The 56,349-nt window shown below is 62.7% G+C and carries 53 protein-coding genes and 1 tRNA gene (1 of these 54 only partly in view); 24 read left to right on the forward strand and 30 right to left on the reverse strand.

Annotated elements, in window-relative coordinates:
* Positions 1–238: 238 nt before the first annotated feature.
* Positions 239–2,023, reverse strand: a complete 1,785-nt coding sequence (ptsP, locus tag LNV06_RS15245; RefSeq protein WP_263539152.1) for a phosphoenolpyruvate--protein phosphotransferase — start codon at positions 2,021–2,023, stop codon at positions 239–241.
* A gap of 137 nt (positions 2,024–2,160) precedes the next feature.
* Between ptsP and LNV06_RS15250 the strand changes: the two genes are divergently transcribed.
* A complete protein-coding gene (locus LNV06_RS15250; protein WP_263539153.1) occupies positions 2,161–3,006 on the forward strand; it encodes a GNAT family N-acetyltransferase in 846 nt (281 codons plus the stop codon).
* A 34-nt stretch (positions 3,007–3,040) separates the two neighbouring features.
* Here LNV06_RS15250 and LNV06_RS15255 read toward each other — a convergent pair whose 3' ends face one another.
* The 3 genes from LNV06_RS15255 to LNV06_RS15265 form a co-directional block, all read right to left on the reverse strand.
* Complete coding sequence (locus tag LNV06_RS15255) at positions 3,041–3,310, reverse strand: HPr family phosphocarrier protein (RefSeq protein WP_263539154.1); 270 nt, start codon at positions 3,308–3,310, stop codon at positions 3,041–3,043.
* Between the two features lie 16 nt (positions 3,311–3,326).
* On the reverse strand, positions 3,327–3,731 hold the full coding sequence (locus tag LNV06_RS15260) for a PTS sugar transporter subunit IIA (protein ID WP_263539155.1): 405 nt from the start codon (positions 3,729–3,731) through the stop codon (positions 3,327–3,329).
* Between the two features lie 115 nt (positions 3,732–3,846).
* The gene (locus tag LNV06_RS15265) at positions 3,847–4,380 is read right to left on the reverse strand and encodes a hypothetical protein (protein WP_263539156.1); all 534 of its coding nucleotides are present in this window, start codon (positions 4,378–4,380) and stop codon (positions 3,847–3,849) included.
* A 65-nt stretch (positions 4,381–4,445) separates the two neighbouring features.
* On the opposite strand from LNV06_RS15265, the gene LNV06_RS15270 reads away from it, so the two are divergent.
* The 4 genes from LNV06_RS15270 (at position 4,446) to LNV06_RS15285 (ending at position 8,515) form a co-directional block, all read left to right on the forward strand.
* Positions 4,446–5,717, forward strand: a complete 1,272-nt coding sequence (locus LNV06_RS15270; RefSeq protein WP_263539157.1) for a CaiB/BaiF CoA transferase family protein — start codon at positions 4,446–4,448, stop codon at positions 5,715–5,717.
* A gap of 192 nt (positions 5,718–5,909) precedes the next feature.
* Positions 5,910–7,097, forward strand: coding sequence for a sensor histidine kinase family protein (locus tag LNV06_RS15275; protein WP_263539158.1), 1,188 nt, complete (start codon positions 5,910–5,912; stop codon positions 7,095–7,097).
* 64 nt (positions 7,098–7,161) lie between these two features.
* Positions 7,162–7,674 (forward strand): TlpA family protein disulfide reductase, encoded by a 513-nt coding sequence (locus tag LNV06_RS15280; RefSeq protein WP_263539159.1) that lies wholly within the window; start codon positions 7,162–7,164, stop codon positions 7,672–7,674.
* 31 nt (positions 7,675–7,705) lie between these two features.
* Entirely contained in the window at positions 7,706–8,515 is an 810-nt protein-coding gene (locus LNV06_RS15285; RefSeq protein WP_263539160.1) for a substrate-binding periplasmic protein, read from the forward strand.
* Here the strand turns inward: LNV06_RS15285 and LNV06_RS15290 are convergent.
* Together LNV06_RS15290 and LNV06_RS15295 are read right to left on the reverse strand one after the other, a co-directional pair.
* Positions 8,502–9,968, reverse strand: coding sequence for a sensor histidine kinase (locus tag LNV06_RS15290; RefSeq protein WP_263539161.1), 1,467 nt, complete (start codon positions 9,966–9,968; stop codon positions 8,502–8,504). The genes LNV06_RS15285 and LNV06_RS15290 overlap by 14 nt on opposite strands.
* Entirely contained in the window at positions 9,961–10,641 is a 681-nt protein-coding gene (locus tag LNV06_RS15295; protein ID WP_263539162.1) for a response regulator, read from the reverse strand. Before LNV06_RS15295 ends, LNV06_RS15290 begins: the two co-directional genes overlap by 8 nt.
* 208 nt (positions 10,642–10,849) lie before the next feature.
* Here LNV06_RS15295 and LNV06_RS15300 point away from each other — a divergent pair, with 208 nt between their 5' ends.
* Together LNV06_RS15300 and LNV06_RS15305 are read left to right on the forward strand one after the other, a co-directional pair.
* Positions 10,850–11,290 carry a (2Fe-2S)-binding protein gene (locus LNV06_RS15300; RefSeq protein WP_263539163.1) on the forward strand — a complete coding sequence of 147 codons (441 nt, stop codon included), beginning with the start codon at positions 10,850–10,852 and terminating at the stop codon, positions 11,288–11,290.
* A gap of 15 nt (positions 11,291–11,305) precedes the next feature.
* On the forward strand, positions 11,306–13,528 hold the full coding sequence (locus tag LNV06_RS15305; RefSeq protein WP_263539164.1) for a xanthine dehydrogenase family protein molybdopterin-binding subunit: 2,223 nt from the start codon (positions 11,306–11,308) through the stop codon (positions 13,526–13,528).
* 35 nt (positions 13,529–13,563) lie between these two features.
* On the opposite strand, the gene lipA is transcribed toward LNV06_RS15305, so the two are convergent.
* Both lipA and lipB read right to left on the reverse strand, forming a co-directional pair.
* The gene (gene lipA / locus LNV06_RS15310) at positions 13,564–14,562 is read right to left on the reverse strand and encodes a lipoyl synthase (RefSeq protein WP_263539165.1); all 999 of its coding nucleotides are present in this window, start codon (positions 14,560–14,562) and stop codon (positions 13,564–13,566) included.
* Positions 14,563–14,586: 24 nt separating this feature from the next.
* On the reverse strand, positions 14,587–15,258 hold the full coding sequence (gene lipB / locus LNV06_RS15315) for a lipoyl(octanoyl) transferase LipB (RefSeq protein ID WP_263539166.1): 672 nt from the start codon (positions 15,256–15,258) through the stop codon (positions 14,587–14,589).
* Positions 15,259–15,363: 105 nt separating this feature from the next.
* On the opposite strand from lipB, the gene LNV06_RS15320 reads away from it, so the two are divergent.
* On the forward strand, positions 15,364–16,080 hold the full coding sequence (locus LNV06_RS15320) for a tetratricopeptide repeat protein (RefSeq protein ID WP_263539167.1): 717 nt from the start codon (positions 15,364–15,366) through the stop codon (positions 16,078–16,080).
* Positions 16,081–16,115: 35 nt separating this feature from the next.
* On the opposite strand, the gene LNV06_RS15325 is transcribed toward LNV06_RS15320, so the two are convergent.
* The 7 genes from LNV06_RS15325 to LNV06_RS15355 form a co-directional block, all read right to left on the reverse strand.
* Positions 16,116–16,418, reverse strand: a complete 303-nt coding sequence (locus LNV06_RS15325; RefSeq protein ID WP_263539168.1) for a DUF493 family protein — start codon at positions 16,416–16,418, stop codon at positions 16,116–16,118.
* Positions 16,419–16,458: 40 nt separating this feature from the next.
* Positions 16,459–17,340, reverse strand: coding sequence for a D-amino acid aminotransferase (locus LNV06_RS15330; protein ID WP_263539169.1), 882 nt, complete (start codon positions 17,338–17,340; stop codon positions 16,459–16,461).
* A 101-nt stretch (positions 17,341–17,441) separates the two neighbouring features.
* Positions 17,442–18,608, reverse strand: a complete 1,167-nt coding sequence (locus tag LNV06_RS15335) for a D-alanyl-D-alanine carboxypeptidase family protein (protein WP_263539170.1) — start codon at positions 18,606–18,608, stop codon at positions 17,442–17,444.
* 18 nt (positions 18,609–18,626) lie between these two features.
* Positions 18,627–19,247: an alpha/beta hydrolase gene (locus LNV06_RS15340; protein ID WP_263539171.1), complete on the reverse strand. Its 621-nt coding sequence runs from the start codon at positions 19,245–19,247 to the stop codon at positions 18,627–18,629.
* A gap of 3 nt (positions 19,248–19,250) precedes the next feature.
* Complete coding sequence (locus tag LNV06_RS15345) at positions 19,251–19,577, reverse strand: (2Fe-2S) ferredoxin domain-containing protein (RefSeq protein WP_263539172.1); 327 nt, start codon at positions 19,575–19,577, stop codon at positions 19,251–19,253.
* Positions 19,578–19,635: 58 nt separating this feature from the next.
* Positions 19,636–20,739: a VanZ family protein gene (locus LNV06_RS15350; protein WP_263539173.1), complete on the reverse strand. Its 1,104-nt coding sequence runs from the start codon at positions 20,737–20,739 to the stop codon at positions 19,636–19,638.
* 11 nt (positions 20,740–20,750) lie between these two features.
* Positions 20,751–21,173, reverse strand: coding sequence for a CopD family protein (locus LNV06_RS15355; RefSeq protein WP_263539174.1), 423 nt, complete (start codon positions 21,171–21,173; stop codon positions 20,751–20,753).
* Between the two features lie 284 nt (positions 21,174–21,457).
* Between LNV06_RS15355 and hemB the strand changes: the two genes are divergently transcribed.
* Complete coding sequence (hemB, locus tag LNV06_RS15360) at positions 21,458–22,474, forward strand: porphobilinogen synthase (RefSeq protein WP_411970123.1); 1,017 nt, start codon at positions 21,458–21,460, stop codon at positions 22,472–22,474.
* A complete protein-coding gene (locus LNV06_RS15365; RefSeq protein WP_263539176.1) occupies positions 22,474–23,571 on the forward strand; it encodes a magnesium transporter CorA family protein in 1,098 nt (365 codons plus the stop codon). Before hemB ends, LNV06_RS15365 begins: the two co-directional genes overlap by 1 nt.
* Positions 23,572–23,581: 10 nt before the next feature.
* Here the strand turns inward: LNV06_RS15365 and ybeY are convergent, their stop codons facing one another.
* Together ybeY and LNV06_RS15375 are read right to left on the reverse strand one after the other, a co-directional pair.
* A complete protein-coding gene (gene ybeY, locus LNV06_RS15370; protein WP_263539177.1) occupies positions 23,582–24,028 on the reverse strand; it encodes an rRNA maturation RNase YbeY in 447 nt (148 codons plus the stop codon).
* The gene (locus tag LNV06_RS15375) at positions 24,025–25,056 is read right to left on the reverse strand and encodes a PhoH family protein (protein ID WP_263539178.1); all 1,032 of its coding nucleotides are present in this window, start codon (positions 25,054–25,056) and stop codon (positions 24,025–24,027) included. Before LNV06_RS15375 ends, ybeY begins: the two co-directional genes overlap by 4 nt.
* Positions 25,057–25,321: 265 nt before the next feature.
* Between LNV06_RS15375 and LNV06_RS15380 the strand changes: the two genes are divergently transcribed.
* The 4 genes from LNV06_RS15380 (at position 25,322) to ruvB (ending at position 29,145) form a co-directional block, all read left to right on the forward strand.
* On the forward strand, positions 25,322–26,653 hold the full coding sequence (locus tag LNV06_RS15380; protein WP_263539179.1) for a sensor histidine kinase: 1,332 nt from the start codon (positions 25,322–25,324) through the stop codon (positions 26,651–26,653).
* Between the two features lie 129 nt (positions 26,654–26,782).
* Positions 26,783–27,436 carry a response regulator gene (locus LNV06_RS15385; protein ID WP_263539180.1) on the forward strand — a complete coding sequence of 218 codons (654 nt, stop codon included), beginning with the start codon at positions 26,783–26,785 and terminating at the stop codon, positions 27,434–27,436.
* 43 nt (positions 27,437–27,479) lie between these two features.
* Entirely contained in the window at positions 27,480–28,052 is a 573-nt protein-coding gene (ruvA, locus tag LNV06_RS15390) for a Holliday junction branch migration protein RuvA (RefSeq protein ID WP_263539181.1), read from the forward strand.
* Positions 28,053–28,074: 22 nt separating this feature from the next.
* Positions 28,075–29,145 carry a Holliday junction branch migration DNA helicase RuvB gene (ruvB, locus tag LNV06_RS15395; protein ID WP_263539182.1) on the forward strand — a complete coding sequence of 357 codons (1,071 nt, stop codon included), beginning with the start codon at positions 28,075–28,077 and terminating at the stop codon, positions 29,143–29,145.
* Positions 29,146–29,247: 102 nt separating this feature from the next.
* On the opposite strand, the gene LNV06_RS15400 is transcribed toward ruvB, so the two are convergent.
* The 5 genes from LNV06_RS15400 to LNV06_RS15420 all read right to left on the reverse strand — a co-directional run bounded on the left by LNV06_RS15400 (position 29,248) and on the right by LNV06_RS15420 (position 34,998).
* The gene (locus tag LNV06_RS15400) at positions 29,248–30,183 is read right to left on the reverse strand and encodes a porin (protein ID WP_263539183.1); all 936 of its coding nucleotides are present in this window, start codon (positions 30,181–30,183) and stop codon (positions 29,248–29,250) included.
* Positions 30,184–30,449: 266 nt separating this feature from the next.
* On the reverse strand, positions 30,450–31,094 hold the full coding sequence (locus tag LNV06_RS15405; protein WP_263539184.1) for a histidine phosphatase family protein: 645 nt from the start codon (positions 31,092–31,094) through the stop codon (positions 30,450–30,452).
* A gap of 3 nt (positions 31,095–31,097) precedes the next feature.
* Positions 31,098–31,421 carry a DUF1840 domain-containing protein gene (locus LNV06_RS15410; protein ID WP_263539185.1) on the reverse strand — a complete coding sequence of 108 codons (324 nt, stop codon included), beginning with the start codon at positions 31,419–31,421 and terminating at the stop codon, positions 31,098–31,100.
* Between the two features lie 140 nt (positions 31,422–31,561).
* Positions 31,562–33,703, reverse strand: a complete 2,142-nt coding sequence (locus LNV06_RS15415; protein WP_263539186.1) for a putative bifunctional diguanylate cyclase/phosphodiesterase — start codon at positions 33,701–33,703, stop codon at positions 31,562–31,564.
* Positions 33,700–34,998 (reverse strand): cyclic di-GMP phosphodiesterase, encoded by a 1,299-nt coding sequence (locus LNV06_RS15420; RefSeq protein ID WP_263539187.1) that lies wholly within the window; start codon positions 34,996–34,998, stop codon positions 33,700–33,702. The genes LNV06_RS15415 and LNV06_RS15420 overlap by 4 nt, the downstream gene beginning before the upstream one ends.
* A 208-nt stretch (positions 34,999–35,206) precedes the next feature.
* Between LNV06_RS15420 and pcaF the strand changes: the two genes are divergently transcribed.
* Positions 35,207–36,412 carry a 3-oxoadipyl-CoA thiolase gene (gene pcaF / locus LNV06_RS15425; RefSeq protein WP_318013502.1) on the forward strand — a complete coding sequence of 402 codons (1,206 nt, stop codon included), beginning with the start codon at positions 35,207–35,209 and terminating at the stop codon, positions 36,410–36,412.
* A gap of 495 nt (positions 36,413–36,907) precedes the next feature.
* The gene (locus LNV06_RS15430) at positions 36,908–37,756 is read left to right on the forward strand and encodes an IclR family transcriptional regulator domain-containing protein (RefSeq protein WP_263539189.1); all 849 of its coding nucleotides are present in this window, start codon (positions 36,908–36,910) and stop codon (positions 37,754–37,756) included.
* Positions 37,757–37,809: 53 nt separating this feature from the next.
* Here the strand turns inward: LNV06_RS15430 and LNV06_RS15435 are convergent, their stop codons facing one another.
* The 4 genes from LNV06_RS15435 to LNV06_RS15450 all read right to left on the reverse strand — a co-directional run bounded on the left by LNV06_RS15435 (position 37,810) and on the right by LNV06_RS15450 (position 41,859).
* Complete coding sequence (locus LNV06_RS15435; protein ID WP_263539190.1) at positions 37,810–38,256, reverse strand: SRPBCC family protein; 447 nt, start codon at positions 38,254–38,256, stop codon at positions 37,810–37,812.
* A 158-nt stretch (positions 38,257–38,414) separates the two neighbouring features.
* A complete protein-coding gene (locus tag LNV06_RS15440) occupies positions 38,415–39,314 on the reverse strand; it encodes a CPBP family intramembrane glutamic endopeptidase (RefSeq protein WP_263539191.1) in 900 nt (299 codons plus the stop codon).
* Positions 39,315–39,531: 217 nt separating this feature from the next.
* Positions 39,532–41,055, reverse strand: a complete 1,524-nt coding sequence (locus LNV06_RS15445; protein WP_263539192.1) for a 3-hydroxyacyl-CoA dehydrogenase — start codon at positions 41,053–41,055, stop codon at positions 39,532–39,534.
* Positions 41,056–41,064: 9 nt separating this feature from the next.
* The gene (locus LNV06_RS15450; RefSeq protein WP_263539193.1) at positions 41,065–41,859 is read right to left on the reverse strand and encodes an enoyl-CoA hydratase-related protein; all 795 of its coding nucleotides are present in this window, start codon (positions 41,857–41,859) and stop codon (positions 41,065–41,067) included.
* Positions 41,860–41,950: 91 nt separating this feature from the next.
* Here LNV06_RS15450 and LNV06_RS15455 point away from each other — a divergent pair, with 91 nt between their 5' ends.
* The 6 genes from LNV06_RS15455 (at position 41,951) to LNV06_RS15480 (ending at position 51,862) form a co-directional block, all read left to right on the forward strand.
* Positions 41,951–43,678 carry an NADH-ubiquinone oxidoreductase-F iron-sulfur binding region domain-containing protein gene (locus tag LNV06_RS15455; protein ID WP_263539194.1) on the forward strand — a complete coding sequence of 576 codons (1,728 nt, stop codon included), beginning with the start codon at positions 41,951–41,953 and terminating at the stop codon, positions 43,676–43,678.
* Positions 43,675–46,494: a formate dehydrogenase subunit alpha gene (gene fdhF / locus LNV06_RS15460; protein ID WP_263539195.1), complete on the forward strand. Its 2,820-nt coding sequence runs from the start codon at positions 43,675–43,677 to the stop codon at positions 46,492–46,494. Before LNV06_RS15455 ends, fdhF begins: the two co-directional genes overlap by 4 nt.
* Before the next feature lie 4 nt (positions 46,495–46,498).
* Positions 46,499–47,419: a transporter substrate-binding domain-containing protein gene (locus LNV06_RS15465; protein WP_263539196.1), complete on the forward strand. Its 921-nt coding sequence runs from the start codon at positions 46,499–46,501 to the stop codon at positions 47,417–47,419.
* Positions 47,420–47,453: 34 nt separating this feature from the next.
* Positions 47,454–48,692: an alpha/beta hydrolase gene (locus tag LNV06_RS15470; protein ID WP_263539197.1), complete on the forward strand. Its 1,239-nt coding sequence runs from the start codon at positions 47,454–47,456 to the stop codon at positions 48,690–48,692.
* Positions 48,693–48,770: 78 nt separating this feature from the next.
* Positions 48,771–49,064: an antibiotic biosynthesis monooxygenase family protein gene (locus tag LNV06_RS15475; protein ID WP_263539198.1), complete on the forward strand. Its 294-nt coding sequence runs from the start codon at positions 48,771–48,773 to the stop codon at positions 49,062–49,064.
* 98 nt (positions 49,065–49,162) lie between these two features.
* Positions 49,163–51,862, forward strand: coding sequence for a bifunctional acetate--CoA ligase family protein/GNAT family N-acetyltransferase (locus LNV06_RS15480; protein WP_263539199.1), 2,700 nt, complete (start codon positions 49,163–49,165; stop codon positions 51,860–51,862).
* Positions 51,863–51,949: 87 nt separating this feature from the next.
* Here the strand turns inward: LNV06_RS15480 and LNV06_RS15485 are convergent, their stop codons facing one another.
* Positions 51,950–52,306, reverse strand: a complete 357-nt coding sequence (locus tag LNV06_RS15485; RefSeq protein ID WP_263539200.1) for an HU family DNA-binding protein — start codon at positions 52,304–52,306, stop codon at positions 51,950–51,952.
* Between the two features lie 197 nt (positions 52,307–52,503).
* Here LNV06_RS15485 and LNV06_RS15490 point away from each other — a divergent pair, with 197 nt between their 5' ends.
* Complete coding sequence (locus LNV06_RS15490) at positions 52,504–54,672, forward strand: putative bifunctional diguanylate cyclase/phosphodiesterase (protein WP_263539201.1); 2,169 nt, start codon at positions 52,504–52,506, stop codon at positions 54,670–54,672.
* Between the two features lie 82 nt (positions 54,673–54,754).
* Here the strand turns inward: LNV06_RS15490 and LNV06_RS15495 are convergent.
* Positions 54,755–54,839, reverse strand: a tRNA-Leu gene (locus LNV06_RS15495).
* Positions 54,840–55,020: 181 nt separating this feature from the next.
* Here LNV06_RS15495 and LNV06_RS15500 point away from each other — a divergent pair.
* Positions 55,021–55,170 (forward strand): hypothetical protein, encoded by a 150-nt coding sequence (locus LNV06_RS15500; RefSeq protein ID WP_263539202.1) that lies wholly within the window; start codon positions 55,021–55,023, stop codon positions 55,168–55,170.
* Between the two features lie 23 nt (positions 55,171–55,193).
* Here the strand turns inward: LNV06_RS15500 and ureG are convergent, their stop codons facing one another.
* Together ureG and LNV06_RS15510 are read right to left on the reverse strand one after the other, a co-directional pair.
* On the reverse strand, positions 55,194–55,844 hold the full coding sequence (gene ureG / locus LNV06_RS15505) for an urease accessory protein UreG (RefSeq protein WP_263539750.1): 651 nt from the start codon (positions 55,842–55,844) through the stop codon (positions 55,194–55,196).
* A gap of 2 nt (positions 55,845–55,846) precedes the next feature.
* Positions 55,847–56,349, reverse strand: the 3' portion of a protein-coding gene (locus LNV06_RS15510; protein WP_263539203.1) for an urease accessory protein UreF. 175 nt of this gene lie beyond the right edge of the window; the window shows 503 of its 678 coding nt (coding positions 176–678); its start codon lies beyond the right edge, outside the window; its stop codon occupies positions 55,847–55,849.

The raw sequence follows: 56,349 nt of genomic DNA on the forward strand, positions 1-56,349 counted from the left end.
AGCGAGATTATGACTGATTTTCTTCAATCTCGTCAAGCAATTTGAAATAATTTCTTTCAAACCCTCGACGCTACCATCTCGCTTGCTTCAAAGAACTTCCGTTCAGCGAAGCCTCGCAGTCTAGCACGGTTTTTGAGGGGCTCAAACCTACACGCTCGATTTTCTTGAGGGCCTCAATCTCGCCGACTCAAGTGACCAACCGATCAAGCCATGCTGGCGGCCAAGCCTACTTAGGCACTCATTGCAATACTTGCGTCGATCGCTGTGTAGCGAACGCCAGTTCGGCGTCTCGCTGCGGGTCTTCGCTTTGCAAGACCGCACCCACAGCGCGGGCCAGCCGACCCGCGTCTGCCCTCAAGATGCGCTGCTTCACTGATGGGATCTGTGAGGGATGCATGGAAAAGCTCCGCAATCCCATCGCCAAAAGCAGGTCCGTGAATGCCGGATCTCCCGCCATCTCACCACAGACACTGACAGACTTACCGGCGCTCCGTGCTTGAGAGATCGATCCGGCGAGCAACTGCAAAACCGCAGGATGCCAGGGATCGTAAAGATGAGCCACGGCCTCGTCCGCACGGTCGATGGCCAAGGTGTACTGAATCAAATCATTGGTGCCAATGGACACGAAGTCCACATGCTTCAAAAGAAGAGGCAGCATGACCGCAGCGGCAGGGATCTCAATCATCACGCCCAGCTCAACCAAACCGTAAGCATGGCCAGCATCATTGAGCTGCTGCTGGACTTTCTTAATGGACTCAAGAATCTGCCGCACCTCATTCAAGTGAGCCACCATCGGAATCAGAAGCCGCACTTTGCCGAAAGCACTGGCGCGGTAGATGGCCCGAAGCTGCTGGCGGAACATGCTCGGTTCGGCCAGGCTCCATCGAATCGCTCGCAAGCCCATGGCGGGATTCAAAACATGCTCATGGCGCAACTCGCTGACGCTCAGCCGGTCCAGCGGCTTGTCCGCCCCTACGTCGACCGTGCGAATCGTGACCGGCATGCCGCGCATGGCCTCCACCGCCGCTCGGTAGGCCAAAAACTGCTCGTCTTCGCCGGGCAATTCACCGCCGCGATTCATGAACAAAAACTCGCTACGGAACAAGCCAACACCGGTGGCACCCGCCTCGACCGCAGCCGCAGCGTCGCTGGGCAATTCAATATTGGCATGCAATTCAACGCGCTCGCCGTCCAAGGTCACAGCCGGCGTGTGCCGCAGCCGCGCCAAACGGGCTCGCTCCAACTCGCTTTGGCGCTGCCGGAAGCGGTACTCCTCCAACATGATGGGCGAGGGATTGACGATGACCGTGCCCGCGTCGCCATCAATGATGATCCAGTCGTCTTGCCGGATCAGCCTCGAAGCCTCGCGAGTGCCGACCACAGCAGGAATGTCCATGCTGCGCGCCACGATCGCCGTGTGCGAGGTCTTGCCACCAATATCGGTGATGAAACCATGGAACACACTGCGCTTGAACTGCATCATGTCGGCGGGCGCGATATCGGCCGCCACCAAAAGCAGCGGGTCCTCCCCCGCAAAATCGCGCTGCACCACACTGGCCGCATCGGCGGGTGACTTGCCCTGCTCGCGCGCCAAAGCGCTCAGGATGCGTTCGACAACCTGCTCCAGATCGGCCTTGCGCTCGCGCAGGTAGTCATCTTCCATCTCGTCGAACTGCCGGGCCAAGACCTCCAACTGGGCGGACAAAGCCCACTCGGCGTTGTAGTGGCGCTCGACGATCCAATGCTTGGTTGCACCCAGCAAGGCTTCATCGTGAAGCAGCATCAGGTGCACGTCTAGCAAGGCAGCCAACTCGTGCGGCGTGTCGCCCGGCAAGTCTTGCTTCAGGGTCTCAAGTTCCAGCGCGACCTCATCACGCGCGCGCAGGGCTCGCTTGATTTCAGACTCGATCTGCGACTCGGTGATGAAGTAATGCGCCACATCCAGCCGACTGGACGCAACCAGCACGGCCCGGCCAATGGCCACGCCGCGCGATACCGGGATGCCAAACACCTGAAAGCTCATGCGCCGACTTTAGCAGTCAAGCAAGCGCTTTACATCGACATCAGCGGCGTCATTGATTCGTCACTCATGCGTCATGCCGGCGTCACCCCCAAGCCCGAGCATCTGCCCTGCCACCAACGACAAGCACGAGGCTGCCCATGAGGGACTTACCGCTGCCCACCCTGCCCTTCTCGGACCTGCGCCCACGCATGCCCGAGCGCCGGCCAAGCCCGCCGATCACGCCCCAACCTGGCCCCAAGGGGCAAGCGCCGGCTCGCCTGGATGTCAGCTGGGCCCGCAGCGACGAAGAGATTCTGGAGGCCCAGCGCCTGCGCTACCAAGTCTTTGCTGATGAAATGGGCGCACGTTTGAGCACGCCAAAAGGCTCACCCGCCGGTCACGACATCGACGCTTTCGACCCCTTTTGCGAGCATCTGCTGGTGCGCGCTGTTGAAGACGACGGCAGCCCTGGTCTCGTGATTGGCACTTACCGCGTTCTTACGCCTGCGGCCGCCAAGCGCGCCGGCGGCCTGTACAGCGAGACCGAATTTGATTTGACGCGCCTGCGCAGCTTGCGCGAACGCATGGTTGAGTTGGGCCGATCCTGCATTCACCCGGACTACCGCTCGGGCGGCGCCATCATGGCTTTGTGGGGCGCCTTGGCGGAATTCATGCAGCGCAATGAGCTCGACACCATGATCGGCTGCGCCAGCATCAGCATGTGCGATGGCGGCCATTTCGCCGCCAGCTTGTGGAAGCAGTTGGAACAAACGCATATGGCCAGCATCGAATGGCAAGTGCGCCCGCGCCTGCCGCTGCCGGTGGAAGAACTGCGCCAAGACCTCAATGTTGAAGCGCCACCCTTGATCAAAGGCTATTTGCGCTGCGGCGCCAAGATTCTCGGCGCCCCTGCCTGGGACCCGGACTTCAACACCGCCGACTTGCCCATGATGATGCGCCTGGCCGACCTGCCGGCTCGCTACCGCCGCCACTTCATGGGTTGAGCATGCGAATGACGCCCGCGGGCGCCAGCGCGCTTCACTGGCCTTCGCCGAACTTGTCGTTCACCAAGGCCGTGATGGCGTCCTGCGCCGCCTGCTCATCCGGGCCGTCGGTCTCGAGTTCTACCTGCGAGCCCATGCCGGCCGCCAGCATCATCACGCCCATGATGCTCTTGGCATTGACGCGCCGGCTGTTGCGGCTCATGAAGACCTCACACTGAAACGAGCCCGCCAGTTTGGTCAACTTGGCAGAGGCGCGCGCGTGCAGGCCCAATTTATTGCTGATGGTGAGCGTGGACTTGATCATTGTTATTGATTGAAGCTCAAGGCTTCGAGCAGGGGTTCACAGGAATCTCATTCAACACAATGCCGCGCACGCCCCCTTGTGAGGCGCGCTCAGCCAGATCCTCAAGCGGTTCATTCGCGTAGCACAGCGAGCGCCAAAGCATCGGCACATTGACGCCGCTGACCACACGCACATGCGGGCCCTGCAAACGCAGCGCGCCATTGCACGGGGTGGCGCCGAACACATCAGTCAAGACCAGGGCTTCCTCATGGCCAGCCCCTGCCAGCAAGGCGCGGGCCGCCACCTCCACCTCTTCGGCAGACATTTCAGGGCTCACGTCCAAGACGGCCAACTGCGGCGCGCAATTGGGGAAGGTGTGCTCGGCCACCGCTTTCATCGCGGAGGCCAAGGGCGCATGGGCAATCAAGAGTAAACCGGGCATGGAGTGATTATCAACGGAGCGATCCACTGTTCAGGCGTGCAAAACGCTTCACCTCCACAGACTCCCGCGTTTCAATGGTCGCTTGCATTCATCCTGTGCATTCAAAGTGCGCCGCTTACTCATTCAGCCTGACCGAGCCCAAAAAGCTGTCCCAGGCCTCAGCGCCACCCTTCTTGCCCAACACCACCAACTGATAGACACGCAGACCCCGCGAAAAAACTGCAATGCGCGCTTCTTGTTCACGGCCAGTCAAGACCTGTAGCTGGGCCTCAGGATTGGGGGTCATGCCGGGCACTTGAAGAGCTTGGGCCGGAGCATTCGAAGCCTGGAGCTTGGCCGCCATGGACTGCCGCATCTGCAACAAGGCTGGCGTCACCATTGCCGGATCAGGCAATTCAGCCCAGGCCAGAGAGAAGCTCAAATCCGCCGCCTTGCATTCCGCCAAGCCCATGGACGAGGGCTCAGCCGGCGTGGCTGGCCTGATGTTGACCTGGGGCTTGCACGGGAACATTGCCAAGAGGCCGCTGCCTTCCGGCCTGACCTCGCGCCAGTCCAACGAGGGCGAACAGGCCATCAATGCAAGAGCCCCCAAAAAGCCGACAGCCGCCCGGCGCTGCCACGGCGATACACGCCAAAGAATCGATTTCATCGCTTCATTATCCAGGCGCAGCTTTGCGGGCAAGCCTACAAAAGCCTTGCCGCACAATCGATCCCATGCACAACACCGCCCATTCCCCTGCCTCCGAAGCTCTGCCGAGCGCCGCGCCGATGGCGCTGGCCGGCGTGCGCATTCTTGATCTCTCCCGCGTCTTGGCCGGCCCCTGGTGCACCCAAACCCTGGCCGACCTGGGCGCCGATGTCATCAAGGTCGAGCGCCCCGGCAAGGGCGACGACACCCGCAGATGGGGCCCGCCCTATTTGAAGGACGAGGCAGGCGCCGACACCTCCGAGGCGGCTTACTACCTGGGGGCCAATCGCAATAAGCGATCCATCGCCATCGACATTGCCACGCCTGAGGGTCAGGTCTTGATACGCCGCTTGGCTGCCGGGGTCGATGTCTTGGTCGAAAACTTCAAGGTCGGCGACCTGGCACGTTATGGTCTGGACGCGCAGAGCTTGCAGGCCGCCAACCCGGCCTTGATCGTCTGCTCCATCACCGGCTTTGGGCAGTCCGGCCCCTACAAAGACCGGGCAGGCTATGACTACGCCATCCAGGGCATGGGTGGACTGATGAGCGTCACCGGCGAGCGTGATGACTTGCCCGGCGGTGGGCCACAAAAAGTGGGGGTGGCCGTGGCCGACTTGTTCACTGGCATGTATGCCACCGTGGCAATTCTGGCGGCCTTGCGCCACCGCGATGCCACCGGTCAGGGACAGGTGATCGATATGGCCTTGCTCGACACCCAGGTGGCGATGCTGGCCAATCTGGGCGCCAACTACCTGTGTACCGGCGTCACACCAAGTCGCATGGGCAATGCGCACCAAAACATCGTGCCCTACCAAGTATTTGAAGCGGCCGAGGGGCATCTGATTCTGGCCGTGGGCAACGACCAGCAGTTCAGCAAGTTCTGCCATATCGCCGGCCACCCCGAATGGGCCGAGGACGCGCGCTTTGCCAGCAATGCCGAACGGGTGCGCCACCGCGAGCTCTTGGTGCCCTTGCTGGCCGGCGTTATCAAGAACCGGCCACGCGATGCTTGGCTCGCCGCGCTCGAGGCCGCCCATGTGCCATGTGGCGCAATCAACAATCTGGCTCAGACTTTTGCCGACCCCCAGGTGCAAGCCCGTGAGATGTGCGCCACCGTCCCGCACCCCTTCAATCCCGAATTGCGTCTGGTGGCCAGCCCGATCAAGTTGTCGGCGACGCCCGTTAGTTATCGCCGCGCGCCCCCCACCCTGGGTCAGCATTCACAAGAACTGTTGCAGGAAGCCGGGCTGAACGAAGCCGAAATTGCCTCGCTGCTGCAGGCCGGCATCGTCGCCTAGCGTCGAGTCAAACGTGAGAAATTACGCAAAAACAGCACATGGGCTGAAGTAAAACGCCGATGCAGGCGGTTTCCCCCGGATCGAGGGATGGACGCTCGAGGGCATCGCACAGACGATGGCGCCCGCTGTGGCTCATTCGCCCCTCAAGGCTTCTACAAACACAAGGCCACCCTCGGTCATTCACGCCAGTTCATGTCCAGCCCACCGACCGCTTCCACTGCCAGTGCTGCTCACGCCGCCGCGAATGACTTCGCCGGCGAGCCCAGCCATGCGCAGTGGGCCGACATCGTGCAGCAGCTGGGCGCCGAGATTGCCGGGCCATTGAGCACAGCCATGGAACGCATCCATGATCTGATCAGCACGGGGCAGATTGACCGCCAAAGCCTGCGCACCTTGAAGGAAAGCGTGGCCCAGGCGCGCGAGGCCGGCATGATGGGCCAACAACTGGCTCGTCTGGCTTCCGGCCGGCTGCGCCTCTCGCGCGAGCGCATGCACCTGACCCAGATTTTGCGGGGCGTCTTGGCGCAACGCAGCCGCGAAACCCAGGCGCGCGGCATCCAGGTTCGGCAAGTGCTCAAGCCGATTGAAGTAATCGCCGATGGCTCGCTGCTGTTTTCACTGCTGAACGCGCTGATGGACTGGGCCTTGTACAGCACCCACAGCTCGGTCGACCTGCGCCTGGACCTGACGCCTTGGCCGGCCAAAGCGCGCTTGGTCTGCCGCTTCGCCCACCGTTCGCTGGACTTGCTGGACGACCCGCGCTCGAAAGAGCTGCCTCGGGCGCTCAATAGCTTGTCTTGGCGCTTGGTGGAGCAAACCGCCATCACCATGGGCGTATTGCCGCTGCGCGAAGACGAGGCGGGCATCACGGTGCTCACCCTGGAGTTCCCGAACACTGTCTGCGAGGAACCTGGCATGAGTGGCGCGCCGACGGGTACCTCCGCTCTGCCGCTGCCGCCGAATGAAGCGTCTCGCGACTCCGAATACCTGCCCTCCAGCAACTCCAAACCGCTGGCGGGCAGCCATGTCTTGATCGTTTCTCAGCGTCGAGAACTGCGCACGCAGATTCAAGCGGCGATTCAGCACATGGGCCTGATCGTGGACCTGGTAGGCAGCATGGCCGAGGCCGCTCAGTTCTGCGAAGACGGGCTGCCGCACGGCATCGTGTTCGAAACCGGGCTGCGTGGCGCCGACTTTGAGCGCCTGCATGCGGACATCCTGGACGAGGTGCCGGACTTCTGCTTTGTGGAAGTCTTGGACGACGCGCATCTGACCCAGCTGTCCACCGCGACCGCCGACGGCATGGCGCGCATCTCGCGCCTGCATGTGCCCGATGCGCTGCCCTCGGTGCTGCTGTTCGAGCTGTCCAAAGGCCTTTGAACGCCCTTGCCCAGGGCTTCTGGCGGCGCCAGCGCGCCACCTGTTGCCCGGCTACACTTCGCCCATGAATTTGCTTCAACGTGCCCTGCTCCCTGTTGCGTTGGCGGCCCTGGCCGGCGCTGGCTTTTGGGCCTATACCAATCTGGGTCAACAAGAAAAAGCGCCGACCGTCAGCTATGTGCTGCTGAACGGCGAGAAGCTCAACTCCAACCAATGGGCGGGCAAGGTCATGTTGGTGAACTTCTGGGCCACCAGTTGCACCACCTGCGTGAAGGAAATGCCGCAGATCATCGCCACCCACGAGAAGTTCAAAGGGCGCGGATTTGACACCCTGGCCGTGGCCATGAGCTACGACCCACCGGCCTTCGTCGCCAACTTCGCTGAAAGCCGCAAACTGCCTTTTGGCGTGGCAATCGACAACACCGGCGACATTGCCAAACAGTTTGGCAAGATCCAGCTGACCCCCACCACGCTGCTGATCAACAAACGTGGCGAAGTGGTCAAACGCTATGTGGGCGAACCCGACTTCGCCGCCCTGCACGGCTTGGTCGACAAGCTATTGGCCGAGTCGGCCTGAGCAACGAACAAGCCGCCTCAAAAGATCCACCATGAGGACCTCAGCCTTGCGTCGACTCGGTCAACTAGGCCTGGGAATCGCGCTACTCGGCCTGAGCCTCTCGACTTTTTCGGCTGATGAGCCGGTCGACAAAAACACCGTGGTGCTGGCCGGAGAAGACGACTGGGCGCCCTACAGCTCGGCCGAAAAACCCGGGGCGGACACGCAAACCAGCCCGGTCGGCTACAGCGTCGACCTGGTTCGCGCCGTGCTGGCCAGCCAGGGCATCAAGGTGCAGTTCATCAACGTGCCCTTTGCGCGCTGCATGCAGTACGCCAAGACCGGCCAGGTGGCCGGCTGCTTCAACGCCACCATCACCGACGACAACCGCAGCGACTATGTCTGGCACCAACCTGCGATGTTCGAAGAAGAGTTGTCCATCTTCGGGCGAGGCGACAACCAAGGCGCGGAACTGCGCCTCTCGGATCTGCGCGGCAAGCGCGTGGCCTACACCAACGGCTACACCTACCCCAGCGAGTTCATGCATGACAGCCGCATTCAGAAGTTCAGCGCCGTCTCCGATGGTGCTCTGGTGCGCATGCTGCTGAGCAAAAGGGTGGACTACATCTTGCTCAACCGGACCCCCGGCTGGATGCGCATCGACGCCACGCCTGAGGCCCGCAATCAAATCAAGCGAGTCGGCCTGGTGTCCATGGATGGCTTCTGGGTGGCCTTCTCCAAGCAGCACCCGCAAGGCGAACGCCTGGCCGCCGCCTTCAGCCAAGGTCTGGCGCAAATGCGCCGCGACGGCAGCTACCAGCGCCTGCAAGACGAATTCAGGCGCCGCGTCAGCTACCGCTGAGCGGCGCCGCGGGAAAACTCATCCGCACTCGCGTGCCTTGGCCTTGGCCCTGACCCTGAGCGCCCGTGTGCCAGTCAATGCGTGCGCCATGTTGTTCAGCGATCGTCCGAACGATGGCCAGGCCCAAGCCGGTGCCATGGTGTGCTCGCCCTGCTGAACGCTCCTGGGCGATCGGGGTCCAGCGGGAAGGGGATACGCCAGACGCCAGCCCCGCCGGCATGCCCGGGCCATCGTCCTCCACCTCCAAAAACGCCTGGCCCTCATGCAAGCCGGTGCGCATGCAAACATGGGCCTGTTCGGGACGGCCGTGGAGAAAGGCGTTTTCAAGCAGATTGCTGGCCATCTCATGCAAGTCGCCGGCGCGGCCCAAGAGCTGGGCGGAGGCCAACTCAAAGCTCAACTCAATGCCCAAGTGCTGCGCCTGATCGATGAACTCATTGGCGCAGGCTTCCGCCGTGTCACGCAGATCCAAAGCTCGCAGCGGTTCCTGACTCAAACCGTCCGCCTCTGCGCGCGCCAAAGCCAAGAGCTTGCCCACCAAGCGCCCCATGCGATCAAGGGCTTGCGTCATCTGCGCCATGCGCTCCGGCGAGCCCACTGGGGCAGCAAGTTTACCGCCATCCTGCCGCAGCAGGTCGAGTTGCAATCTCAGCCCGGCCAAGGGTGTGCGCAACTGATGCGCAACATCTCCGATAAAACGCTGCTGCGCCTGAGACAGCGCCTGCAGCCGAAGCAAAAGGCCATTGATCGCCCCCAGCAAGGCTCGCAATTCCAATGGCAGGCCCTCGATGTCAAGCGGCGCCCACTCTCCGGCCGGGCGCTGCGCCAAGGCAGCCGCGGTTCGCTCCAGCGGCCCCAGCATCGCGCGAGTCACCCACCAAAGCGTCAACAAGGCGCATGCCCATAGGGCCAAGCCCAAGGTGCCCGAGTTCAGCAACAAGCGCTGCGCGGCCGCTTCGCGCTTGCGCGTCGTCTCACCCACCATGACGCGCGCTCGCCAAAACGGCCCCTGACGCGGCAGCGCCAGAACGCGCAAGACCTGACCCTCACAGTTCACCGTCTGCACTGCCGCCTCAGCAAGGGCGCCGGCGAGGCCCACGGCGGCGGCACTCGGCGAGCAGGCTTGCAAACCACCATCGCCCCACACCAAGCGTTCGTCCTCATCAAACACCGCCAAGCGCATCTGGTCCGTCGTATCGGCCTGAAGCAAAGCTTGCGCCGAGACGGGCAGATCGACGTCCAGGTCATGGTCGGTGTCAATCTCTACTCTCGCAGCCAGGGCCACGGCCACGTTCAGCAAGGCTTTGTCAAAAGCTTCGTCGGTCAAACGCTGGGTGGCTTGATGATTGAGTAGCAGGGCGAGTCCAAGCACCAAGCTCAAAGGGGCGGCCAAAGCCAGCAGCAAGCGCTGGCGCAAGCCTTGGGGCCAGAGCCAAGCCAGCCGCTCAAACATAGCTCGGCGCCGGCAGGGTCAGGCGATAGCCCACACCACGCACCGTATCGAGAGAAATGCTGGCACCCAGCAGTTTGTGCCGCAGTCGCGAGACATGGGTTTCTAGTGCATTGCTAGATAGCTCTCGATCCCATGCGCTCAGGCTGTGCAGCAGCTTGCGCTTGCTGACGATGGCCGGGCTCTGCAAGACCAAGGCCAAGAGCACCGCCCACTCCTTGGGCGTTAGCGCCAAAGGTGCGTCGCTGAGCCAGGCGAGTTGCTGCTGCATGTCCAGGTGCAAAGGCCCAAGGCTCAAACGGTCCGCACGGGCGGCCCCGCTGCGGCGGATCAGCGCCCGCAAGCGCGCCATCAGCTCGGGCAAGACAAAGGGTTTGGCCACATAGTCATCGGCCCCGTCGTCAAGCCCGCGCACCCGATCCGACCAATCGCCCCGCGCGGTCAACAACAAGATCGGCAAACTCTTGCCCTGCGCGCGGACGCGCCGCAGCAAGGCCAAGCCATCCATATCGGGTAGCCCCAGGTCCAAGACCAAGGCGTCGTACTCGGCCTGCTCCAGCGCGGCCAAACCGTAGTCCCCCTGGCCAAAGGCATCAACGCCATAGCCTTGCCTCAGCAGGGCCTCACGCAAGCCCTCGCGCAGCGAGGCTTCATCTTCGATCAACAGGATTCGCATGGCTTGGCGCCGTCCCTTGGCCAGATCACGATGAGGCGATTCTTGCATCGAGTGTTGCCCCATTTCATCGGCATTCCGGGGCGACGCCTTCAATCGTAAGACTTTGCAAGATCGTCGCATCGGTGCAGCTTCGACAGCATATCGACAGCTTCAGCCGCGTAGGCTCACTCGCGCCGACTTTGCAACAAGCATCCAGGAGTTGATTGCCATGCCCAGCTACACATTGAACGTCAACGGAAATGAACACATCGTCAACGTCAGCAGCGCCTCCATGCCGCTGCTCTGGGTCTTGCGCGATGTGATTGGACTCACCGGCACCAAATACGGTTGCGGCATCGAGATCTGCGGGGCCTGCACCGTTTGGGTGAACGGTCAGCCGGAGAAGTCCTGCGATATGGATGTGTCCTCCGCCGCCGGCAAACAAATCACCACCATCGAAGGGCTCTCGCGCGACCGCAGCCACCCGGCGCAAAAAGCCTGGATCGTCCATCAGGTGCCGCAATGCGGCTATTGCCAATCCGGCATGTTGATGAGCGTGGCGGCAGCGATGAAGGCCGGTCATCACGGCCAAGACATTGCCAAAGAGGTCAAGAACGTATGCGTTTGCGGCACCTATCAACGCATCAAACAGGCCGTGAACGGTTTGTAAGCAGGAGCGATCACCATGCAAGCAACACTTCCACTGGATCGACGTCAATTTCTGGCCGGCAGCGGCGGGCTCACTTTGGCCTTGTTTTTGCCTGCCAACCCGGCCGAGGCCGCGGCCGGCACCGCCGTCAACAGTTGGCTGACGATAGGCAGTGACGACAGCATCCAACTGACCATTGGCTGCTCCGATATGGGGCAAGGCTCCTTCTCCGGCCTGGCGCAAATTCTGTGCGAAGACCTGATGGTCGATCTCGGCCGCGTCAAACTGGTGCAAGGCGCGCCAACGCTTGCCGTGCCTGCGCCGGTGGGCACGGCCATCAACACGGTGGGCAGCGGCGTCACCCGCGGCAACTTTTGGAAGCTGCGCGATGCTGGCGCGATGGCCAGAGAGATGCTGGTCGCGGCGGCTATGACACAGATCGGTGACGGCACGCGCAGCAACTACAGCGTCAACAACGGCATCATCCTGCACGGACCCAGTGGGCGCACGCTCAGCTACGGGCAAGTGGCCGCAGCCGCAGCGCTGCTGCCGCCGCCGGCCTCAGCCCCCTTGGTGCCGGACAGCCAGTTCCGTTGCATCGGCAAGACCCTGGCCCGCTCGGACATCCCGCTCAAGGTGGACGGCAGCGCCGTCTACGGTCTGGATGTGCGAGTCCCCGGCATGGTGTACGCCGTGATTCGCCATTGCCCCAGCTTTGGCGGCAAGCTCGCCGCCTTGCCGGCGACCCCCACCGGCATGCTGGCCATCGTCCCAACGCAAGTCATGGCCGGCACGGCGCGCGGCGCCGAAACCGTCGGCAATGTCAACGCTGTCGCCGTGGTGGGGCCTACCACCTGGGATGCCTGGCAAGCCGCCAAACGCCTTTCGCTCAAATGGACCTTGCCGGCCAATGCGGCCAGCCTCAACAGCAACCAGTTCATGCTCGATGCGCAAGCACTGATGAGCAATGCCACGGCCTATGTGCCGGGTGCGACAAACCCACCGGGCACGCTCTACACCGTCGAGCGCAGCACGGCCGATGCCAACGTGGCCATCGCCAGCGCCGCCAAGACGCTGGAGGCCATGTACAGCCTGCCTTATGTGGCGCATGCGTGCATGGAGGTCTTGAACTGCACCGTCAGCTTTGTGCCGGGACAGCGCTGCGAGGTCTGGGCGCCGACCCAATCGGCGAAGTCCGCCTTGAGTTTGATCTGCGCCATCACCGGCCTTGGCGCCGACAAAGTGACCCTGCACACCACCTATCTCGGCGGCGGTCTGGGCCGCAAAGCCGAGTTGGACTTCATCAGCCAGGCCTTGCAAGTGGCCATGGCGGTGCAACGCCCCGTCAAACTGATGTGGCCACGGGAGGAGGACTTCACCCACGACCAGTACCGCCCGATGGCCCTGGTGCGCGCTCGCGTTGGCTTGGATGCGAATGGGCAAATTGCCGGCTGGACCTACCGCAATGTGTCGCCGTCTATCCTCGGCCAACGTGGGGCCAACCTGGGCGCCACCGGCGACAGCCAAGGCTCCGAGGCCTCGAACGCCCTGCCGTATAACTTCGGGGCCCGACTGACCGAATGGGTCAGCCATACGGCGCCGATTCCTGTCGGTTTCTGGCGTTCGGTGGGGGCATCGATCAACACCTTCGCGGTCGAATCCATGATCGATGAAGTGGCGGCCTCACTCGGCCAAGATTCGTTTCAGTTCCGGCGTGCAAGACTCAACAACCCGCGTTGGTTGGCCGTGTTGGAAGCAGCGGCCCAGGCTGCCGGCTGGGGCACGGCGGGCCCCGCAGGCACCGCACGCGGCATTGCCATCGGCAGCGCCTTCAACAGCATCGTCGCGCAGGTGGTGGAGGTGCGCGCGGGCACAGCCGGCCCGGTGGTGACCCGCGTCTGGGTGGCCATTGATTGCTATATGACCGTCAACCCGGGCTCGGTGGAAGCACAAATCGTGGGCGGCGTGGTGCACGCGATCAATGCCGCGCTGTATGGACGCCAGACCTTTGTGAACGGCGCCGCTCAGGTGAAGAATTTCAACAACAGCCGCATGCTCAGGCTGAACGAAATGCCCGCCTTCGCGGTGAAGATCATGCCGCCCCCGGCCGCAGCGGACCGCACGGTGCCTTTGGGAGGCGTTGGCGAACTGGGCGTGCCGACCTTTGCACCGGCCCTGGCCAATGCCTGGTTCAAGCTCAGCGGCAAGCGGGTGCGCAGCCTACCCTTCTATCCCAACGCCACCATGTCAGACGGCTGAGCTGAGGCCGGCGCCGTGCTCAGCCGCTCACCGCATCAAGCGTTCGGCTGAGCGGCCTGCGCCGCATGCTCAGCTTGTTGATCTGCGTGATAGCTGGAACGCACCATGGCGCCCACCGCCGCATGGCTGAAGCCCATCTTGTAGGCCTCGGCCTCGAACATCTTGAAGGTGTCCGGGTGCACATAGCGGCGCACCGGCAGATGGTGGCCCGAGGGGGCCAGGTATTGCCCAATGGTCAGCATGTCGATGTTGTGAGCGCGCATATCGCGCATGACCTGCAGAATCTCTTCGTCGGTCTCACCCAGGCCGACCATGATGCCGCTCTTGGTCGGCACGCCGGGCACCTCAGCCTTGAAGCGCTTGAGCAGATCCAGGCTGAACTGATAGTCGGAACCGGGGCGCGCTTCCTTGTAGAGGCGCGGCGCGGTCTCGAGGTTGTGGTTCATCACATCGGGCGGGGCGGCCTTCAGGATGTCCAGCGCGCGGTCGGCACGGCCGCGGAAATCGGGCGTCAAAATTTCGATCTGCGTCGTCGGGCTGAGTTCGCGAATCTTTTGGATGCACTCGACAAAATGGCCGGCGCCACCGTCACGCAGGTCATCGCGGTCCACGCTGGTGATCACCACGTACTTGAGTTTGAGCGCGGCGATGGTCTGCGCTAGCTTCAGCGGCTCCTCGGTATCGAGCGGGTCGGGGCGACCATGGCCCACATCGCAGAAAGGGCAGCGACGGGTGCACTTGTCACCCATGATCATGAAGGTGGCCGTGCCCTTGCCAAAGCACTCGCCGATGTTCGGGCAGGACGCCTCTTCGCACACCGTGTGCAGCTTTTGCTCGCGCAGGATCTGCTTGATTTCGTAGAAGCGGGTGCTCGGGGAGCCGGCTTTGACGCGAATCCAGTCGGGCTTTTTCAGCGTTTCAGCCGGCACGATCTTGATGGGGATGCGGGCCGTCTTGGCCTGCGACTTTTGCTTGGCGCTGGCGTCATACGCCTCGCCTGTCTTCGCTTCGTGAGTGATGTTCTCGGTCGCCATGCCAGCCAAACTCCAAATGATCGTTCAGCCTTCGAGCTGGGCCTGCAGCCGCTCGCCGAAACGCTGGGCCACCTCGGGCCAATCCGCAAAAACCCCAAGTGTAACGAGGTCCACCGTCGCCAGACCCGCATAACCACAGGGGTTGATGCCGGCAAAGGGCTGCAAATCCATCGCCACATTCAGCGCCACACCGTGATAGGTGCAATGCCGGCTGACCTTGATGCCCAGGGCTGCCACCTTGCCCAGGCCGCGAAACGGGTCGAGCGGGTCGGCCGGGCCAGAGAGCGCCGCATGGTTGTGCGGGTCATTCAGCCGCACATAGATGCCAGGCGCGCCCGCCACCCGGTGGCCGGTGATGCCATAGGCGTCCAGCGTTTGAATCACCGCCGCTTCCAAGCGGAACACATACTCGCGGACGAAGTAGCCGGCCCGCTGCAGATTGATCATCGGGTAGGCCACCACCTGACCCGGCCCGTGATAGGTCACCTGCCCGCCTCGGTTGGTCTGCACCACCGGGATGCCGCCGGCCTGCAGCACATGGTCGGCTTTGCCTGCCAAACCTTGGGTATAGGTCGGCGGATGTTCGCAAAGCCAGAGTTCATCGGGAGTATCGGGCCCACGCGACTCAGTGAACTCGCGCATCGCCTCTACAGTGGGCGCATAGTCCACGCGCCCCAAGTTCTTCACAACAATCATGGCCGAATAGTAGCGCCAGCCTGTAAGGCCTTGGCCGCCACGAGCGACTGAGTTTGGGTTAGCGTGAGCGCCTCAACGCTCATGCCCTGCCACCCGAGGACCACGATGCCAACGATTCACTCGCCCAAGTTTGCAAGCCTGAGGACCAGCAGCGCGATCAGCGCCCTGCTGGCGGCCTTGCTGCTCAGCCCCTTTTTAAGCCATGCGGAAAGCCATGCACAAAGCTCCGCGCAAAACGACCCGCTGGCGCAGGCTTTGGCCGCCTATGAGGGCGGCGATCTGCCCGCTGCCGCGCGCGGCTTTGCGGCGCTCTCAGCCAAGCGGGCGCCGCTGGGCGACTACAACCTGGCCATGATGCATCTGCGCAGCGAGTTGCCCAAGCCCGACCCACGGGTGGCCAAGCGACTGCTGGAGCGCGCCGCCGGCCATGGCCTGATCCGAGCCGAACTGGCACTGGGTCAGCTGTATGAGCAAGGCGTGCTGGGCAAGCCGGATTTGAAGCGCTCCACCCATTGGTTTGCGCGAGCTGCGGAGCACGGCAGCAGCGATGGGCAAGTGGCATTGGCCACCGCCTACTACCTAGGTCGCGGCGCGCCACAAGACATGCGCCTGGCGGCGCGCTGGTACCGCGAGGCGGCCACCGGCGGCGATGTGGGCGCGCAATACCTGCTAGCCTCGATGTACGAAAGCGGGCTGGGGTTGGAGGCGGATTTGCGTCTGGCGCGCTACTGGTACGACATCGCCGCCCGCAATGGCGATGAGGCCGCGCCAAGCAAGGTCTTGGACCTGGACCGGCGCCTGGCGGGCGAGTCGTCGACCTGAAGCGCTCGGCCTGACTCGATGAGTCTCTGTGAGCTTTAAAGCACCACCTTGACCATGGGGTGGGTGCTGAGCGTGCGGTACAACTCGTCGAGTTGCTCTCGACTGGTGGCGGTGACGGTGATCGTCAGGCCCAGGTAGTTGCCGCCCTTGCTGGGGCGGCGCTCGATTGTTGCGGCATCAAATTCTGGGTCGAACTGCAGCGCGACCTGCGCGATCGCCTCCACAAATCCCTCCACATGGCTGCCCATCACTTTGATGGGGAAGCGCGAGGGGTATTCGATCAAAGACTGCTCGGGCGGAATGTCCGGCGGCGGATTCATGGGGGGCAGATTACTCATCGTCTGACTCTCAAATTTTTCTCAAAATCTCTTCAAATTCTTAAATAGACTGCAGCAGCTTGGCGCGCTGGTAGGCCTCATACAACCGGGCGTACACCGGACCGGGCTTGCCGCGCAGAGCGCCATGTCCGACCGCTTGATGATCCAAGGTCGTCACCGGCAAGACCTCTTTGGTGGCGGAGCTGAGGATGACTTCGTCAGCTGCAAACAGCTCGGCCTCGGAAATGGGTCGCAGGTTGTAGCCAATGCCCACTTCTTCGCACAGCTCTTTCAGCAGCTCGACTCGAATGCCTTCGAGCACCTGCTCACTTTTGGGCGGCCCCAGCAAGGCGCCTTCCTTGACGATCCAGACATTCGAAGCCGAGGCCTCGGTCAGAAAGCCGTCGCGCAAGAGAATCGTCTCCATCGCGCCTTGGTCCGCCGAAATCTGGCGGGCCAACACATTGCCCAGCAGCGAGGTGCTTTTGATATCGCCGCGCTCCCAACGGAAGTCGCGTGCGCTGACGCAGCTCACGCCGTGGTGCCGCTCTTCGGCCGAGATGGGCTTCGCTGCGCTGCTGTAGGCGAATAGGGTCGGCTGAATGCCGGTCGGCATCACATGGTTGCGCGGCGCCACGCCACGGCTCACCTGCAAATAGACCGCCTGATCTTCGGCATCGACCTTAGAGATCAGCTTGCGCGCAATCTCCAGCCACTCCGCCCGTAGCAAGGGGCTGATGATGCGCAACTTGGCGAGGCTGCGTTCAAAGCGATCCATATGCGCTTCAAAACGGAACAGGCGGCGGCCATAGACCGGAAGCATTTCATAGGCGCCGTCCCCAAAGATGAAGCCGCGGTCCATCACCGAGATTTTGGCCTCGGCCAGGGGCGTGTACTCGCCATTCAAATAGCAGTACACCTCGGGCAAAGCGTGAGTCTTCATGCGGCGTCCTCCTGATCCTGTTCAAGCCAAGCGCGGCGGATAGGCCGCCACTCCGAGAGTATCCAAAGACTATCGCAGTGAGAGGCCCAGGTCAGCAGGATTTACTTGATCCAAAGCCGGATGGCATCCCAGGCGCGACCAAAAATGCCGGCCATGGGCACGGCCTCTTGTACCACCAAGGGCACCTCGGCCACGGCCACACCGGCCGTCGTCGTCACTTTCAGGGTGCCGACGCGTTGCCCCTTGGTCAAGGGCGCGACCAGCGGGTCGGTGCGCTCCACCTTGGTCTGCAGCTTGGCACCATCGCCACGCGGCACGGCCACAAAGACGGCGCTGGCAGCGCCCAGCTTAGCCTCGCGCGCCACGCCCTTCCAGACCGGCACGGTGCTGATGGCCTGGCCGTCTTCGAACAAACGCACTGCATCAAAGGCCGAGTAGCCCCAGTTCAGCAGCTTCTGACTTTCGCTGGCGCGGGCTTCTTTGGAGGCCGTGCCCATCACGACGCTGAGCAGGCGGCGCTTGCCATTCGGGAACTCGCGCTGGGCGCTGGCCACCAGGCAGTAGCCGGCTGCTTCGGTATAGCCGGTCTTCATGCCGTCCACACTGGGGTCGCGGCGCAGCAGCAAATTGCGGTTGTCTTGGCGAATCTTGTTGAAGGTGTAATCGCGCTGCGAGTAGTAGTTGTAGTACTGCGGGAAGTCGCGAATCAGGTTGGAGGCGATCACCGACAGGTCCCGCGCACTGCTGCGGTGTCCTGGCTCGGTCATGCCGGTCACGTTCTTGAACTCAGTATTCTTCAAGCCCCAGGCCTGCGCTTGACGATTCATCATTGCAACGAATTGCTCGACGGTGCCGCCCACGCCTTCGGCCAGGGCGACCGAGGCGTCATTGCCGGACTGGATGATCATGCCGCGCAGCAGTTCATCGACCTTAGGCGTCATCGTGGTGTCGATGAACATCAGCGAGGGGTCGCCCTTGCGTTCGTCCCAAGCGCGCTTGGACACGTTCAGCGGCTGCTCCAAGGTCAGGCGCTTGTCGCGCAAGGCGCCGAAGACGATGTAAGCCGTCATCAGCTTGGTCAGCGAAGCTGGGTCGTTAGGCGTATCGGCATCACGCTCGGTCAGCACTCGGTTGGCCGACATGTCCAGCAGCAAATAGCTGCGTGCGGCAATTTCAGGTGCTTGTGGCGCCTGTGCTTGCGCCGGCAGCGTGGCGATAGCAGTTGCGGCGGCCAGAACAAAAGCGATCAGTCGTTTCAATATCATCATCAAGAGGTCTCGGGGAAATCAGGCCTGCCAGTTGCGAAGCACGATGTTCTTCAGCAATGGCAATTGCCCATGGAAAAAATGTCCAACGCCGGGCACCACCACAATCGGCAAGGCCTGGGGACGTGCCCAGTCCAACACCGAATTGAGCGGCACCACATCGTCCTGCTCGCCGTGAATGACCAAGGTGTCGGCCGGCACGGTGGCCGTGTTGAAACGGCTGGTAGCGGGGCCAACCAAAACCAAGCGTTGCGCTCGCTGAGCTTCAGGCAAACGCAAGGCGGCTTGCGTCGTCACGAAGGCACCGAATGAAAAACCGGCAAGTACCAAGGGTTCGTCCGCTTCGCGAACAGCGGCCAGAACAGCCAAGGCATCATCAATCTCGCCCCGCCCTTCGTCCCAGGCCCCCTCGGACTTGCCGATGCCGCGGAAATTGAAGCGAGCAGCGCGGTAGCCTAACTGCACAAACGTACGGGCCAAGGTTTGCACCACCTTGTTGTCCATGGTGCCGCCCTGGGTCGGATTCGGATGACAGATCAGGGCCAGGCCGCGTGGCGTGATCTCGGCGCCAGGCCGGTCAATCGCACATTCGATCAAACCCGCTGGGCCTGCGATCAGCCGCTTTTCAGTTTGCGCATTCACCGCTCAGAGCCCAACGTTGTCGGGCAGGACCAGACGTTCAACCACTTCGCCGTTCTTCAAGTGTTTATCGACGATCTCGTCGATATCACTCTGATCCACATAGGTGTACCAGGTGGCATCGGGGTAGACCACGGCCACGGGGCCACCCGCGCAGCGATGCAAGCAGCCAGCCTTGTTGACGCGCACGCCGCCCACGTCGGCCAGACCCAAGTCCCGCACGCGCGCTTTGCAATGCTCAAAGCCGGCTTGCGCGCCCTGCTGGGCGCAGCTGTCTTTGCCGCTGTCGCGTTCGTTGAGACAGAAGAAGATGTGTCGCTTGAAATAGCTCATGCCGCTATTGTAGGGACGGGGCCATCCATGCCCAGTGGCGGCTGCGGAGAAACCCTGCCTAGACCTCGCGCCGCCCTATCAGCGTCAACAGCCAGGCGACGGCGGCAAAGGGCCAGATCCAACCCACCCATTCCGCCAAACCATAAAGATTGACAAAGCGGCTCTGCTCCCAAGTCTGCAGGCGCTGCGCAAGATAGGGGTCGGACGGTGCCTGGCTGACCAAGGCGATCAAGGCACACATGACCACCAAGCCAAGCGCCGCGCACACTCGACGCGGCAGCAATACCGCCACCAAGCTGAGCAGCACGCCGGCCGCCAAACCTGGCCAGGTGGCCAAAGTCAACCAAGCCCAGGTGTTCTGCGGCCCGAAATTCAGCCCGGTGGACAGAGCCGTGACCATGACGCCGATCAAGGCCGCGCCTAGCACCAGAATGACGCGCCGCCATAGCCCTTTCGAGACCGAAAGCACCAACAAGCCCGGAGCCATCACGCCCAGAGCAATCGTGATGGCCTCCAAGCCTGGCGGAAGCGCACGAATCTCATCGACCAAACTGTCGGACCATTGCAAGGCCCAAGGTGTGCCAGCCAGCAAGTCTTGAGCTGTCGATTGCAAATGCGGCAACCATTGCCCGAGGGCGAGCGGAATCGGGGCCGGGAACAAAAGGCCCAAAGGCCACAGGGCCAGTAGCGCCAGCGCGCCGGCGCAATGGGGCTGAAACCAGTACTCACGCACATCGTGCCAGCGGCGCAAGCCACCAAAGGCATTCAAAAGCACACCGGCCAGCATGCCCACCAAAGCACCTACGGCGTTCAGCAGCCAGTCCGCCAGTGATGGAACCCGCGAAGGCAGAAAGTACTGACCGAACTCCATGGCATAGGACAACAAAGGCCCCGGCAAAACGCCCAGGGCGACACTGCCCCCTAAGCCCCAACCACTGCGCAACCCCGCCGCCAAGCCCAAAAAGCCAAGTGGCAAATAGCCAAGCAAATTGATGTACTGATCGAAGAGGCCAAAGTAGCGTGGCCAGGGCAGGCTCAGCATGCCCTCCAGCGTCAAGCCAGGCGGCCAGACCCAGGGACCGAAAGGGTACAAGCTGGCATAAACAATCAAGGCTGCATAGGCCAAAAGCAGCCAAGTCGCAGAGCTTTGCCGGCGCACCATAAGCCCTCAGCTCAGAAGGGCTTCACCACCACCAAGACCACAATGGCGGCAAAGGCCAGCACCGACACCTCGTTGAAGATGCGAAACCAGCGATGGCTGCGGCGGTTGTTGTGCTGCTCGAAGCTGCGCAGCAGGCGGCGGCAGTAAAAGTGGTAAGCCAGCACCAAACCGACCAGCAAAAGCTTCAGGTGCAACCAGCCGCGGTTGAAGCCCTGGAAGTTCTCCATCAAGAGCCAAGTGCCGAGCGCCAGCGCCGGCAGCATCAGCAAGCTCATGAATCGGTACAGCTTGCCCGCCATCAAGAGCAGGCGCTCACGTTCAGCGTGGCTGTCCGCCGGTACCATGGCCAGATTGACAAAGAATCGTGGCAGATTGAACAAGCCGGCAAACCAGGCGGCGACGAAAACAATGTGAAAAGCTTTGATCCAGAGCATCGGCCAATTATGTGGGATGGTAGAAACTCACCGAAAAGCAAGCGCCACGGCTGCCATGGACAAAAAAAAGCCCCGGCTACACAGCCGGGGCGATAAAGCCTTTTCGCTGTCATCACGCAAAGGCTCCTGCTCAGGGAGGAAAAGCAGGGAACGACCACCTTGCGGCTATCATTCAAAGTGAATATTAACAGAAACGACACAGCTTTGTCAGCTGGGTATGTCCCTTAGATTGCCCAGTCCCGCACAAAACGCCCGAGTTGCTTGAATTTCGACGGAGTTTGCACTTGTCCCGCTCTACCTTGAACCCTGCGCCCTTCCCTGCCAGTCGTCCTCGTCGCCTGCGCCGCGATGCCTTCACTCGAGCCCTGGTCCGCGAACATGGCCTGCGCGCCAGCGACTTGATCTTGCCGGTGTTTGTGCACGAGGGCGTTGATCGGGTGGAGCCCGTCTTGTCCATGCCCGGCGTGGCCCGACTGAGTTTGGACCGTTTGCTCGTCGTGGCCCAGGAGTGCGTGGATCTAGGCATCCCGGTGCTGGCCTTGTTCCCCGTCATTGATGCGGCGCTGAAGACGCCCGACGGCGCCGAAGCCGCCAACCCCGACGGTTTGGTGCCGCGAGTGGTGCGCGCTTTGAAAGAAAAAGTCCCGGGCTTGGGCATCTTGACCGATGTGGCGCTGGACCCTTACACCAGCCACGGCCAAGACGGCGTGTTGGACGAAACAGGCTACATCCTGAATGACCCCACGGTCGAGATGCTCTGCCGCCAGGCCTTGGTGCAGGCCGAGGCAGGCGTCGACATCGTGGCCCCCAGCGACATGATGGACGGCCGCATCGGCGCGATTCGCCAAGCTTTGGAGGCCAAGGGCCACATCCACACCCGCATCATGGCCTACAGCGCCAAGTACGCCAGTGCCTTTTACGGCCCCTTCCGGGATGCGGTGGGTTCGGCCGCCAACCTGGGCAAGGCCGACAAAAAGACCTACCAGATGGACCCCGGCAACAGCGATGAAGCGCTGCGCGAGGTGGCGCTCGACATCGCCGAAGGCGCCGACATGGTGATGGTCAAGCCAGGCATGCCTTATCTGGACATCGTGCGCCGCGTCAAGGACGAGTTCCGCGTGCCGACTTTTGCGTATCAGGTCAGCGGCGAATACGCCATGATGAAAGCCGCGGCCGCCAATGGTTGGCTGGACCATGATGCGGTGATGATGGAGTCGCTGCTGGCCTTCAAGCGCGCCGGCGCAGACGGCGTGTTGAGCTACTTTGCCCTGGAGGCGGCGCGCTTGCTGAAGAAGGGCTGATGCGGATCTTCCACATCCACGACGACCGTTTCACCGAGCTGGGCCAACTCCCCGCCGACCTGCCCGAATCAGGCTTTCTCTGGCTGGGCTGTGGGCGACGGGAGTTCGAGTTGCAGCACCTGGAGGTGCAGCTGAGCCTGCAGCGTTGGGGCTGCGGGCCCTTGGTCGACCTGCATGTGGCCGATCTGCTGAACAACCAACTGCCTTCGCACTTTGACTACACCTCTTGGTACGACCTGCTGATTTTTCGGCGGCTGGCGGCAGCACCGGGCAGCGAAGAGTTGTTCGTGGACGATGAGCATGGCACTTTGGCCAGTGCACAAAAAGCCTTCCGAGCCATTGACACCAGCCCGGTCGGCTTTGCCGTCTATGACCGCGTCCTGCTGACGGTGCACCCCACCGATTGCGCAGTGCGCGACTATTTCGCCAGCAAGCTGGGCGCGCTGACCGAGGGGCGTGATTTGCGCGGCAGCTCCCGACTGCCCAACAGCTCGGCCGAGTTGATGCTGCGCATGGTCAACCACATGGTGGACAGCTATCTGGAGCTGCGGCGCTTGCTGACGCGCCAGATGGGCACGCTGCAGCGCGCCCTGATGGATTCAAGGCACGAGTTCAATCAATGGCCGCTCTTGCTGGAGTCGCGTGACGCCTTGCATCGCCTCGAAGACACCTGTGAAGACCAGCGCAGCGCCATGCAAGAGTGGATCGACGTGCTGGACGATTGGCCAGCCAGCACCGACCCAAGCACGCAGCGCGAGCGCGAATTGCTGCGGGTGCGTTCGCGTGATGTGCTGGAGCACATCGAACGGGTACTCAGCCATGTGCGACGCATGGAGTCCTCCTCCGAATCCGCGGTGCAGATGCACTTCTCGGCACTGGGCCACCGCACCAACAACATCATGCGCACGCTGACCGTGCTGACCGCGATCTTTTTGCCGCTGAACCTTATCACCGGCATCTTCGGGATGAACTTCGACAGCCTGCCGCTGATTCACCGCGCCACCGGCTTCTGGATCGCTTTTGGCGTGATGGCGCTGGTAGCCCTTTTGCTAGGCGCCTTTTTCTGGCGAAAGCGCTACTTGGGCACGCAACGCTGAAGTCGCAAACTCAGGCGCGCCGGTAGGGATCAGCAAAGCCCAGGGCCAGGAGAATTTCAGACTCTCGGGCTTCCATGCATTCGGCTTCGTCGTCTTCTTCGTGGTCATAACCCTGCGCATGCAGGGTGCCATGCACCAGCATATGGGCGTAGTGGGCCGCGATATCGATGCCTGCCTCTTGGGCTTCGCGCTCCACCACTTCGGCGCAGATGACCAAGTCCGCCGTCACCACCGGCTCATGGCTGTAGTCAAAGGTCAGCACATTGGTGGCGTAGTCCTTGCTGCGAAAGTCGCGATTCAGGGCTTGCCCCTCTTCGGCATCAACAATACGAACGGTGATTTCGCCCGGCAATTCCAAGGCGGCGCGGATCCAGCGCTGCACCTTGTGGCGAGGCAACAGCGCCCGGTGGCGCGAGTCCGCAAACTGCAAAGACAGGCTCAGTTCGGCTAGGCTCATAGCGGGGCTCCCTTCTCTGTCTTGCTCAGTTTGGCTTCGGCTGCGGAGCGCGCCTCGTAGGCTTCCACAATGCGGGCCACCAGCGGATGACGCACCACGTCGGCGCTGGTGAATCGGGTCATCGCGATGCCCTTGACCTTGGCCAGCACCCGCTCGGCATCCACCAAGCCGCTGGTCGTGCCGCGTGGCAAATCCACCTGGCTGGTATCTCCGGTAACCACACATTTGCTGCCAAAGCCGATGCGGGTCAGGAACATCTTCATCTGCTCCGGCGTGGTGTTTTGCGCCTCGTCCAAAATCACAAAGGCGTGGTTGAGCGTGCGTCCGCGCATAAAGGCCAACGGCGCCACCTCCAGCAAGCCTTTCTCGAAGGCCTTGGTGACGCGATCAAAGCCCATCAAGTCATACAGCGCGTCATACAGCGGGCGCAGATAGGGATCGACCTTTTGAGTCAGGTCGCCGGGCAGAAAACCCAAGCGCTCGCCGGCCTCCACCGCGGGGCGCGTCAGGATGATGCGCTGCACCGAACTGCGCTCCAGCGCGTCCACCGCGCAAGCCACGGCCAAAAAAGTCTTGCCGGTGCCGGCCGGGCCTAGGCCGAAAGTGATGTCATGGGCCAGGATGTGCCGCAAGTACTCATGCTGGCGCGGCGTACGACCAGCCAGATCGGCCCGGCGGGTGCGCAGGACGAGGGCTTCTGGCGCTGCACTCGCCACACTCGGCACATCGGCAGCAGCGCCGGCCCGTTTGCGCTTGAGAGCAGGTTTCAAGTCTCCCGCGGCTTCCGCCAAAGCCAGCTGAAAAATCTCTGGTGCGATCGCGCGCCGAGCGCGCTCGTACAGGCTTTGCATCAACTGCAAACTGCGCTCGGCCGCGGCCTTGGGGCCTTCAATCCGAAAATTCTCATGCTGCCGCAGGATTCGAACGCCCATGCTGGCTTCGATCTGCCGCAAATGCTCGTCCAGGCTGCCACAGAGATGGGCCAGGCGGCGGTTGTCCACCGGGGCGAATTCATGGCGAAAAATCACAAAAAGCTTTCTTTCAAACGCGTGAAGCAAGAAGCACATTGTCGCCCGAGCAAGTACGGAGGCGAAGCGGGGTCTGCGTCCTGCACAATCGCCCCCCATGCATTGCTCGACACATTCAGATACATCGCCTGACTCGACGACCAAACCTGGCTTGGCGAGATGCGGTCCGGCGGCATTGGCCTCCGTCCTCTTGCTCCTGTTGCCGGCAGCCGCGCTGGCACAAACCTCTCCAGTCGTAACGAGCACCTCAGGCGGACTAGATGTGTTGCCCTGGATCCAAACCTTGCTGGCCGGCATGGCGCTGATGATGAGTGCGTCCACCGGCCTGATCGCCTATGGGCATGCCGCCGACCGCAACACCGGCTATTTGAGTGCGGCCCTGCTGGCGGGCGCCTTGTGGGGCGTGCTGCCGACTTTTGCGGCTTACTTGGCTTTGCCGCCAGCAACGCAGGCGCTGCTGGCATTGGCCTTGCTGGCCGCGGCCACTTGGGCGTCGGTGCAGTACCTGCTGCATCAAATTGCCGCATCCCGAACCTGGATTGGGCGCGTCTTACGCTTGCAAGTACTGGCTGCGCCGCTAAGCCTTTTGCTGGCACCGCCAGCCTTGGCAAACGGCGCGCAGCGAGCTTGGTATGCCTTGTTGAGCCTAGAACTGCTTTTGGCGATCGTTCGTCACTTGAGCGTTCGGCGGCGCAGGCATAAGGCCAGTGCGAACCCCACAGCCTTGCAAGCACGCGAGCTTGGAATCGCAAGCGGCTTGCTGGGCGCGGCAGCGGCATCGCTGATCTTGACCCTGGCGTACTCACTGAGCGGTTTTCCTAGCGATCCGCTCTCCGCCCTGTTCTCTTTCATGACCCTGTGTTTGCCTCTGGCCTTGCTCGGCCATGGCTTATTGGCCACGCTCGCCTTGGCTCAAGCACGCAAGACCGCCGAAGCCCAGCAAGATCAGCTGGAACAAGCCATGATCGAGCGCGTAGCTGAAGTGGAGCGCAGTTTTGGCGAGATGGCCGAGCAAAAACTCGAGCAAGTGACCGAACGTGAGCGCAAACGCATCGCCGCCGACCTGCATGACGATTTGGGCGCCAAGTTGCTGACCATCGTTCACACCAGCGAATCGGATCGCATTTCCACCTTGGCCCGAGAGGCACTGGAGGAAATGCGCTTGTCCGTGCGCGGCCTGACCGGCAAGCCGGTGCAACTGCTGGACGCCTTGGGCGATTGGCGCGCCGAGGTGGTCTCGCGCTTGGGGCAGGCCAATATCTTGGCGGAATGGAAGTCGCCGGCTGAAGACATCGTCCACACCCTGCCCGCGCGAGCTTACGTGCAAACCACACGGATCTTCCGCGAAGCCGTCAGCAACATCATCAAGCACAGCGGCGGCACGCATTGCACGATCAGTTGCAATGTGCAGGACGGCGACTTCATGGTGGTCATTCAAGACAATGGCCAAGGGATTCCGGCCGAACTGGATGGGCGACTGGACCGCGGTCACGGCATGGCCAGCATGAAGTCGCGTGCCAAACAGATGCATGGCCAATGTCTGGTGGAGTCGGGTCCAGGCTGGGGAACCGTGATTCGTCTCACGATTCCGCTCTGAACATCGCAGGATTCGCAGGCAAGCCACTCAGGCAAGTTGGCAGCCTGCCGATAAAGCCTTACTGTTACGGCTGCGTCTGGAGCCTGAGGCAATCCGCCACAGGCCGGCACCGAAGCGACCGAGAACCCCATGGATCACATCCTCTTGCTTGAAGACATTCCTGAAATCCGCGCCTGGTTGAAGGCGCTGATCAAGCAGGTGTTCGCCAACGCACAAATCACCGAATGCTCGCGCGTGCAAGATGCTCTGAGCCTGGTCAACAGTCAGCGCTTCAATCTGGCCCTGCTGGACCTGGGTTTGCCGGATGGATCCGGCGTCGATGTGATTGCCGCGCTGCGTGAGCGCCAGCCCGAGGCGCAATCAGTCATTGTGACCATTCATGACGATGACGAACATTTGTTCCCAGCGCTGCAGGCGGGCGCCTTCGGCTATTTGCTGAAAGAGCAGTCACGCGAGTTGTTGGTCGAACAATTGCAACGCATGAGCCAGGGCGAACCGCCGCTGTCACCCTCGATTGCGCGCAAGGTGATCTCCTATTTCGCCAAACAGAACCGGCCGCAAGCCGCGGCGCTGCTGCACGAAGTGTCGTTGACGGACCGCGAAACCGAGGTGCTGCTGCGCGTGGCCAAGGGCTTCACTTTGCCCGAGATCGGCGTGCAGCTCGGCCTGTCGCGCCACACCATCGCCGACTATGTGAAGCAAATCTACCGCAAGCTGAACGTCTCTTCTCGCGCCGAAGCCGCCTTGGAAGCACAGCGCCTGGGCTTGTTCGGCAGGAACTGAAGCCCAACCCCGATCGAGAGGATATCGGCTGGATAATGGGCCGATGATCGGAAGACTGACAGGCGTCATCGCGGAAAAATCGCCCCCGCTGGTTCTCATCGATGTGCAAGGCGTCGGCTACGAAGTCGACGTGCCGATGAGCACCTTCTACAACCTCGGCAATTTGGGAGACAAGGTCTCGCTGCTGACCCATTTTGTGGTGCGCGAAGATGCCCAGATCCTGTTTGGCTTCCTCAGCCAAGAAGAGCGCGCCACCTTCCGTCAACTGATCAAGATCAGCGGCGTCGGGCCCCGCATGGCCTTGTCGCTTTTGTCCGGCCTGTCTGTGGCCGAACTGGCCCAAGCCGTCGCACAGCAGCAAAGTGCCCGCCTCGTGAAAGTGCCCGGCATCGGCAAAAAGACGGCAGAGCGCCTCTTGCTGGAGCTGAAAGGCAAATTGGGGCCGGATCTCGGCGCGCCCGTCAGCATTGCCAACGACAACCAGGGCGACATCCTGCAAGCCTTGGTCGCCCTGGGGTACAGCGAGAAAGAGGCCGCGCTGGCCCTCAAGGCCTTGCCGCCCGATGTGGGTGTAAGCGAGGGCATCAAGCTGGCGCTCAAGGCGCTGTCCCGTTGAATAGCCGGCCAAGCCTCTTGTCATGAGCATACAAACCGACGACTTTGCCAGCCCGTTCAGCCCGCCAAGCGCGACACGGGTGATCAGCGCCGCGCCAGCCTCTCCCAAGGAGGAAGCGATTGAGCGCGCGCTGCGACCCAAATTGCTGGACGAATACGTCGGCCAGACCAAGGCGCGCGAGCAATTGGAGATCTTCATAGGCGCCGCCCGCAAGCGCGACGAAGCTATGGATCATGTGCTGCTGTTCGGTCCGCCAGGCCTGGGCAAGACCACCTTGTCCCACATCATCGCCGCGGAGTTGGGCGTGAACCTGCGCCAGACCTCGGGGCCTGTTTTGGAGAAACCCAAAGACCTGGCGGCCATCCTGACCAATCTCGAGAAGAACGATGTGCTCTTCATCGACGAGATTCACCGGCTCTCACCGGTGGTGGAAGAAATCCTCTACCCGGCGCTGGAGGACTACCAGATCGACATCATGATCGGCGAAGGCCCAGCCGCCCGCTCCATCAAACTGGACCTGCAGCCCTTCACCTTGGTTGGCGCCACCACCCGCGCCGGCATGCTGACGAACCCGCTGCGCGACCGCTTTGGCATCGTGGCGCGGCTCGAGTTCTATACCGATGTCGAACTGCAACGCATCGTCACCCGATCCGCTGCCCTGCTGAACACGCCGATGGATGCGGAAGGGGCGATGGAAATTGCCCGTCGCTCACGCGGCACCCCGCGTATCGCCAACCGTTTGCTGCGCCGTGTCCGAGATTACGCCGAGGTCAAAGGCAATGGCCATATCGGCAAAAACATTGCCGACAAAGCCCTGGCCATGCTGGATGTGGACCCGCGCGGCTTCGACCTGATGGACCGCAAATTACTGGAAGCCATCGTGCACCGCTTTGACGGCGGGCCCGTTGGGCTGGAGAACGTTGCGTCCGCCATTGGCGAAGAAGCCGGCACCATCGAAGACGTGATCGAGCCCTATTTGATTCAACAAGGCTTTTTGCAGCGCACACCGCGTGGCCGCATTGCCACCTTGGCCGCCTTCAGGCATTTGGGAGTTACACCTCCGAAAGCCAGTGGCGCTTTGTTCGAAGAGTAGCAAGCAGCCGCCGCCTGTCAACCGGCGGCTATTCCCAAGCCCGCCTCTTTAGGCATAAAAAAAGCGACCCGAAGGTCGCTTTTTTGATTCTGTCGCGAACGATCAGAAGTTGTGGCGGACGCCAACAGCGAAGGAGTCCAGGTCGCCCATCTTGGTGTTGTTGACGTCCACAGCAGTGTAGAAGCCATACACCTTGGTGCGCTTGCTCAGGTTGTAGTTGTAAGCCACGGTGTATTGCTTGGCTCCGTTGTTGCCAAACGAACCACCAGCCTTGGTGCCACCAACGTTCAGGTGGAACTCAGACGCGCCCAGCGCGTACATGGCAGACACGCGGCCAACGTCACGGGTGGCATTGCTGCCCACGCCCATGTCCTCACGCTGGTAGTAGCCGCCGAAAGTGAAAGCACCCAGCTCATACAGGCCGCGGACTGCGAACTGCTTGGCTTCGCCTTGCTTGCTGTAGCCAGCGCCCAGATGCACAGGACCCATGTCGTAGTTAGCCGACAGGTCGAAGGCGCGCTCGTCGCCCTTGGCGCCTTCACCAGCGTGAGCGGTGATTTCAGCAGAGAAACCAGCGTAGGTCGGGGTGAAGTAGCCAACCTTGTTGGTGCTTGTCCAACCAGCGCCCGAGTACAACTTGTCTTCCGAGTTGCCGGTGTCGTGGTTGTGCATGGAGATGTAGTCAGCGGTCGCGAAGTACGAACCGTTGGTCCAACGACCCAGCTTGACTGCACCGAAGTTACCGCTCAGTTGAACAGCAGCTTCACGGTTCCAGAAGGCAGAGTTCGAAGCCTTGCCGTCATCGGAGTTCAGGCCGTGTTCCAGCAGGAACTGAGCCTTCAGGCCGCCGCCCAGATCTTCCGTGCCCTTGAAGCCCAGGCGCGAGTTGTTGTTGAACACGGTCGCAACGCGATCGCCGCCGTTCGTGGAAATGCTTTCCACGGAAGTATTGATACGGCCCCACAGGGTGACCGAGCTTTGAGCGAATGCGGGGGCGGCGAATGCTGCAACAGCTGCCACGAGAGCGATCTTTTTCATCGTATGCCTTTGTGAGTTGAAATTGAGCTGAGCTTGAGGGCCCGGTCTTCTGCGCAATGTGGCGTGAGTATAGAAGTCACCGGCGGAGCCCGCAGCATTTCGACGCGAAATTGCAACACTTAACTGCTACACCCCTAAGCATGCGCTCTAGCACTTGTCAGAGACGCAAAAAAGTAACGGGCAGCCTCTGCGTGACCGCGAGCAAATAGGCCGTCGCAGCACTCCTGCAAACGCGAATCATGCGCTTGCTCAGGGAGCTTTTGGCACTAGGCCTCGCACTCCAAACCGTCGAGATGTGCGTGGTCATGCCAGCCGATCAGGCGAAAACCACCTGAGGCATACAAAAGTCGGTTGATGCTGGCATTGCCCAAAACCCAGCTGCGCGGCGCTTGTAAAGATTGACCCGTCGCAGCTCGGTAGAGACAGTCCAGCACCCCACCATGGCTGACCACCACCAAAGTCTGGCCCTGGTGCGCTTCGGCCAGCCTCTGCAGAGCAGCGACGCTGCGCCGGTAAAAATCACCCAGTGACTCTCCGCCTGGCGGACCGAAGTCCTCCTCGCGCCGGCGCCAACGCTCACTTTGCTCGGGCGACTGTTCGGTAATCTGTTGCCAAGTCAGGCCCTCAAAAACGCCAAATGCCCGTTCCCGTAAATCAGGGTCCAACTGCAAGGCCGGCAAGTCGGGGCGAAGCTGAAAAAGCGCTTCGGCGGTCTGTGCCGCACGTGACAAATCACTTGCGTAAACCGCATCAATCGTTTCGTCCTGCAAAGCCTTGGCCAAACGCTCAGCCTGCAGCACGCCCAAAGGGCTTAGGCCAATGTCGGTATGCCCTTGGATTCGGGCGGCACGGTTCCACAAGGTCTCGCCGTGCCGGATGGCAAGAATGCGTGTACTGCTGTCGAGCGGCATCACTCAAACGCCCCAAAGCACCGGTTCACCCTCTGTGTGACTGTGGCGCATCAACTCAATCAAAGGCCACACCCGTTGCCGCAGGCTGATGCCTTCGCGCCGGGGAGCTGGCTCGCCGGCCGCCAGGGCTTCGGCCTGAACAGCAGCGAAAGCGGCATCGTCATCTTTTGCGGCCTGCTCCAACTGATGCATCGCCAGCGGTAGATCATCAGCAGGCAGCAGGCCTTGCGCCGAGGGTTCTCGGCCCATGAGGGTCAGCATCTGATCCCCTTGTGGGCCCAGCATGATGACGTCAGCGCCCGCCTTTGACTTGAACTTGTAAATCATGGTGCTCCCTCAAGAATTGCCGATTGAGCACTATTGTGAGGGAGCTATGTCGGCGACCGACGATCCATCTGGCAGACAGAATTGAGGAAGCGGGCTCTGGACATCAGCCACATCAATGGAAACCGATCTCCAGAGCCCGCTCAAACCAACAATCCGCCCATCAGCTTCATGCCAACACGGCCCGGCGGCGAGGGCGGAGGCAAGGGACGCCGCCACACCCGCTCTTCAAAGGCATGAGGCGCCAGCGCTGGGGCATACAAAAAGCCCTGAAACTCATCGCAGCCGGCGCGCGCCAAGAAGTCTTTCTGCGCCTCGGTTTCGACGCCCTCGGCAATGACATGCAGCCTTAGGGCCTGTCCCATTTGAATGATGGCGTTGACGATGCCCGCGTCGCTGAAGTCCCCGGGCAGACCCTTGACGAAGCTGCGGTCGATCTTTAATCGCTGGATAGGGAATCGTTTCAGATAACCCAAGCTTGAATAACCAGTGCCGAAATCATCAATTGACATGCACACGCCCAAGGCTGCCAAGGCCTGCAGCCGGTGCAAAGCCTCTTCGGCATCACGTAGCAGAATCGATTCGGTCAGCTCCAGCTCCAAGAGCCCCGGAGGCAAGCCGGATTGACGCAAGACCTGGGCCACGGTGTCAGCGAACTGACTCTGCTGGAATTGCAGAGCCGAGACATTGACGGCCACCGGCATGCGCCAGCCCTGGCGCAGCCAGCTGGCGGCTTGCTCCACCGCCTGGCGCAGCACCCATTCGCCGATGGCCACGATGAAACCGCTCTCCTCGGCCACCGGGATGAACTCACCCGGCGAGATCTCGCCACGCAAAGGATCGCGCCAACGAATCAAGGCCTCGGCACCAATCACCTGGCCGTTGCGCAGATCGATCTGCGGCTGGTAGTGCAGGCGGAACTGACCTTCCTGCAGGGCTTGCCGCATCGCATGATCCAAGCGCATGCGCGAGAGCAGATCCACATCCTTGCGCGGCTGATGGAAGTGAAACGTCGAACGCCCACTTTCCTTGACCCAGTGCATGGCGCGCTCGGCGCTGGCCATCAGCTCCTCGGCATTGGCGCCATCACCGGGGAACAAAGCAATCCCCGTGCTGCAGGTGACCGTGAAGCTGAGCGTGTCGAAGTTGAAGGGCCGCGACATCGCCTCCTGCACCCGCCGTGCGGCGTTCTCGGCGCCACGCGCGTCGGCCTGGTGAATCAGCAGGGCAAACTCGTCGCCGCCCAAGCGCGCCACGGTATCCACCTCGCGCAGGCAAGCCTTTAGGCGCTCGGCCACCTCTTTCAACACCCGATCACCATAGGAGTGCCCCAGGGTGTCGTTGATCTGCTTGAAACGGTCGAGGTCAACATTGAGCAAGGCAAAGGGTGCACTCTCACGCCGCGCCATCGCCTGCGCATAGTCCACCCGCTCGGCCAAGGCACGCCGGTTCGGCAGGCCGGTCAACATATCGGAGTGGGCCAACTCATCAATACGCTGGTTGGCCGCCATTTTTTCGCTCAGGTCACGGAAGGAATACACCCGCCCGATCGGCCGGCCGCGGCTGAACTGCGGCAGAGACACGCGCTCCAACACCCGACCATCACTCAGCTTGATCACATCGCTGCTCTGCAAGAGCGGCGCTTCTTCAATAGCGGCCAAACGCTGCGCGTAGGCGGCGCCGTCAATGACGCTGCGCCGCATCCAGGTCTGCACCGCATCGTCATTGCGCTCCAACATCAAGTCGGACGGAATGCCCCACAAGGAAGCAAAGCGCCGATTGAAAGAACGCATGCGCCCGGCCAGGTCGGTGACCAAAATGCCGTCGGCGGTCGATTCCAGGGTGGCCTGCAATTCGGCCACCAAGGCTTCGCGCTCTTCTTCGCTCTGACGCTGGCGGCTCAGATCGCGAATCGCCACCAACCAATAAGTCTGGTTGGAGCCGGCCGGCTTCACCGCGCTGATGCGCCGGGTCACCCACAGCATCTGGCCATTGGCATGACGCATCAAGGTATCGGAATTGAGGGTGGCCGCAGGATTGCCGGCCGCCTCCATCCAGAACATGGCGTCTTCCGGCGTGCTGGCCAGAGACTCGACCGACTGGCCCAGCAATTGGTCCGCGCTCATGCCCAGCAACTGCGTCGCCACGGTATTCACCGCCAGGATGCAACGGCTGCGCCCATCCACCAGCAACGCGGCCTCCAGCAGCCCCTCCAACAGGGCGGCGAAAGGTTCAGCGGAGTCTGGGGTGTGGGGAGGCGAAAACTGCAGGCTGACCACGGTCACGCCGCCAACTCCGTCGCGCCCAAGCCGCCGCCGGCACCGGCGCCCAGGCTGGGCTCAAAGAAATACGCAATGCGCGTGCGCGGACTCAAGTAGTCCATCGACGCGCGCGGCAATTGCTGCGCTTTCAGGCTGCGACGAATGCCCAGATCCGGCGTGTCTTCCAGATTCAGCACCAAAGCCTCTTCACGCGGCACTTTGGGGTCGTGCACCATCACGCGCGGCTTCAGCGGGCGGGAAGAATTGACCGCCACCACCAGGGCAAAGCGGTCGTCGGTCAGTTGCACCGCCGAACCCGGAGGATAGACGCCCATCATGCGAATAAAGGCATTCAACATGGTGGCATCAAAGCGGTTGCGGCCTTGAGCAAACATCAGCGACAAGGCCTCGTGCGGCGTCATTGCCTTGGAAGCGAGCAAGGGGTTGCACAAGCCGTCAAAACGATTCACCAAGGCCACAATGCGCGCACCAGCGCTCATCCGGTCCATATTGATGCGCTGCGGGAAGCCGCTGCCGTCGGCGTTCTCATGGTGCTGGGCAATGATCAGCAAAGGGCCGGGCGACAAGCCCATGCCCTGCGCAATCGCCACACCCTTGGCCACATGCTGTTGATAGGCCTGCACCTCGGCGCTGGTGAAGCTGTCATCCCGATTGCGCAAACGAGCCAAGACTTCCAGCTTGCCCACATCGTGCAACAAGGCGCCCACGCCCAGATCCAGCATCTCGTCCCGGTTCAAGCCAAAGGCTCGGCCCAAAAGCAAGGAAATGATGGAGACATTCAGCGCATGCGCCGTGCTGCGATCACCGGCGCCTTCATTGAGCAGGCGAATGTTCAGATCGCCTTCGATCAGCATCTTGTCCAGCAGGGCCGCCGTCAGCGCGGTGGTCTGCTCACGGCTGCCGCGCGGATCACGCGGCACCAGATCCATCACCTCACGGAAAGCCGCGGCCGCTTCGCCGTATTGGCGCTCGCAGAGCTGCAAGGCCTCGCGCTGCGCGGCCAGGGCGCGCCGATGCGCATCACGAGCGAGATCTTCAGCGGAGCTCGCCTCAGCACTTGTCATAGGCGCAGGCGTCACCGGCAAAGGCGTTGCATCCATATGCAAATCGCTCTTGCCTGGGCTCCAGCGCACCTGGCTCAAGCCGAGCCGGCGCAAAATCAGCAACTGATCCTCGGAAGCCAGCTTGAAACTGCTGAGCGGGAACGGATGCGACATCCAGCCCAGATCCAGGTGGATAAACATTCCCACCTTCAGCTGGCCTACATCGATCAAAGGATCGGCAGTTCTGTCCTTCATAGTCTTCCTACGCCTGTTCGTTGAGGCGCCCTCCAGTCAAGCTTCGGCTCAATTTTGGCCAAACTTTAGTGCCTGAAGCCGTATTCCTCAGCTTCTACGCACTGGCAGAAAATCATGTGCGAATTGTCACGGCGCCCAAGCTCCATCTGGCGCTGATCTGTACAGTTGCGCCAGTTTCCAGCCGGTACCCCCCTACCTTGACGAGGATTTGATGAGCCAAGCTTTGATCTGTGATGCCATTCGTACCCCTTTTGGGCGTTATGGCGGTGCCCTATCCTCGGTGCGGGCCGATGACCTGGGCGCGATTCCGCTGCGCGCGCTGATGGCGCGCAACCCAGGGGTGGACTGGTCGGCCTTGGACGATGTGCTGTTCGGCTGTGCCAACCAAGCCGGTGAAGACAACCGCAATGTCGCGCGCATGTCGGCCTTGCTGGCCGGCTTGCCGGTCAATGTGCCGGGCTCGACGCTGAACCGCTTGTGCGGCTCGGGCCTGGATGCAGTCGGCACCGCCGCCCGCGCGATTCGCTCCGGCGAAGCGCAGCTGATGCTGGCCGGCGGCGTCGAGAGCATGAGCCGGGCGCCCTTTGTCAGCCCCAAGGCCGAAAGTGCGTTCTCGCGCAACACCGCCGTCTATGACACGACCATAGGCTGGCGCTTCATCAACCCCTTGATGAAAGCGCAGTACGGCGTGGACTCCATGCCCGAAACCGCCGAGAACGTGGCGCTCGAGTTCGGCATTGATCGCGCCGCCCAGGACCGCATGGCCTTGGCCAGCCAGATGAAAGCCGTCGCTGCGCAGCAAGCAGGCTTCTTTGCACAAGAGATCACGCAGGTCGAGATTGCACAAAAAAAGGGCGATGCGCTGATCATCAGCCGTGACGAGCATCCCCGCGAGACCAGCCTGGAGGCCTTGGCCAAACTCAAACCGATTGTTCACGCGCAGGGCACGGTGACAGCCGGCAATGCGTCCGGTGTGAATGACGGCGCTTGCGCCCTGCTGCTGGCCAGCGAAGCGGCCGCCGCCAAACACGGCCTGACGCCGCGCGCTCGCGTCGTCGGCATGGCCACGGCCGGCGTCGCCCCTCGCATCATGGGCATTGGCCCCGCCCCGGCCAGCCTTAAGGTGCTGGCCATGACCGGGCTGAGCCTGGCCCAGATGGATGTGATCGAATTGAATGAGGCCTTTGCCGCCCAAGGCCTGGCGGTCTTGCGGCAACTCGGCCTGGCGGACGAGGATCCGCGCGTCAATCCCAACGGCGGCGCCATCGCCCTGGGTCATCCACTCGGCGCCAGCGGTGCCCGCCTGGTGACCACGGCCGTCAATCAACTGCGCCGCAGCGGCGGCCGCTATGCCTTGTGCACCATGTGCATCGGGGTTGGCCAAGGCATTGCTTTGATTATTGAGCGAGTCTGACCCTGACGAGCTGACCCGCCCAAACGGGTCAGCAGCCCGGCACCACCAAGCAAGCTCCACACAAGCTCCTTGAAACTCCGTCAATGTCTGTGAACTTGTTTCCAGCCATGAGTAATCAGCATGTCTGAATGATTTTTTGTCACGCTTGTCTTTACCAGCGGATGGGGTGAGCCTCCTGGTGCATGGGATACTCGATCCACAAGTCCGGTCGCACTGCGCACATATATTGGGAATTCCTCGGACATCCACACATTGCCGCCCTAACTTTTCAGCCAGTCAGACCTTTCCGCAGACTTGTCATCCAGCCGCCATTCCTTTGAGCGGCCTCCAGCCTCCAACCCTAGCCTGAAGCCATGGGATCTCGCGCCAGACTCTGAGCGCAGATTGTTCGCAATTCGCCCCAATCGTCGTGGGCGCTTGCACCGGGCATGGCGGCCGCCGCTTTGGGCTTGAAGACCGTATCTGTGGATTTCTGGCGCCACTTGACCACGCACCATGTCAGCAGCACGCGCCTTTGATGAACTCGCCGCCCTCGCGGCCCCGGCATTGGAGTCGGGTGAAAACTCAGCCGACGAAACCGTGGCGTCCGGCCCTCTGAAACGTGATTTGGTCGCAGGCCTGGAAAAAGGCCTGGCGGTGATCGAAGCTTTCGACCAAGAGCGGCCCCGACTGACCATCAGCGAGGTGGCCGTCCGCACGGGCCTGACACGCGCCGCCGCCCGCCGCTACCTTTTGACCTTGACGCATCTTGGCTTCGTCACTCAGGAGCGCAAGATGTTCGCGCTGACCCCCAAGGTGCTGCGCCTGGGGCAAAGCTATATGAATTCGGCGCGCCTGCCGCGCATCGTCGAGCCCGAACTGCAAAAGCTGGCTTTTTCCATGAAAGAAGCCAGCTCAGCCGGCGTGCTGGATGGCAATGATGTGATCTGCATTGCCGCCACCAGCGCAGGCCGGGTGGTGTCACCCGCGCTTCAACCAGGCTACCGCGTACCCGCCTATTGCGCCGGCACCGGCCGCGTGATGCTGGCCGCGATGCCGCCCCTGGAGGCGGACGCCTGGATTTCCCGTCAGACTCTGAACCCGCTGACCCCCAACACCATCACCCACCCTGAGCGGCTGCGCCTTGAAGTGGCACGGACCCGTTCTTTGGGCTATGCCTGTGTTGACCAAGAGTTGGAATTGGGTCTGCGCACGGTGGCCGTGCCCTTGAAGAACTACCGCGGGGACGTGGTGGCCGCCATGTGCATGAGCATTCATGCCTCGCGCATGAGCATGGATCAATTGGTCGAGAACTGCCTGCCGCCGCTGCTGCAAGCCCAAGCGCATTTGCGCATGCTGCTCTAAATCTGACTCAGGCTTGCTGGGATGCCTCGGCTCACGCGGAGGCATTCGGGTCTTCAGCCCGCGATCTCCGGCTCGACCAACTGGGCCAACTGAGCCAGCGACTCCTGCCAGCCGAGGTAGCACATCTCCAGCGGGATCACCGCTGGGATGCCGGTTTGGCTGACGCTCAGCTCCGTACCGCAAAGCACAGGCCGCAAAGACACGGTCACTTCGATCACGCCAGGCAGGTTGGGATCATCAAACTTGTCGGTATAGCGGAGTCTTTCGTTCGGCAGCAACTCCAAGTACTCGCCCCCAAAAGAATGCGAATGCCCGCTGCCGAAATTGCGGAACGACATTCTGAAACTACCGCCCACGCGCACATCCATATGGTGCACCGTGCAGGTGAAGCCATAGGGCGGAATCCACTTCGCCATGGCATCGGCTTCGGTAAAGGCGCGGTAGAGCTTTTCAGGCGGGCAGCGAAGCACGCGGTGAAGACGAACGGTACGGTCAGACATGCGGGGCTCCCATGAGTTGTCCTGATCTCTAGTCCTTCTGAGCTACATCGGACATCAGCAGCGATACGGCTGCGGCGGCAGGATAGCCAAGTTTCAAGTCCTTGCGTAGCTGGGGCGAAGCCTAAGCGGCCCCCGCCCAAAGTGCCGCGCACCCGCGCTCAAGGCTTGGTAAACCGCCCCAAGCGACGGGCCTTGACCAAGAGCCAAGCGGCCGCTCCCAGACAGAGCACAAAGGACAGCACCGAGCCCTCAATGCCAAAGGCGCCGCCGGTCAGCCAGTCCGGGCCATTCAGAGTGGCGCGCAGCCAGCCTTCATCGGTATGACCGGACACCGAGATTGCAAACACCGCGCCCTGCACAAAGTTCCAGGCCAGATGCACGCCCACGCACAGCCACAGACGCCGGGTCAACACATAGGCCGCGCCCAGCAACAGGCCCAGTTCGATACCCAACATCAGGCCGATCAGCGGCGAAGCACCGGCATTGCCCAGATGCGCCAGGCCGAACAAAGCACTGGAAATCAGCAGCGCCCAGACGGTGCCGACCGAGCGCTCCAACAGCCTCAGGGCAATCAAGCGAAACAGCAACTCTTCAATCACGGCGCCGACCACCACCTTGGGCATCATCTCGGTGAACACCCGGGCAAAGTCACTGGCGCTGCCCACCGACTGTACGGTGTAGGCGCCCAGCAGCGCCAGCACCGCCACCACCGCGGCGATCAGCGCGCCGCCCAGCAGCAGACCGCCTAAGAACTCACGACCCGCTTCGGGCAAAGACAACTCCTGCACCGGGCGCCGCTCCCACCAGCGCACATAGGCGAAATAGGCGCCCATCAAGACCAGCACCTTGATCAGATTGCGTGTGTCCCGCAAGCCGGGGTCGGCCATGTAGAGCTTGGTCAGGACATTGGCGCCAATAAAGGGCAAGCCAACAAAGAGCAAGACGGCCAGCCATTGGCCGAGTGCGCAGTCCCAGAAACGTCGCCCGACGGGCAGGACCGAGAGCGCCGGGGTCGATGCGGGCGAGGCGGAGAAGGGAAAAGTGTTTTTGGAGTCCATGGCGCGAAGCCCTGCTCGCGCAGTGGCAGAGAGGAGTGGTGTTGAATCAAGACGGCATTCTTGGCCGCTGCTCATTCACAAACCACCGCCTTGCGACAGACTGCAAAGCCGCGCCGCTGGGCGGCACAAAGCCGGGCATCGTGGCGCGCTTTGCCAACGCCCCATTTCACTCACACTCGCTGGGATGGCCCCTCTTTCACCATCACAGGCCGGACACTCAAGCGCCGAAGCGCCGCTGCCGCAGCAAGGGGCTGACCCGGTAACGTTCGCTGCGATAGGCCTCGAACAAGCCATCCAGCAGTTCCACCACCGGCTCAGCGCCCAGCAGCGCCAGCCATTCAAACGGCCCTGCCGGGTAGTTGACGCCCAGCTTCATGGCCAGGTCTGCGCCTTCGGCCTCACACACGCCTTGCCAAACGGCGTCAGCGCCCTCATTGACCAGCATGGCCACCGTGCGCGCCACCACCAGACCCGGTGCGTCGCGCAGCAGCAGCGGCTCCCAGCCCAGGGCGCGCCAAATATCGGCCACAGCGGCCTGAGCCGCCGCGCTGCTGCGCGGGGCAAATACCAGGGCCAAAGCGTCCATGCGGTCCGGCGCCACCGGCCAGTCCATCACCGCCAGCTCGTCTTGCTTCAACTCATACGCCAATTGCGCCGCACTGCGGCCCTGGCTCAGATGCACCTGCATTGCGCCGATTTGCAAGCCGGCCCATGAAGAAGCGGGCTGACGCTCAAAAGCCAAGCCCTTGTGCGTCAGCCAGCCCGCCAACTGTTCGACCAGTCCGCCCTGACCATGCAGACCCAGAGTCGGCAAAGCATGCTGCGGCGCCGCGACCGGGCCACTGGCCTCAGGCGTGCCGGCATAAAAGCCGCGCCCCACTTTGCGACCCAAGCGCCCGCCGTCCACCAAGGCTTTTTGCACCAGCGAGGGCACATAACGCTTATCGCCATAGTTAGCCTCGAAGACCGACTTGGTCACCAGAAAGTTGGTGTCATGACCGATCAGGTCCATCAACTCGCAGGGGCCCATGCGAAAACCAGCGCTGCGCAGCGCCCGGTCCAACTGCGCCGGCGTGCCGGCCTGCTCTTGCAAGAGCGCCAGTGATTCCGCGTAATAAGGCCGCGCAATTCGGTTGACGATAAATCCTGGCGTGGACTTGGCATGCACCGGCGTCTTGCCCCAGCGGCGCGCCAAGCGCTCGATCACCGCAGCCACATCGGGGTCGGTCTCAGCACCCGACACCACTTCGACCAGCTTCATCAGCGGCACCGGGTTGAAGAAATGCATGCCCACCAGGCGCGCCGGGTTTTGCATGCCATTGGCCAGCGCAGTCACGCTGATCGAAGAGGTGTTGCTGGCAATGATGGCGCCCGGCGGCAGCAGGGCATCCAGCTGCCGCAGCAGCGCCTGCTTGGGCTCCAGCTTCTCGACGATCACCTCGACCACCAAGGCCGCCTCGGCCAATTCATTCACATCCACAGCGGGGCTGATGCGCGCCAGAACCGCGGCCCGCTCCTCGGGCGCCATGCGGCCCTTGGCGACCAAGCCGTCCAGCGCCCGCCCCATTTGTTCAATGGCCGCAGCCGCGGCACCTTCGCGCACATCGAGCAAGCGCACCGCGTGCCCGGCCTGCGCCGCCACTTGGGCAATGCCCGCCCCCATGATGCCGGCACCCACCACGCCAATCAAAGCAGGCACTTCAGCCGCCACCGTCCACATCGTCAAATCCTTGTTGCTCATGCTTGCTACTCAGTTCTTGCCTGGGACCCAGGCCGCGGGCCGCTTGCCCACAAAGGCCGCAAAGCCCTCACGGGCCTCGTCGCCGCTGCGCACCCGCGCGATCGTCTGCGCCGTCAACTCACGCACCTCGGAAGTCACAGGCCCCACTTCAAGTTGAGCCATCAAAGCCTTGATCTCAGCTTGCGCGCCGGGGCCGCAGGCCAGCAACTCGCCCACCCATGCGTCCAGGGCCAAGTCCAGATCGTCCGGGGTGTCCACCACCTGCTGCAGCAGGCCGATTTGCAAAGCCTCGTCGGCGCTGATGCGGCTGGCGGTCAAGGCCAGACGCCTCGCTTGGCGCAAGCCCACGGCATTGACCAAATAAGGGCCGATCACCGCCGGCAAGATGCCAAAGCGCGCCTCGCTGACCGCGAACTTGGTCTCGCGGCTGGCCAAAGCGATATCGCAGGCGCAAGCCAAGCCGACGCCGCCACCCAGGGCCAAGCCCTGGATGCGCGCCACGGTGGGCTTGGGGCAGGCGGCCAGGCGCTGCAACATCTCGGCAAAGCGGCGCGCATCGGCCAGATTCGCTTCTTGCGAGGCGGCCGCCGCGCGGCGCATCCATTCAATATCAGCCCCCGCGCTGAAGGCCTTGCCGGCACCAGCCAAGACCAGCACCCGCACGGCAGGATCGGCCTGGGCGTGTTGCACCGCCTGGCCCAGCTCCGAGATCATCAACTCATTGAAGGCATTGAATACCTCCGGCCGGGTCATGGTGATGCGCGCCACGCCACGTGCATCCACCGCAATCGTCAGTGTCTCCACCTGAAACTCCTTGTAATTCGGCAAGTATCGCAGCGCGGCGCACGGGGTTTAGCCTTGCGCCGCCCGCGAGATCAAGCGGCACAATCCGCGCATGAGTTCCGTCATTCCTATCCATGTCGAAGGCAGTCGCCGCCCCGCCAAAGGCGGCGGTCTGCGCGGCCGCCAGGCCAGCCGTTCCGCGCTTGAAACCGTGCGACAACTCTTGGGCACAGCGCCGCGCCGCCGCGACCTGCTGATTGAACATCTGCACCTGATTCAAGACCGCCACGGCCATCTAAGCGTGGACATGCTGGCCGCCTTGGCCGAGGAAATGAAGCTCTCGCAAGCCGAGGTGCATGAGGTCGCCAGCTTCTATCACCACTTCGACATTGTTTATGAAGGCGTAGCCGCTCCAGCGCCGCTGAGCTTGCGCGTTTGCAACTCGCTGAGCTGCAGCATGGCGGGCAGCGCGGGCCTGAGCCAATCGCTGCGCGAACTGCTGGCCGAACAAAGCGGGGTGCGGGTGATTGAGGTGCCTTGCGTGGGCCGCTGCGAGCAAGCGCCGGTGGTGGTGCTGGGGCAAAAGCCTCTGGGGCATGCCACGGTCGATCAAGTCATGGACTCGCTAAAGCTTGGCCACACAGAAGACCCGCTGCCTGCGCATCAAGGCTTGGCCGACTATCTCGCCCAGGGCGGCTACCGCGTCTTGGACGAATTGCTGAAGGGCACGCGCAGCATTGAAGCCACACTGCAAACCCTGAGCGACTCCGGCCTGCGCGGCCTGGGTGGCGCCGGCTTCCCGCTGGGCCGAAAATGGAGCATCGTGCGCGAGCAGCCGGCCCCTCGGCTGATGGCGGTCAATATCGACGAAGGCGAACCCGGCACCTTCAAAGACCGCTACTACCTGGAGCGCGAACCGCAGCGCTTTTTGGAAGGCATGTTGATCGCCGCTCATTGCGTCGGCGTGGAGGCGATCTACATTTATCTGCGCGATGAATATCACGCCCTGCATCAGGTGCTGAGCAAAGAGATTGCCGCCTTGCAAGCCGTGAGAACCGACCTGCCGCCCATCGAGCTGCGGCGCGGCGCCGGCGCCTATATCTGCGGTGAAGAGTCGGCCATGATCGAGTCCATCGAGGGCAAACGCGGCTGGCCGCGCCAGCGCCCGCCCTATGTGGCCGAGCGCGGCTTGTTTGGCCGGCCGACGCTGCAACACAATATCGAATCGCTGCACTGGGTGCGCGACATTCTGGAGCGCGGTGCCGATTGGTTCGCGAGCCAAGGCCGCCATGGGCGCAAGGGCTTGCGCAGCTTCTCGCTTTCGGGCCGGGTCAAAAAGCCCGGCGTGCACCTGGCCCCGGCCGGCATCACCCTGCAAGAATTGGTCGATGAATACGGCGGCGGCATGGCCGAAGGCCATCAGCTCTACGGTTACTTCCCCGGCGGCGCCTCGGGCGGCATGCTGCCGGCCTCGCTGGCGAATGTGCCACTCGACTTTGACACCTTGCACGCGCATGGCTGCTTCATCGGCTCGGCGGCGGTGATTGTGTTTTCGCAGCAAGACAGCGCCCGCGCCCTGGCCTTGAATGCCATGGCGTTTTTTGAACATGAGAGCTGCGGCCAATGCGTGCCCTGCCGCGAAGGCACCCAGCGCGCGGTGGAGCTGATGCGCCAGCCGGTCTGGGACCTGCCCTTGTTGGACGATTTATCTGCCGTCATGAGTGATGCTTCCATCTGCGGCCTGGGTCAGGCCGCACCGAATCCGCTGCGCTGTGCGATTCGCTACTTCCCGCAAGAGTTCGCCCAGGAATTGAATACTGCGGAGGGCCAACAGCCATGAGCCACCTGCACAAAAAAGAAAGCCAACACCAGCCCGAGCAAGCGGTGCGCTTTCTGCTGGATGGCGAAGCGATGCTGGCCGAACCCGGTGAGTCCATCTGGCGTGCGGCGAAGCGCCACGGCGTCGAGATTCCGCATCTGTGTCACCAAGAAGGGCTCAGCCCGGCCGGCAACTGCCGCGCCTGCGTGGTGCAGATCGAAGGCGAACGGGTGCTGGCCGCCTCTTGCTGCCGCACGCCGCGCCCCAACCAGCACATCCACCTGAAGACCGAGCGGGTCCAGAAAGCCCAGTCCATGGTGCTGGAGCTGCTGGCCGCCAAGGCGCCCGAGCAAGCGCATACCCGCGCGTCCGAGCTGACGCAATGGTGCGAGACCGGGGGCCTGGGCGCGCCGCGCTTTGCCCGCCACCCCGCTCCACCGGCCGACCGCAGCCACCCGGCCATCAGCGTGCAGTTGGACGCCTGCATCCAATGCATGCGCTGCGTGCGCGCCTGCCGCGACGAGCAAGTCAACGATGTGTTGGGCATTGCCGGCTGGGGCCATGACACCCGCATCAGCTTCGATGCCGACGAGGCGCTGGGCGCCAGTTCTTGCGTGGCCTGCGGCGAATGTGTACAGGCCTGCCCGACCGGCGCGCTGACGCCGGCCAACGGCGCGGCGCTGCAAACAGCCGATGCCGAGGTCGATTCGGTCTGCCCCTTTTGCGGCGTGGGCTGCCAGCTCAGCTACCGGGTCAAGGACAACAAAATCATCGAAGCCATCGGCCGCGATGGGCCAGCCAACCACGGCCGCCTGTGCGTCAAGGGGCGCTACGGCTACGACTATGTGATGAGCGATGAGCGCCTGCGCACGCCGCTGATCCGCCGCAGCGGCGTCGCCAAAGACCCGGCCGACATCGGCCGGGTGCGGCGAGGCGAACTGCCTTTGAGCGCGCTGTTCCGCGAGGCCTCTTGGGACGAAGCACTGGACTTCGCCGCTGCCGGCCTGGCCCGCTTGCGCGACAGCCATGCGCGCGGCAGCCAAAGCCCGCTGGCCGGCTTCGGCTCCGCCAAGGGCAGCAATGAAGAAGCCTATTTGTTCCAGAAGCTGGTGCGTCAGGGCTTTGGCAGCAATAACGTGGACCACTGCACCCGCTTGTGCCACGCCAGCTCGGTGGCGGCCTTGCTAGAAGGCCTGGGCAGCGGCTCGGTCAGCAATCCGGTGTCGGATGTGCAGCATGCCTCGCTGATCTTGCTGATTGGCGCCAACCCCAGCTCCAACCATCCGGTGGCGGCCAGCTTCATCAAGAACGCGGTCAAGGACAAGGGCGCCACCTTGATCGTGGCCGACCCGCGCCGTGCGCCGATGGCGCGCTTCGCCACCCACCACCTGGCCTTCCGGCCCGACACCGATGTCGCGCTGCTGAATGCCTTGCTGCATGTGATCATTGCCGAAGGCCTGACCGACCCCGACTTCATCGCCGCGCGGGTCAAAGGTTATGAGGCCTTGAAGGCTGCGGTGGCCGAATGCACGCCGGAGCGCATGAGCGAAATCTGCGGCATCGCCCCCGAAGTGCTGCGCGATGTGGCGCGGCGTTATGCGCGCGCGCCCAGCGCCATGATTTTCTGGGGCATGGGCGTGAGCCAGCATGTGCACGGCACCGACAACGCCCGCTGCCTGATTGCGCTGGCCATGATCACCGGCCAGATCGGCCGGCCTGGCACGGGCTTGCATCCGCTGCGCGGCCAGAACAATGTGCAAGGCGCATCGGACGCCGGCCTGATCCCGATGATGCTGCCGAACTACCAGCGCGTCGTGCATGCCGAGCTGCGCCAGCATTTCGAGGCGCTTTGGGCCACGCCGCTGGACCCACAGCCGGGTTTGACGGTGGTGGAGGTCATCCACGCCGCTTATGAGGGTCGCATCAAGGGCATGTTCATCGAGGGCGAGAACCCCGCCATGTCCGACCCCGATCTGGACCACGCCCGAACCGGTCTGGCGCGGCTGGAGCATCTGGTGGTGCAAGACATTTTTGCCACTGAAACCGCACTGCTGGCCGATGTGATCCTGCCGGCTTCGGCGCAGCTAGAGAAATGGGGCAGCTACACCAATACCGACCGCCTGATTCAGCTCGGTCGCCCTGCGCTGCAGCCGCCAGGGCAGGCGCGTCAAGACCTCTGGATCATCGAGCAACTGGCGCGGCGCATCGGCCTGGGCTGGAGCTACTGGTGCGATGAAGATGGGCCTGGGCACCGGGCGACCGAAGCGCCGGTGGCGCGCGTCTTTGAGGAAATGCGCTCGGTGATGGCGCCGCTGGCCGGCGTGTCCTGGACGCGCCTCTTGCGCGAAGAAGCGGTGGTCACGCCCGCACCGCTGGCCGACGAACCCGGCCAATCCATCATTTTTGAGCAGGCCTTCATGACTGCGGATGGCCGCGCCCAGCTGGTGCCCGCCAGCTTCATGCCCGGCCCAGAGCAGCCGGATCTGGATTACCCGCTGGTGCTGTCCACCGGCCGGGTGCTGGAACATTGGCATACCGGCGCGATGACGCGGCGGGCCGAGATGCTGGACGCCTTGTCGCCCACACCGCTGCTGCACATCCACAGCGAAGACGCTGCAGCGCTGCGCCTGCACGAGGGCCAAGACATACGCATCCGCTCACGCCATGGCGAGCTGCAAGCGCAGCTGCAGATCAGCCCCGAGGTGAGGCCCGGCCAGGTCTTTCTGCCCTTTTGCTACTGGGAGGCTGCGGCCAATGTGCTGACCGGCAGCGCACTGGACCCGTGGGGCAAGATCCCCGGCTTCAAGGTCACCGCCGTGCAGGTGGCGGCGATCTAGCACCATGAGAAGCCGCAATACAGCCGCGCTAACGCTGGCATTCGCCGGCGCGCTGCTGTTGGCAGCCTTGCAGCCGGCCCGCGCCCAAACCGCCAGCCCTGCCCCCTTGATCGTGCGGCACGCCTTGGCGCAAGAACAGCACGCCAAGGTGCTGACTTTCGAGCAGGTGGTGTTGCGCTTGCTGCTGGACAAGACCGTCGCTACGCACGGCCCTTACCAGTTGCAAGCCACCGAGGTGGTCTCGCAAAACCGCGCGTTCTTGCAGTTAGCGGCGGGCGATCTGGACCTACTCAGCTCCATGACTTCCAAAGAGCGCGAGGCCCAGGGTTTGCCGGTGCGCGTCTGCCTGTACCGCGGCTTGTTGGGGGTGCGTCTGCCGATTGCTTTGAGCCAGCGGCGGGAACAGTTCGAGTCCGTCAGCCAACTCTCGCAAGCGCTGGCTCTGCACATCGGCCAGGTGGCCGATTGGCCGGACACCAAGGTTTTGAATGACAACGGCTGGAAGGTCGAGCGCTTGCCGCGCCTGAACACCTTCCCGGAGATGCTCAAACGCGAGCGCATCGATCTGTTCGCCCTCGGCGCCATCGAGGTCTTCCCGATTGTGGACGGCTTGCCCGGCCTGAGCGTGTTGGAGCAATGGGCCATTGCCTACCCATCCGCCTATTACTTTTTCGTCAGCCCGCAGCAGCCGGCTTTGGCCGAGCGCTTGCGTCGAGGCTGGGACATGGTCTTGGCGGATGGCAGTTTTGATGCCTTGTTCGAGCAATGGATGGGGCCGCAGCTGGCCCGGGCTCGCTTGAACGAACGGCGCTGGTTGATCCTGAAGAACCCAGAGTTGCCCGCCACCGCGCCGCTGAGCGATCCGCGCCTGTGGCACCCGCTGGTGCGCAGCCGCTTGATCAACGCCGCAAGCCCGAGTCCTTGAACTCGCCTCTCAATCCCTATTCCACAAGGGCACGATGCTTCTCACTTCACTGACACACGCCACCCGATTGCGAATCAGCGGCCTGCTTGCGGCCGCACTGCTGATGGGCTGCGCCGGCCCGCGCCAAGGCAAGACTGCTTATGCACCGCAGCAAGACCGGGCAGCGGCACAGCAGCGGGCCGAGGCCTTGGCCGCCGGTGGCTACAGCGGCGCGGCGCAGAACAGCCTGACGCTGTCGATGCAGCAATGGGTGGTCCAAGGCGATCACTTGCCGGTAAGCCTGGCATTCCCTGGTAGCGGGCAAGCCTTGCCGCTGCTGGTCTATTTGCCCGGCCTGGGTGAGTCCGCCCAGGCCGGCGCCCATTGGCGACATGCCTGGGCGCGCGCTGGCTATGCGGTGCTGAGTTTGCAAGCACTGGAAAGTGATGCCACGGCCTGGTCCTCGCCCCTGGCTCGCTCCGCCGAGTTCAAGGCCCTGGCGCAACAACATCAGGCGCCCGAACTGAACGCGGCAAGGCTGCGCGTTTTGCAAGCCGCGCTGCAAGAAGCCCAGGCTCGAGCGCGCGCAGGCGACAGCCTGTGGTCCCGCGTGAATTTCGAAAACATCGCCGTGGCCGGCTATGACTTGGGCAGCATGACGGCGCTGGCCTGGGCCGATGCCTCGATGGCCCCGGCAATGGCCAAGCCACGGGCACAGGCGACTCCCTCCAGCGCGCTGCCGCGCCCGCGCGCGCTCTTGCTGCTGAGCCCGCTGAGCGAAGCCGCATGCGCTGGCGAAGCGCTTGCGGCCGGGCGCCATCCGGGTCTGGGCCTGCCCTTGCTGGCGGTGAGTTCGCGCCGCGACACCGACCCCACCGGCCTGATCGACAACCCAGCGCAGCGCATCAGCTTCTTCGCCCATTTGCCGGCGACCGGCGACAAGTACTTGCTGCTACTCAACAACAGCAGCCACGCTGCCCTGGCCGGCGCGACCGGCATGGAAGAAGCGCCCAGCGAGCCCAGCCGGGGGCAAGGCAGCAGCGGAGGACGCGGCTCCCGCAATGCGGGGGGGCAGGGCAACCATCGAGGCGGCGCTCCCGGCGGCGCCAACATGGCACCGGTGGCGGCACCGCCGCTGCGCGATATGGGCAATCAAGAAGCGGGCGTCGCCATCGAACACAGCAGCATCGCCTTTTTAGACGCCTATTTGCGCGGCAAGCCTCAAGCGCAAGGCTGGTTGCAAGATCGCCCCTCCGTCTGGTTGGCCGGCATGGCCGAGTGGCGGCTGCGTTAGCATCAAGCCAAGCCTTGATGCTCGCCTCTCGAAGCCTCTTGCGCCGCCTTACTCTCTAAGTCCAACAGGTCCACGCCCATGATTCTCGAAGTTGCAGAAATCCAAATCCCCGTCGGCCAGAACGCCGCCTTTGAAGCCGCCATCAGGCACGGCATTGAGAGCGTGATCTCGCGCGCCCAAGGCTTTATCAGCGCCAAGGTGCAGCGCGGCATCGAGTCACCCGAGCGCTACATCCTGCAGATCGAATGGGCAACGCTGGAAGACCACACCGAAGTGTTCCGCGGCGGCCCGCTCTTCCCGGCTTGGCGCGCCATCGTCGGACCCTTCTTTGCGCAGCCGCCCAGGGTCGAGCATTTCTCCAGCGTGCTTTAAACAAGGCAGGGCGAGCGCCTTGCTCTTGCCCTGCGTCAAGCGCACTGCGGGGCGCTCGCCCTAGACTGCCAGCAGCCCAGCCAGCAAAAAAGGACGCCATGGACAAGCATTACCTGACCCCCTTGTTCACCCCCGAATCCATCGTGGTGTTCGCCGGGTCGGCCGAGGGCGAGCATCCCTCCGAGGCGCAAAGTGTTCAAGCCCGAGCCCTGCAGCAGGCGCTCGGCGCGCAGGCTTTCAGCGGCAATCTGCGCTATCTGGACATCCACACCACCGGCACTCTGGCCGATCTGGCCCAGGCCCGCGCCGACTTGGCCATCATCGCCCTACCGCCGCAGGACATGGCGGCCGCGCTGGAGATCGCCGGCCGCATGACTTGCCGAGCCGCGCTGCTGATCAGCAGTGGTGTGTCGGCCGAGCAAGCCGCCGGTCTGAAGCGAATTGCCAAACGCGAGGGCATGTTGCTGCTGGGGCCTAACAGCCTGGGCCTGCAGCGCCCAGCGCTGCAGCTCAACGCCAGCGTGGCCGGTGAGCTGGCCACGGTCGGGCCCTTGGCCTTGGTGTCGCAGTCGGGCGCCTTGACCGCGTCGATGCTGGACTGGGCGCGCAGCAATGCGGTGGGCTTCTCTTCCGTCGTCTCACTGGGGCCCAACACCGCGGTGGACATTGCCCAGGTCTTGGACTTCCTCGCCCACGACGCCCAAACGCAAAGCATCATCGTCTACCTGGAAGGCATCTCCAACGCGCGCCGCTTCATGAGTGCGCTGCGCTCGGCCGCCAATGCCAAGCCGGTGGTGGTCTTGAAAGCGGGCCGCAAGCCCGCCGGCAATGCCGCTGCACAGACCCATAGCGGCGCCATCGTCGGCAGCGACGAGGTGTTTGACTCTGCGCTGCGCCGCGCCGGTGCGGTTCGGGTTAGATCGTTCGTCGAGTTATTTTCTGCCGCCAAATGCCTGGCCTCGCGCTACCGCCCGGTGGGCAAGCGTCTCGCCATCGTCACCAATGGCGGCGGCCCCGGCGTGCTGGCCGCGGACTGGATCAATGAAATTGCGCTGCAGTTGGGCACACTCTCGGCCGAAGTGGCCGCCACGCTGAAGCCCAAGCTGCCCGAACTGGCCAACTTGACGGACTTGATCGACCTGTCCGAGGACGCCGACGGCAGCCATTTCCAAGCCGCCATCGAAGCCGCCGGCCGCGAGCCGCAGATCGACGGCGTGCTGGCCATCTACTCGCCCAAGCTGGGTGCCGACACCAAGGGCGTGGCGCGCGCGCTAGCCGAAATGAAGCGCAGCCTGAGCAAGCCGCTGCTGGCCTGCTGGATGGGCGACGCCTCGGTGGGCGAGGCCCGGCAATTGCTCAATGAGGCCTCGATTCCGAGCTTTCGCACGCCCGAGGCGGCGGTCGGCGCCTTCGGCAATATCTCGGCCTTCTACCAAAACCAAAGGTTGCTGCAGCAAACCCCGCCGCCGCTGTCGGCCCTGGCCAAACCCGATATCGAAGCGGCACGACTCGTGATCGAAGGCGTTTTGGCCGAGCGCCGCAAGGTCTTGACCGAGATGGAGTCCAAGACCTTGCTCTCGGCCTTTCAAATTCCGGTCACCCACACCATCCTGGCCCGCAGCGCCAATGAGGCCATGATGACGGCCACCCAACTGGGCTACCCGGTGGCGCTGAAGATCGACTCACCCGACATCAGCCACAAGTCCGATGTGCAAGGCGTGGTGCTGGGCCTGACCCATGGTGCGGCCGTCAAAGAGGCCTATACCGAAATGATGGAACGGGTCAGCCGCCTGCAGCCGCAAGCGCGCATCCTGGGCGTCACGGTGCAGAAGATGGCCGCCGCGCGGCGTGGCCGCGAGGTCTCGGTCGGACTGGTCACCGACGACCCCTTCGGCCCCGTCGTGGTGTTTGGAGCGGGCGGCACCATGATCGAGCTGATCAATGACCGCGCGATGGAGCTGCCGCCGCTGAACCAATACCTGGCGCGCCGCTTGATCGAGCGCTCGCGCGTGGCTGAAACGCTGGGCGAATGGCGTGGTGCCAGTGCGGTGGACATGGACGCGCTGGAGCAGGTGCTGCTGCGCGTGTCTGAAATGGTGTGCGAGCTGCCGCAGCTGCGCGAGATGGACATCAACCCCATCATCGTGGACGAATCCGGCGCGGTGGCGGTAGATGCGCGCATCGTCATCGATACCGCGCCGCTGTCCATAGGCCCGGGTTCGCAGCGCTACGGCCACCTGGCCATCCTGCCCTATCCGGCGCGGCATGAGCAGCTCTTCCCGATGCGCGGCGGCGGCGAGTATGTGGTGCGACCGATCCGGCCCGATGATGCGCAGATGCTGCAAGAGCTGGTGCACCGACTCTCACCCGAGAGCCGCTACTTCCGCTTCATCTCCTCGATGACCGAGTTGCCGCCGGCCTTGTTGGCGCGCTTCAGCTTGATCGACTACGACCGCGAGATGGCCTTGGTGGCAGTCTACAAGGAGCGCAGCGCTGCGGACGATGGCGAGATCATCGAGACCGAGCGCATCATCGGCGTATCGCGCTACATCACCAATCCAGACCAGAGCAGCTGTGAGTTCTCTCTGGTGGTGGCCGATGACTTCAGCGGCAAGGGCCTGGGTTCGCGGCTGATGGACAGCATCATGGAAGTGGCGCGCGAGAAAGGCTTGAGCGAGATCAATGGCATCGTGCTCACCAAGAACCCTGGCATGTTGCGGCTTATGAAAAGCTTGGGATTTGCCATCAAGCCTTTTGACGAAGACCCCGACTTCAAATGGGTGACTCACCCTTTGTGAGCCAAGCTTGAGCCCAGCGACGAATGGGCAAAGAAAAACGGCCGGTCACCGCGAGGTGCCGGCCGTTTTTATGTCCAGCTGGACTGATTACTTCTTGGCCTTCTTGGCGGCCGGCTTGGCAGCAGGCTTGGCGGCAGGCGCAGCCTTGGCGGCCTTGCGAGCAGCAGCCTTGGGGTCCACAGCAGCCTTGAAGCCAGCGCCAGGCGTGAACTTCGGCAGCTTGGCCGCGGCGATCTTGATCTTGTCGCCGGTGCTGGGGTTCACGCCGGTGCGAGCGGCACGGGCGTGCTGCTTGAAGGAACCAAAGCCGGGAATCGACACGGCGCCGCCCTTCTTGACGGTGGAAACCACGGCGTCAAGCAGGGTCTCAAGAATGCGGCCGGCTTCGGCCTTGGTCAGCTCGTGCTTGGCGGCCAGATGTGCGATCAGTTCGGTTTTATTCATTCCAGGGTCTCGTCTGAGGTTTAGCCCGACCATCTCGGGCGGCGCTATTTTGACCTGAATCGCCCCGATAGCCGATGACGACTTGCTAAAAAAGGATCAGCGCGCTGCAGAAATATTGCCAAAAACATCTTCAGACACCTAGGAACGTGGCGATCAAGTAAGCTTGACGCCGCCAAATCCCCTCCAACAAGGGATCCATGAAAGCTCCAGCCAAGCAAAAGCCGGCTTCAGGGAAGCCAGCCGCAGCGCTCATTGACGCCGCGCTCACTCAAATGGGCTGGCCGCCTCGTGCCATGCTGAGCCGCATGCCGATGCTGATTGCCTTGCTGGACGGCCAACTCAAGCCGCTGTTTTGCACCGAGGCCCTGTTGCGTTATGCCGGCGGCAGCCCAGTCGCAGACGCACCGAGCAGCTGGCAGGCTTGGGTTCACCCGGACGACCTGCAGGCGCTGGCTCATGCACGCGAAATGGCTTTGGCACGAAATGGCCGCGCCTTTGAACATGATGTGCGGCTGCGTGCGTCGGACGGCAGCTTCCGTTGGCATTTGTCGCAACTGAGCCGCTTGGTGGGGGCCAGCAGCGACAGCGATTTTGAGGCCGACACTGAGGACTGGCTGTTGGCCGTCTACGTGGACATCGACGTACGCAAGCAGGCCGAGGCCAGCTTGAAGGACAGCGATGACCTCTGGAAGCTCGCCTTGGAAAGCAATGGCGATGGCGTCTGGGACTGGTATGTACAAACCGGCGTGGAGCTCTATTCGCCGCGCATCCTGCAGATCTACGGTTATGCGCCGGGTGAGATCGACCCGGACCCGGCTGAGTTTGACGCCCGCACCCATCCCGATGATTTGGCCCAAATGCGCGCCGACCGCGATGCCCACTTCTCCGGCCTGACGGCGATCTACAGCAATGAACATAGGGTGCTTTGCAAGGATGGCAGTTGGAAATGGGTGCACAGCCGCGGCATGGTGATCAGCCGCGACGAACAGGGTCGTCCGCTGCGCATGGTGGGCACCCACACCGACATCACCTTGCGCAAGCAGGCCGAGGCGCTGATCTGGGAACAGGCTCATTTTGACGCCCTCACCGGCCTGCCGAATCGCCGCAGCCTGCGCGACCGGCTGGCGCTGAGTCTGCAGACGGCTGCACATGACCACAGCCAACTGGCGGTGCTCTTCATCGACCTCGACCATTTCAAGGAAGTCAACGACACCTTGGGTCACGATATGGGCGACGCCTTGCTGATCGAAGCGGCGCGACGCATTCTGGCCAGCGTCGGCCGCAGCGACACCGTGGCGCGCATGGGCGGCGATGAGTTCACCGTGCTCTTGAACTCCGTCGCCGATGCGGCGCAGGCGGAGCAAATCGCCCAACAAATCATCGCGAACTTGGCCGCCGCCTTCCATCTCGGCAGCGAACGGGTGTTCGTCTCCGCCAGTATCGGTTTGAGCCTTTACCCCCATGACGGTCAACGCATCGAGACGCTGTTCAAACACGCCGATCAGGCCCTGTATGTAGCCAAGGCCGCGGGCCGCAACCGTCTGGGCCGCTTCACGCCTGAATTGCAAGAGGCCGCCTTGACGCGCATGCGCTTGAGCAATGACCTGCGCGAAGCCCTGGAGCAAGAACAACTGTTTCTGGAGTACCAACCCATCGTCGACCTGGACACGGGCCAGATCCACAAGGCCGAGGCCTTGTTGCGATGGAATCACCCGACACTGGGACGCGTCAGCCCGGCGGTTTTCATCCCGCTGGCCGAATCCAGCGGTCTGATCATCGAGATTGGCGAATGGGTGTTTCAGCAAGCCGCCGCTCAAGCCAAGCAATGGCGGGAGACGGTGGATCCGAGCTTTCAAATCAGCATCAACAAGTCTCCCGTGCAGTTTCGCGACGACGCGGCCCGCAATGGCAGTCATCGCAGTTGGGCCCAAAGATTACTAACACTGAATCTGGACGGCTCCGCCCTGACCATTGAAATCACCGAAGGCCTGCTGCTGGAAGCGGATCAGGGCGTGAAGCAAAGCCTGCAAACCTTGCGCGCTGCAGGTTTTCAAATCTCACTCGATGACTTCGGCACCGGCTTTTCCTCCCTGGCCTATTTGCACAAGTTCGACATCGACCTGATCAAAATCGATCAACGCTTTGTGCGCGAACTGAGGCCCGATGCCAAAGATCTGGTGCTGTGCAAAGCCATCATCACCATGGCCCATGCCTTGGGCATGAAGGTGATCGCTGAAGGCGTGGAAACCGCCGAGCAGAGAGACCTGCTCCAGGACTCGGCCTGCGATTTTGCTCAGGGCTATTTGTTCGCCCGCCCCATGGGCGCCACAGCTTTGGAGCAGCTGTTGGTGTCGGTCAATGCCTGAGCCAGGATCGCAAAAGACCCACACAAAAAGCGACGCAGAATGACAAAAGGGCCGATGCTTTCGCATCGGCCCTTTCTCAATTTGGTGCCCAGGAGAGGACTCGAACCTCCACGGAGTTACCCGCTAGTACCTGAAACTAGTGCGTCTACCAATTCCGCCACCTGGGCTTTTCTTCTCGTTGCTTTGGCGTGCTTTGCAGCTCGTTCAGCGAAGAGGCCGGACTATAGCATGAGTTTTTGGATTCTGTAAAACGGAGAACAAAACTTTTAAAGTTAAGACGCCCAACACCGATGGCACGGAGCTTGCGTTAACCCCTGGACATAGCACTCAGCCCAAAGGGAACACGCCATGGTCAAGAACAAGCTCAGCCTCACGCGCACCCCGCGCCGCAGCCTCTCTGCACTCACCACCCTCAAGGCCTTGGCCTTGGTCACCATGATCTGGGGCGTGGCCTACCCAGCCCTGCTTTGGGGCATTGGCGCACTGCTGCAGGCCTGAAACGCCCCAAGCAGGCGCAGCACTCAGCCGAGCAGCATGCCGCGCTGCTCGATGAAGGCCACCACCTCGGCCACGCCGGCCAAGGTCTTCAGATTGCTCATCACAAAAGGCTTGCTGACACCGCGCATGCGCAAGGTGTCGGCGGCCATCACCTCCAGATTGGCGCCCACATGCGGCGCCAAGTCGGTCTTGTTGATGACGAACAAATCGCTTTTGGTGATGCCGGGGCCGCCCTTGCGCGGGATCTTCTCGCCTGCTGCGACGTCGATCACATAAATCGTCAAGTCGCTCAACTCGGGGCTGAAGGTGGCGGCCAGGTTGTCACCGCCCGATTCGACAAACACCACGTCGGCATCGGGGAACTCGGCCAGCATGCGGTCAATCGCCTCCAGATTGATGGAACAGTCCTCGCGGATGGCCGTGTGCGGGCAGCCGCCGGTCTCCACGCCCAAGATGCGCTCGGCCGGCAAGGCGCCGCTCAGCGTCAGCAAGCGCTGGTCCTCCTTGGTGTAGATGTCGTTGGTGATGGCGATCAAGTCCCAGCGTTCGCGCATGGCCTTGCAGAGCATCTCCAACAAGGTGGTCTTGCCCGAACCCACCGGTCCCCCGATACCGACCCGCAGCGGCGGCAGCTTTTTGCTGCGATGGGGGATGTGATGAAGCGGTGTTGAGATGCTCATGATCGAAACAGGCGTGAGTACTGGGTTTCATGCCGCGCTGACAAAACAGCGAGCATGGGCGAAAAGGCTTGGGCCTGGTCTTGCTCTGCCAGCGTCATGGCGCGCGCCACGGCCGCGGGCGTTTCGGCCGCCAGACGAGCCAGGATGCGTTGCCCCGAACTCTGGCCCAAGGGCGCCGACTTGATGGCTGCGCTCACCATGTTCTCGGCCCAGCCGAAGCTGTAGGCCATCAAAGCATCGGGCAGCGCCGCGCCGCTGCTGGCCAAGGCCAAGGCCATCACCAAGGGATAGGTGGGCTGACCCAAGGCCTGGCATTGCAGGATCTGCTCGGCGCTGGCGGTGTGATGGTTGCGCAGCCAATCCAAAAGCGAACGCCCCATTTGCTCGGACTGCAAACGCAGCTCCGCGCTCTCGCGGGTTTGCAGCACCCAGTCATTCAAGACCCGCAAGCCCGACAGGTCCGCGCAGGCCCAGGCTGCAATAGCGCGCGCCGTCAAAG

Origin of the sequence: Paucibacter sp. Y2R2-4 (assembly GCF_025717535.1) — a bacterium.
GTDB lineage: Bacteria > Pseudomonadota > Gammaproteobacteria > Burkholderiales > Burkholderiaceae_C > Paucibacter_A.

Coding starts and splice junctions, on each gene's coding strand:
- LNV06_RS15320 (WP_263539167.1), top strand. CDS start 15,364: ATGCCAACGATTCACTCGCCCAAGTTTGCAAGCCTGAGGACCAGCAGC.
- LNV06_RS15260 (WP_263539155.1), bottom strand. CDS start 3,731: ATGCCCGGTTTACTCTTGATTGCCCATGCGCCCTTGGCCTCCGCGATG.
- LNV06_RS15400 (WP_263539183.1), bottom strand. CDS start 30,183: ATGAAAAAGATCGCTCTCGTGGCAGCTGTTGCAGCATTCGCCGCCCCC.
- LNV06_RS15285 (WP_263539160.1), top strand. CDS start 7,706: ATGAGGACCTCAGCCTTGCGTCGACTCGGTCAACTAGGCCTGGGAATC.
- LNV06_RS15470 (WP_263539197.1), top strand. CDS start 47,454: ATGCTTCTCACTTCACTGACACACGCCACCCGATTGCGAATCAGCGGC.
- LNV06_RS15490 (WP_263539201.1), top strand. CDS start 52,504: ATGAAAGCTCCAGCCAAGCAAAAGCCGGCTTCAGGGAAGCCAGCCGCA.
- lipB (WP_263539166.1), bottom strand. CDS start 15,258: ATGATTGTTGTGAAGAACTTGGGGCGCGTGGACTATGCGCCCACTGTA.
- LNV06_RS15250 (WP_263539153.1), top strand. CDS start 2,161: ATGAGGGACTTACCGCTGCCCACCCTGCCCTTCTCGGACCTGCGCCCA.
- LNV06_RS15355 (WP_263539174.1), bottom strand. CDS start 21,173: ATGCTCTGGATCAAAGCTTTTCACATTGTTTTCGTCGCCGCCTGGTTT.
- LNV06_RS15280 (WP_263539159.1), top strand. CDS start 7,162: ATGAATTTGCTTCAACGTGCCCTGCTCCCTGTTGCGTTGGCGGCCCTG.
- LNV06_RS15330 (WP_263539169.1), bottom strand. CDS start 17,340: ATGAAGACTCACGCTTTGCCCGAGGTGTACTGCTATTTGAATGGCGAG.
- LNV06_RS15265 (WP_263539156.1), bottom strand. CDS start 4,380: ATGAAATCGATTCTTTGGCGTGTATCGCCGTGGCAGCGCCGGGCGGCT.
- LNV06_RS15305 (WP_263539164.1), top strand. CDS start 11,306: ATGCAAGCAACACTTCCACTGGATCGACGTCAATTTCTGGCCGGCAGC.
- LNV06_RS15420 (WP_263539187.1), bottom strand. CDS start 34,998: ATGAAGGACAGAACTGCCGATCCTTTGATCGATGTAGGCCAGCTGAAG.
- LNV06_RS15410 (WP_263539185.1), bottom strand. CDS start 31,421: ATGATTTACAAGTTCAAGTCAAAGGCGGGCGCTGACGTCATCATGCTG.
- ybeY (WP_263539177.1), bottom strand. CDS start 24,028: ATGAGCCTAGCCGAACTGAGCCTGTCTTTGCAGTTTGCGGACTCGCGC.
- LNV06_RS15350 (WP_263539173.1), bottom strand. CDS start 20,739: ATGGTGCGCCGGCAAAGCTCTGCGACTTGGCTGCTTTTGGCCTATGCA.
- LNV06_RS15445 (WP_263539192.1), bottom strand. CDS start 41,055: ATGAGCAACAAGGATTTGACGATGTGGACGGTGGCGGCTGAAGTGCCT.
- LNV06_RS15365 (WP_263539176.1), top strand. CDS start 22,474: ATGCGGATCTTCCACATCCACGACGACCGTTTCACCGAGCTGGGCCAA.
- ruvA (WP_263539181.1), top strand. CDS start 27,480: ATGATCGGAAGACTGACAGGCGTCATCGCGGAAAAATCGCCCCCGCTG.
- LNV06_RS15465 (WP_263539196.1), top strand. CDS start 46,499: ATGAGAAGCCGCAATACAGCCGCGCTAACGCTGGCATTCGCCGGCGCG.
- LNV06_RS15385 (WP_263539180.1), top strand. CDS start 26,783: ATGGATCACATCCTCTTGCTTGAAGACATTCCTGAAATCCGCGCCTGG.
- ruvB (WP_263539182.1), top strand. CDS start 28,075: ATGAGCATACAAACCGACGACTTTGCCAGCCCGTTCAGCCCGCCAAGC.
- LNV06_RS15345 (WP_263539172.1), bottom strand. CDS start 19,577: ATGAGCTATTTCAAGCGACACATCTTCTTCTGTCTCAACGAACGCGAC.
- LNV06_RS15480 (WP_263539199.1), top strand. CDS start 49,163: ATGGACAAGCATTACCTGACCCCCTTGTTCACCCCCGAATCCATCGTG.
- LNV06_RS15485 (WP_263539200.1), bottom strand. CDS start 52,306: ATGAATAAAACCGAACTGATCGCACATCTGGCCGCCAAGCACGAGCTG.
- LNV06_RS15255 (WP_263539154.1), bottom strand. CDS start 3,310: ATGATCAAGTCCACGCTCACCATCAGCAATAAATTGGGCCTGCACGCG.
- ptsP (WP_263539152.1), bottom strand. CDS start 2,023: ATGAGCTTTCAGGTGTTTGGCATCCCGGTATCGCGCGGCGTGGCCATT.
- LNV06_RS15405 (WP_263539184.1), bottom strand. CDS start 31,094: ATGCCGCTCGACAGCAGTACACGCATTCTTGCCATCCGGCACGGCGAG.
- LNV06_RS15275 (WP_263539158.1), top strand. CDS start 5,910: ATGTCCAGCCCACCGACCGCTTCCACTGCCAGTGCTGCTCACGCCGCC.
- fdhF (WP_263539195.1), top strand. CDS start 43,675: ATGAGCCACCTGCACAAAAAAGAAAGCCAACACCAGCCCGAGCAAGCG.
- LNV06_RS15300 (WP_263539163.1), top strand. CDS start 10,850: ATGCCCAGCTACACATTGAACGTCAACGGAAATGAACACATCGTCAAC.
- LNV06_RS15435 (WP_263539190.1), bottom strand. CDS start 38,256: ATGTCTGACCGTACCGTTCGTCTTCACCGCGTGCTTCGCTGCCCGCCT.
- lipA (WP_263539165.1), bottom strand. CDS start 14,562: ATGGCGACCGAGAACATCACTCACGAAGCGAAGACAGGCGAGGCGTAT.
- LNV06_RS15335 (WP_263539170.1), bottom strand. CDS start 18,608: ATGATGATATTGAAACGACTGATCGCTTTTGTTCTGGCCGCCGCAACT.
- LNV06_RS15440 (WP_263539191.1), bottom strand. CDS start 39,314: ATGGACTCCAAAAACACTTTTCCCTTCTCCGCCTCGCCCGCATCGACC.
- LNV06_RS15325 (WP_263539168.1), bottom strand. CDS start 16,418: ATGAGTAATCTGCCCCCCATGAATCCGCCGCCGGACATTCCGCCCGAG.
- LNV06_RS15455 (WP_263539194.1), top strand. CDS start 41,951: ATGAGTTCCGTCATTCCTATCCATGTCGAAGGCAGTCGCCGCCCCGCC.
- LNV06_RS15290 (WP_263539161.1), bottom strand. CDS start 9,968: ATGTTTGAGCGGCTGGCTTGGCTCTGGCCCCAAGGCTTGCGCCAGCGC.
- LNV06_RS15295 (WP_263539162.1), bottom strand. CDS start 10,641: ATGCGAATCCTGTTGATCGAAGATGAAGCCTCGCTGCGCGAGGGCTTG.
- LNV06_RS15475 (WP_263539198.1), top strand. CDS start 48,771: ATGATTCTCGAAGTTGCAGAAATCCAAATCCCCGTCGGCCAGAACGCC.
- LNV06_RS15270 (WP_263539157.1), top strand. CDS start 4,446: ATGCACAACACCGCCCATTCCCCTGCCTCCGAAGCTCTGCCGAGCGCC.
- LNV06_RS15500 (WP_263539202.1), top strand. CDS start 55,021: ATGGTCAAGAACAAGCTCAGCCTCACGCGCACCCCGCGCCGCAGCCTC.
- LNV06_RS15430 (WP_263539189.1), top strand. CDS start 36,908: ATGTCAGCAGCACGCGCCTTTGATGAACTCGCCGCCCTCGCGGCCCCG.